Genomic DNA, 54,218 nt, shown 5'->3' with positions numbered 1-54,218 from the left:
ATGCCAACGGCTGCTTCCGCTGCACAGCTGCCTTCATAAATTTGCCCCACCCTTGTGCCGGGCTTTCTTTTTTTGGGCTTGCCTCACGAAACCCATGATGCAACCAACGCGAAAGCGCTGGAAAACAGCCCAAATCCAGCAGCAGAACAGGCTTCTCCCAGTCCTACATTGACCTCACAGCACCCAGCGAGATGAAGTGACCTTCACCTCCAGCGGATGCAGGAACTGTGAGGTGTCTGATGGACTTTATCCTTTCAAGAATTCGGCACTTGGTCTCGCGCTCCGGAGCAACGCGCGCAGCAGCCACCAGCCGGAAGTCACGCGCGGCAGTGGCGTCTGCCGCGGTGCTTTCGGTGAGTCTTCTCGCCCCCACGGCCGCGCATGCCGTAGACGGTTGCCTGGTGTTGCTGTGCTTCGCGGCACCCAGCTGGAAGTCGATCCCTCAATGTGTGCCGCCGATTCGGCAGGTACTTCAGGACCTGGCCCGGGGTAAGGCATTCCCCACTTGCGGGATGTCCGGCGCTGGCCATTCGGCCAGGCATGCGTGGGCCCGAGCACCGGGCAACTGCCCGCCCCAGTACACCCGTGTGCACGAGGCCGAAAGCGGTCCGATTTACACCTGTGACTACACCGGTGCGATCACGGTCACCATCGACGGAAAGCAGTTCACGCGCACTTGGTGGGACATGGGTGGCGACACGGTGACGGATTTCAGTCCGGTCGCGAAGTCCCAGCTCGGCACCTGGGACACCCAGTACGACGACGACCGGGCGGCCTGGCTTCGCTCTCGTCCTTGAGGCCAGCGCCATGGAAGCCTCCACCTTTGCGGCACTGGCACTGGCCTGTGCACCACAAGTCCATCTTTCCACGGCTCAAGCGCTCGTCTCCGTCGAAAGCGCCTTCAACCCCTGGGCCATCGGCGTGGTGGGTGGTGCATTGCGCCGCCAGCCCGACAACCGGGATGAAGCACTGGCCACTGCCAATCAGTTGCTCACCGCCGGGCGCAACTTCAGCGTCGGCCTGGGACAAATCAACGTGAGCAACTTTCAGCGCCTGGGTTTGAACACCAGCAGTGCCTTCGACCCCTGCCAGAACCTGTCGGCCATGCAGTCCGTGTTGACGGAATGCTTCGACCGAGCAGGCCTGACACAAAGTGGGGCGGCCCCCCTTCAGTCCGCCCTGCGCAAAGCCCTCTCTTGCTACTACAGCGGCAACTTCTCAACCGGCTTTCGCCATGGCTATGTGCAGAAGGTTGTCGCCGCTGCCAGCTCACTGCCCCACCCTCGTTCCAACCCCTCATCCAAGGAGCCGTCATGAATCGCCAGAAACTGTCTCAAGGCCAGGTCCGTGCCCTCAGCCTGTTGATGTTGCTGCCACCCCAGGTCTGGGCGCAAGGCTTCGACAAGGTGAACACGACGGTCACCAACGTCAACGCGATCCTGGTGACGATCTCTGTAGCCGTGGTGACGATCGCCATCATCTGGGCCGGCTTCAAGATGATCTTTCAGGGCGCCCGGCTGGCCGATGTGGCCAACATCCTGATCGGTGGAACCTTGGTCGGTGGTGCAGCCGCATTCGCCAGCTACATCGTCAGCTGACCTCAGCAGGCACCCCCCATGCAAGCCGAAACCATCTACAAGGGCGCGACCCGCCCAGCCATGAAGCTGGGCATTCCGCTGGTGCCACTGGTGGTGCTTTTCGGTAGCGGGATGCTGCTGATGATGTGGGGCGGCATCCTCGTGAGCTGGTGGATCGCAGTGGGCGTGCTGGTGTCCTTCGTGCCCACCCTGTTCTGGATGCGCTGGGTGACATCCCGAGACGACCAGCGGTTTCGGCAAATCTTCATCGCACTCAAGCTGCGATTGCACGACCGCAACCGGCGGTTCTGGTGCGCGCGCAGCTACTCACCCACCCTTTTTCGGGGAGCGTCCGATGACTGGCATCTTTGACCGCTCGGGGAAGGCCGCACGCCGCACAACGCGACGCCCTGTGGCAGGTGGCCCGCAGCCTCGCCACTGGTCGCAGGCTCTGGCGGAGAACCCATTGACCAGGTTCGTACCCTTCTCTTCGCTGCTGAGCGACCACGATGTCATCACCCGTGGTGGCGATTTCCTGCGGGTGTGGCGGCTCGACGGTGTGGCCTTCGAGTGCGCCGACGACTACCTGGTTACGGAACGACACGAAGCACTTTGCAGCCTGCTGCGCAACCTCTCGGGTGGCCAGTGGGCCATCTGGACCCACCGGCTGCACCGCAAGATTCAGGATGCTCTGAGCGACCCAGCGGAAGATGGGTTTGCCAAAGACCTGTCACAGGCCTATCAGGCGCACCTGAACCAGCGGGCGATGATGAGCAACGAGCTGTACCTGACCCTGGTCTACCGGCCCACCGCCTCCCGCATCAGCCGGGCGCTGCAGTCGCCGCAGCGGTCCAAGGCTGCCATAGCGGAGGCCCATGCCGAAGCGCTGCGGGTGATGGAAGAGCGCACCGCGTTCGTTCACAGGGTGCTGCGCGGGTTTGGCCCGCAGCTCCTGGGCGTGCGTGAAAAACGGGGCCGCCTCTATTCGGAAGTCGCCGAGTTTCTGGGTTACCTGGTCAACGGGTACTGGAAGCCCGTGCCATTTACTGCCGGACCACTGCACCGCACCCTGCCCTCGACCCGCCTTTCATTTGGCGGCGACAAGCTGGAGCTGAGAAATGGGGATCAGCGGCGCTGCGCAGCCCTGGTGGACATCAAGGAATACGCCGATGCTGTTGAACCCGGCATCCTCAACGCCTTGCTGTACGAAGACAGCGAGTTCATCGAGACCCAGAGTTTTTCGATCCTGCCGCGCCGCGAGGCCACCCGTGCCCTTGAGCTGCAACGCGATCAGCTGATCGCCAGCGACGATGTGGTTTCCAGCCAGATCGCGGACATGGACGAGGCATTGAACGAGCTGGGCGATGGCCAGTTCTGCATGGGCGAGTACCACTACAGCCTGGTGGTCTTCGGCAACCCGGGGGAAGACAGCCTGGCCGATGCCGGACGACGGGCGGCTCAGGCCATTGGCGCCGTGGGTGAGTCGTCCAGCCTGCAGATGTCGCCGGTGGACCTGGTGGCCGATGCCGCCTGGTTTGCCCAGATGCCCGGTAACTGGCAGTGGCGCCCGCGCGATGCCAAGTTGTCTTCCCGCGCCTTCGCTGCCCTGAGCAGTGGGCATAACTTCGCCCGTGGCAAGCGCGACGGCAACCCGTGGGGTGAAGCGCTGGCCCTGCTGAGGACGCCATCGGGCCAACCGTTCTATCTGAACTTCCACAGCAGCCCCGACGGCGAAGACTCGGCCGACAAGAAGCTGCCTGGCAACACCATCATCATCGGGTCCACCGGGGTCGGAAAAACCACCCTGGAGATGTTCCTGCTGACGCTGACGCGTAAGTGGGACCCGGCACCGCGACTGGTGTTGTTCGATCTGGACCGGGGTTGCGAGATTGCCATCCGGGCCATGAACGGCCGGTACTTCACGCTCGAAGCTGGCAAGCCAACCCACCTCAACCCGCTGCAGCGCGACCCCACGCCGGCCCGCATCCAGTTCTGGGAGCAGCTGGTGCGCACCTGCATCGCCACACCCGCCCTGCCCCTGCTGCCGGCCGATGAGCGCGCTATCGCCGACGCCGTGAAGACGGTGGCGATGATGCCGACCGCCCTGCGCCGGTTCTCGACCATTCGCCAGAACCTGCCCAAGTCTGGCGAGAACAGCCTGTACGAACGGCTGGGCCGCTGGTGCGAGGGCGGCGCTCTGGGTTGGGTGTTCGACCAGGCCAACGATCAGCTGATGGACCTGCAGTCCGCATCGGTCATCGCGTTTGACACCACCGAGTTTCTGGACCTGCCCGAGGTCCGCACGCCGGTCATGCTGTACCTGCTCCAGGTGATGGAGGAGCTGGTCAACGGCGAACGGCTGATCTATGTGATCTCGGAGTTCTGGAAAGCGCTGGACCACGACATCTTCAGCGACTTCGCCAAACAGAAGCAGAAGACGATCCGCAAGCAGAACGGGCTGGGCATCTTTGATACGCAGAGCCCATCCGACGTGCTGCGCCACCCCATCGGCCGCACGATGGTGGAACAGAGCGTGACCAAGATCTTTCTGGCGAACCCGGAAGCGGTGCGCGAGGAATACGTCGAAGGTTTTGGTCTCAGCGAAGCCGAGTTCGGCATCGTGCGCAGCCTGGGCGCGCAGGGTGGCCGGCGCTTCCTGGTCAAACAAGGGCACAGCAGCGCGATCTGCGAGTTGGACCTCAGCGGTTTACAGGACTTCGTGACCGTGCTGTCGGCCACCACCGACAACGTCGCCCTGCTGGACACCGTTCGTGAACAACACGGTAACGATCCGTTTCTCTGGCTTCCCGTGCTGCTGCGCGAGGTTCAGGATCGCAAATCCCGCAACTCCAGGAGAGCGACATGAACCGGTTTCACACCCTTCCCATTGTGTTGACGCTTGTCGTTTTCAGCACGAGCGCCAGCGCCCAATTCGTGAAAGGCAACGAGGCGGTTCGCACCTCAACCACCGGTGAACGGTTGGTCGAGTTGGCGCCACTGCCCAGCTCCGGTCCCATCAGAAAGACCAAGCCCTGCCTCGCTCAGGCGGGTTGCCACGCAGGCCCCTGGCACATGGTGGAGACGGGTGACGGATTGCTGGAATGCACCGAGGTCTATGCGCGCGAAGGCACCTGCCGCAAGTCCAGCTACGGCACGACCAAGCTCTCGCGGATCTGGGTAGTGAAGGCCGGCGGCCAGTGGCTGCAGTGCCAGTACCCTGATTTGGGCAGCAAGTGCGTCAAAGTCTTCGCGCCGCCCCCGACCAACCTGCCCTACCCGGCCGTGCAATAAGGGAGCGATGTCATGTTCGCCTGGGTCGGTTCCAACTTCGACGCGATTCTGAGCACCTACGTACTCGGTGTGGTGTCTTCGCTCATGTCCGCGATCACCCCGATTGCCTTGTCGGCCATGACGGTGTGGGTGGCGCTCTACGGTTGGGCCGTGCTGCGCAATGAGGTGTCCGAAACCGTGCCCACCTTCGTCTGGAAGGTGTTCAAGATCGGGCTGGTGCTGGCCTTTGCCTTGCAGTCAGGGTTCTACATCAGCAACGTGTCGGACACCGCCAACGCGCTGGCCATGGGCGTGGCCAGCACCTTTCTGCCTTCTGGCGTTGACCCCGCCACGATCAGCTCGCCCTACGCCCTTCTCGACAAATTCAACGACGACGCCAGCGCTCAGGTAGCCGACATCATGAAAGAAGCCAGCGTGCTTCGGCTGGACTTGCTGCTAGCGGGCGGCATCTTCTCCATCGGCACCGTCTTCTTCCTCTGCATCGCCCTCTTTGTCGTCACGCTCGCCAAGCTGTTCCTGACCTTCGTGATTGCCATCGGTCCGCTGTTCATCCTATGCCTGGCCTGGCGCCCCACCGCCCGGTTCTTCGACAGCTGGTTGTCCATGGTGCTGAACGCCGTGGTGCTCACCTGGTTCGCCTTCTTCGCGCTGGGCCTGAGCGCCTACATGGGCGCCGCCATGTTCAAGGCCATCCACGACGGTGGCGGCTTCCTCGGCAGCACCTTCAACGTGCTGGGCGAAGCCACCCGCTACTGCGTGCTCATGATCCTCATGGCTATCCTCTGCTTCCAGGCGCCCAGCCTCGCCTCGGCCCTGACGGGTGGCCACCAGGTGGCTCCAGCTCAATTTTGCCGACAGTGTCGACACAATCTCGGCGCTGGGGAACGCCTCGGCAAACTTCAGGCGCAGGATGGTGTGGAGGTTGCACTTCTCCATCAAATCGCGGCGGATGTCGGTGCCCACGTTGCTTTCAAAAAGCACGTTGTCGGGCAGCACCACGGCTGCGCGGCCCTTGGGCTGAAGGCTGCGGTAGATGTGCTGCAGGAAGGCGAACTGCTTGTTGCTGGTGAGGTAGGTGAGGTCGGTTCGGGTGGGGAGGCCGCCGCCTTTTTTGGTGCCAAAGGGCGGGTTGGAGAGGATCAGCGTGGCGGGCGGAAGCTTGCGGTAGTCCTCGCTCAGGGTGTCGCCGTAGTCCACGCCACCTTCGATGCCGTGGAGCAGCATGTTCATCAGTGCCAGGCGGTGGGTGTCTTGCACCAGCTCCATGCCGTAGAAGGTGTCGTGGCGGTAGCGGCGCTGGGCTTCTTCCTTGAGGCTGTCGAAGTCGTTGTGTTTGCGCAGGTGGTTGTTGGCGGCGATCAGGAAGCCGCATGTGCCGGCCGCTGGATCCTGGATCACGTCGCCCAGCTTGGGGTTGAGCACGGTGACGATGCTGTCGATCAGGTGGCGGGGCGTGAAGTACTGGCCGGCGCCGCTCTTCTTTTCGGTGGCGTTGCGTTCCAGCAGGTTTTCATACAGGTCGCCCAGGTCGTCGCGCTGCACGCTGTACCAGTCGAGCGCGTCAATTTCAGTGACCAGCTTGCTCAGCGTGGTGGGCTTGGTGATGAAGGTGTTGGCGTTGGCGTAGATGGCTTGCACAGCGCCCTGGCCGTGCAGGCCGTAGTCCAGCAGCATTTCCTTGTAGGTGTCGAGCCGGTCGGGCGCGGAGGCGCTGATCAGGTCGGCCCAGCGCACGCCGGGTTGCAACAACTTGGGCTCGCCCTTCTTGGGCGACTTGAACACCGTCAGGCGTTCTTCCTGCCCGGTCTCCTGCATCATTTTCAGGAACAGCAGGTAGGTGAGTTCGCTCAGGTACTGGTGGTAGGTGGCCGAGCCACAGCGCGATGACGTTGAAGGGCACGCCCGATTGCAGCAGGTGCATCGTCGCCTACGGGTGTCGTGTCCTGTGCTTCTGGGGCGATGGCACCCACACTGCGCAGCACGACCAAGAGATGAACCAAGGCGGCCCGCACGTCTTCGCGCCGACGCGCCGAGGTTGCGCACTGGCATCGAGGAAGATGTTCCTCCGTGAACTCGGCGACGAGTTCCTCGTTGATGTCAGCAAAGGGCCTCTTCGACTGCGCCATCCACAACGAGAAGTGAGCGATGGCGGCTTCGCAGCTACGCACGTAGCTATCGACGTTGCCACGGTCGAGCAGGTACTGGCGGTAGGCCGGCAGGTGTGCAGCCAACGGTGCGCAGCAAGCGGCGGTTGCGGCGCTGGCAGGTGTTGTCAAGGGGCGGGTCGGACTCATGTGGATCTCCAAGTGGTGGAGACGCCACTGCATCCGACGCGGGCAACTATGTACAGAAGATCCTTCGACCACGTGCGACGCCGCGGCTGCTACGCCTGTGGCATTGAGCGCCGCTCATTGCTGCGTGGGCTTTGCCTCACCATAGTCGAGCACTGCACATAGGTGGGGGATGCGGATGTCGTTGGTGATGTCGCCCGCCACCAGACCGTTGCAACAGACGAATCGGAACTGACCAGCGAGCATTTGATAGCTGCTGGCGCCGTCGTGGCTGTTGATCAGGATGATCTCGTTGGCCTCGGGCCGGGTGTTCACCTGTCCTGCGTGGCGCATGCGGATCATGTGCTTGGTGAACTCGGTCTTGCCTTCGATGCGGCTTTTGCTCTGGGCCACCATGAAGGGCTCGAAGCCCTCCTGGCGCAGACCGCGCAGGACGTCGATGGTGGGGATGTAGGTGTAGCGCTCGGAGCGGCTGCCGTGTTTGCCTTCGGCAAAGATCGACGGCGCGGCCCGGCGCATCTGGTCTTCGGCCAGCGGGGTCTCGCTGCGGATCACAAACGTGTTCTGGCCAAAGTGGGCGGCCAGACGGGGGGAATGGGCGGTAGAGATCATGGTGATGCTCCTGGATCGAAGAATCGGGAAAGATGGAATGAGGGAAGCCGGGCGGCCGAACCGCCCGGAGTGCTGCGTCAGGCGTGCGCCGGTTGGTGTTCGCTGCGGGCCTTGCGGCTGGGGGTGGGTGCGCTGGGGGCGGCTGCGGGTGGATCACCTGCACCTTCGCGCGCGCGGCGGGCCTCGCCTTCGGCTTTGCTGTCGAGGTAGTCGATTTCGTCCACGGTGAACGCCAGCCCGTAGACCTCGACGCCGTCGCTATCCTGGTAGTTGTTGTTGCGCACCCGGCCGACGATGTTCACGTGCGAGCCTTTGCCCAGGTACTCGGCCGCGTGTTCGGCCTGCTTGGCCCACAACGTCCACTGGATCGCGGTGGCTTCCTCGGACCGCTCTTCGCCGCTGCCTCGGCGGCTGTTGCTGATGGCGGTCAACACCGCCTTGGCGACCTTGCCCTCTCGCCCGTTGACGAATTCGAGTTTGACGGCGGATGCCAGGTGCGCATGACGCTGGATGACTTGAACGTTGGCCATGGTGAAACTCCTTGCAAGAGCGACCAGCCGGACCCCGATCCGGGCTCCTCAAAACCGATCCTCTCGCTCGGACTCCCTCGCTCCCGCCCACGGGCGGGCGGGGGGTGGGCAAGGCCCCTTCCCTCGGGAAGGGGTGGGGGATGGGGAAACCCTGCAGCACGAAACAGTGAGCCAGTCACCTGGCCCACCGCTGAAAGATCCCCCCACAAGTCCCCCTCACCTGTGGATGGGGGCGCCGTGGGGGGATGACGGTGGGCCCATTGGCGCACGCGCTGCCCGAGCCTCTTCGGGCGATCAGCAAAGCGCAGGCGACCGAATGAATTGAGCAGCGGCGTCTCTGCGGACGGCGTGACACCAAGCGCAGCGACTGGCGCGGCGTTCGAGCCGCTGCGATCACTTCAGGGGTTCGCTGTCTCCGCTATTCCCAGCGGCCTGGCTTCGGGCATGGCGGGTGACCGGGGGGACGATCTGGCGGGCGGGACGGGACCACAGCGCAGCGGCGGGAGCGAACCGAAAGTCAGTTCGTTCAGCGGGCTCGTTCCCGCGCAGCGGGAAGGAAACCAGACCGCGATCCCCGGGCACGGGACAGGGCCGCTGCCCCCTGTGCTGCCGGTGACCACCGGCCGTGATCCGCCCTCCTTTGTGCCCGCGCACCGCGCGCTGATCAAGAACAAAAAATTGGGGCCGAAGGCCCCAAGGGTTACACAAGCCCTTGCTCGGCCATCGAATTCACCGCGTCGCCCGCCACGATGAAGTGGTCGAGCACCCGCACATCGACCAGCGCCGCCGCCTGCTTGAGCGTCTGCGTCAGGTATTCGTCGGCACGCGATGGACGGGCCGCGCCGCTGGGATGGTTGTGCACCAGGACCAGGGCGCAGCTGTTCCGAAGGAGCGCATCGCGCACCACCTCGCGCGGGTAAACCGATGTCTGGCTCACCGTGCCCCGGAACATCTCGACGTAGTCCACCACGCGGTTCTGTGCATCCAGGTGCACAACGGCAAAAACCTCATGCGGCAGGTGTCCCAGCCGGGCGCGCAGGAAGTCCTTCACCACAGCGGGTGAGTCCATCAGGTCGCTGCCGCGCACCTGGGCGGCCAGCAACTGCTGCGCCGCCAGCAGCACCTCGTCGGCCTCGGCCGGACGGTACTGGCCCGCGACATCGCGCACCAGCAAAGCGGAAGCGGCAACCGAGAGTGCCTGGAAGGAATCGAGGGAAGAAAACAGATCGTGCTGCATGACCAACTCCAGTGATCGGGCGGGATTGCCCGAGACCGGAACCGGCACGCCGCAGCGCAGCGGTCACAGGTTCGAAGACGGCCGACCGGCCGCCAGCGCATGCAATGCGCGCAGACCTTGACAGCGAGAACGGTGTGCAAGGATGAAGGGAACAGCAAGCCAGCCCCACCACACCTGCAGGCGTGAGGAAGGCAAGCGCAGCGCGCAGGCCGGGGGCCCACCAACGGCCGGAGGCGTCAGCGATCGGCGCCCGACAGGGTCGAGACGCCAGGACACCTGTGGCCTGGTGGCTCGATGCGCAGCACCAGAGCGCGGTCCGGCTGTGCCGGAGACGCCAAAAAAATCCCGGCCGAGGCCGGAATGTGATGGAGCGATTTCAAACCTGTCGCTGAATCAAGCAACCAGGTGATCTTCCGGCTCTTGCTAGTTCAGCGCTTCACTGGTCTGCACAGACTCGGTCAGCATCTGCGGCAACCAACCCGAGCCAGCGGCCAGCCGCTCGGCTTCACTGGCGACCTGCGCCTTCTTGAGTTTCGCCAGCCGCTGCACCTCACCCGGCGCAAAGACCTGGACGGCCTCCAGTGCCTTCGCCTTCGATACGTGGTCGAAGTAGCCTGCCGCCGTGGGCGTCCACCAGCTGTGCATGTCCAGCCCCACCGCTTGCGCCAGCAGCGCAGCGGGGGTTTCGTTCTCGCGCTGAGCGACGGCCGACACCGTCAGGCCCACACACAAAGCCAGCAGCGACAGCAGTTCTTCATGCTCCATCGCCAGCAGTTCGTTAAAAAGGGCCGTCGGGTCTTCCGGCAAACGCACCGCCCAAGCCTCGCGCACGGCTCGCAGGCCCAGAGCAGCCGGTGCCTCCCCCACGTCCGGCGCATGCTGTTCCAGCCGGTCCTGCGGTGTGGCGCTGATATTGACCGGCGCCGTACCGTAGCCACCCAGGATCACCCGCTGCGCCAACTGGTGCACCAGAGCCACCAGGGCGATGCGGGGATGGCGAGCCACCTCGGCTTGCAGGGCTGCGGTGCGGTGCGCGCTCAGGCGCCGCACCAGCTTCTCGGACAGCACGCCCCGGCTGGTTGGTGCTTCTGCTGGCTCCCCCTCGCCTCCTGCATTTGCGTCCGGTATCGGCTGCGCCTGCGCCCGAAGCGCCCTGACCTGTTCCTCGCGCAGCAGCCCACGATGCACCGCCACGGCCCCCATGGGGTCCACCGACACCACCGCCCCGGCCATGGCGACGATGCCGGGGTCGTAGACCACCAGGGTCTGTTCAATGGCGTCCAATTGATCGCCCAACCGGTCCAGTTCCTCGTGTAGTGCCTGTGCACCGTCATCGCTCAGGTCGTCGTCCTCGTCATCGAGCTTGTCCTGAAGCCGCGCCTGCTCCGCTCCCAGCTTCTCGATGCGTTTGGCTTCGGCCTTGGTGGGTTCACGGCGCGAGCGCCGCGCCCGCTGGAAGGTGTGCAGTTCGGCCGACGACACGCGCGGCGTGACATCCACCCAGCCCCAGCCCTCGGCACGCACCGATTCGGCCGCATCGGCCAGCCGGTCGCGGGCCAGCGTCTCCAGCAAACCCGCGTCGGTGAGGAACACGCCTTTCTGCTCGTCCGCGAACAGGTCGCGCCGGATGCCACCCCCTGCCGCTTCATAGGCATTCACGCCCACGAAGCGCGCCAGCGCATCTCGGCAGGCGTCCACCTCGTCGCGGGTCAGGTGGTCCCGCAGGGACTCCGGGTTGCGCTTCCACTGCGGCACCTCGTAGAACGCGGATTCCTGCGCACCATGGTCGTCGGTGATCGCCAGGGCCATCAACTGCTCCAGCGAGACAGAGCCTTGCTGGTAGTCCGCCAGCAAGCGGGGCGAGACGTTCGCCAGCCGCAGCCGTCGCTTGACCACCAGCGGAGTGACGCCGAAGTCGGCTGCGATGTCCTCCAGCGACCGGCCTTCGGCCACCAGCAACTTCCAGGCGAACAGTTCATCCACCGGGGTCATGGCCTCCCGCTGTACGTTCTCGCTCAGGCTCACGGTGCGGGCCGAGGTGTCGGGCACCAGCAGACAAGGCACCGGGTGGTCCTTGGCCAGTTTGTGGCGCTTGACCAGCAGCTTCAAGGCCGCCAGCCGCCGACGCCCGGCCACCACCTCGAACCACTGTTCATCGGGCGAGGTGATGACGGTCAGGTTCTGCAGCAAACCCACGCGGGCGATGGACGCGGCAAGTTCGGGAATGGCCGTGCCGCCGCTCTGACGCACGTTTCGGCTGGAAGGCCGCAGCCGCGACAAGGTGATCAGGTGCAGCTCGTAGGGAGCCACTTCAGGCACGGTGACGGATTCACCGGTAATGGCGGCAGTGCTGAGGACTGCCGCAGCAGCCACGGCGCTCAAGGCCAGGGTTTCGGTTTGGGTAACGGTGTTCATGTGAAATCTCCTGTCCCATACGGGGACCTTGTTCAAACAATGGAAGACATCGAAAACGGGTTGGAAGTCAGTCGTTGCTGTGCATGGGCGCTCTCCTTGGGTGTTGGGCTCCGCAGGGGCCGCGAAGCCCTTCGCGGCCATGGGCAGCAGCTGGGGCCGGCGCGGGTGCGCCGTCAAGGGAGGAAGCGAAGGCGCTGGCGCGGCCCGCAGGCGCAGCCGAGGACACGGGCGCCGCAGCGGCCCTTGACGGGGGGAGCGCCCGCAAAGGCCAGGCAAGCCGGTGAAACCGGCGCGCAGGGGGTGCGAAGCTTGTCTAGCACCACCGGAGGGACCAAGGTGAGCCCATTTCCCGTTCGCCACGTGTCACAAAACTTTCATGGCAATCCGCTATTATTCAAAAAACGTTGAATCATTGAAGATATAGGAGTTCCTCACATGAAAGTCGGTATCAACGGCATGGGCCGCATGGGGCGGCTGGCCCTGCGCGCGGCCTTCGGCGCCATCGAACGGGAAGCCATCGACCCCCGCAGCGGCAACCGCCTGGAGGTGGTCCACCTCAACGAGATCAAAGGGGGCGCTGCCGCCACCGCCCACCTGCTGGCCTTTGACACCGTGCAGGGCAAGTGGCGCGCCGACATCGCGGCCGAGGGCAGCGACGCCATCCGCATCAACGACCGCCGCCTGTCGTTCAGCGAACACGCCACCGCCGCCGAGATCCCCTGGGGCGACCTGGGCGTGGACCTGGTGCTGGAATGCACCGGCAAGTTCCTCACGCCCGAGACCCTGCAGGGCCACCTGGACCGCGGCGCCAAGCGCGTGATCGTCGCAGCGCCCGTCAAGGTGGGCGACGTGCTGAACATCGTGGTCGGCGTCAACGAGCACCTGTACAACCCGGCGCGCGACCGCATCGTCACCGCCGCCAGCTGCACCACCAACTGCCTGGCACCCGTGGTGAAGGTGGTGCACGAAGCCATCGGCATCAAGCACGGCCAGATCACCACGCTGCACAACCCGACCAACACCAATCTGGTGGTGGACGCGCCGCACAAGGACCTGCGCCGCGCGCGCAGCGCCATGGTGAACCTGGCGCCCACGACCACCGGCAGCGCCACCGCCATCGCGCTGATCTACCCCGAACTCAAGGGCAAGCTCAACGGCCACGCGGTGCGCGTGCCGGCGCTCAACGCTTCGCTGACCGACTGCGTGTTTGAACTCAACCGCGCGACCACGGCCGAGGAAGTGAACGCCCTGTTCGAAGCCGCCGCCAACGGTCCGCTGGCCGGCATCCTGGGCTTCGAGAACCGTCCGCTGGTGAGCGCCGATTACGCGCGCGACACGCGCAGCTCCATCGTCGATGGTCTCTCGACCATGGTGACCGACGGCACGCTGCTCAAGGTCTACGCGTGGTACGACAACGAGATGGGCTACGCCACCCGCATGGTGGACCTCGCGTGCCACCTGGAATCTGTCGACATCTGATCGCGGCACGATGAACACTGCCACCCGCAACTACGCCATCGTCACCGCCGCCTACTGGGGCTTCACGCTCACCGACGGCGCGCTGCGCATGCTGGTGCTGCTGCACTTCTACCGGCTGGGCTATTCGCCGTTCACGCTGGCGTTCCTGTTCCTGCTCTACGAAGCGGCTGGCGTGCTGGCCAACCTGATCGGCGGCTGGTTGGCCACGCGCTACGGCATCCAGCGCATGCTGACCGTGGGTCTGGTCACGCAGATAACAGGATTCACCCTGCTCTCGCTGCTCAACCCGGCCTGGACGGCGGCGATGTCGGTGGCCTGGGTGGTGGTGGCGCAGGGCATCTGCGGCGTGGCCAAGGACCTGACCAAAACCGCCAGCAAGTCGGCCATCAAGGTCACGCAGGCACAGGCCAAGGCCGAGGACGGCGGCAACAACCAGCTCTTCAAGTGGGTGGCCTGGTTCACCGGCAGCAAGAACGCCATGAAAGGCTTCGGCTTCTTCCTGGGCGGCGTGCTGCTGCAGGCGCTGGGTTTCCAGCATTCGCTGTGGGCCATGGCCGGCCTGCTGGTGCTGGTGCTGGCGGGCGTGGTGCTGTCGGTGCCGCCGATGATGGGCAAGGCCAAGGCATCGAAGTCGGCCAAGGAACTGTTCGCCAAGAACGCCGGCATCAACGGCCTGGCCGCCGCGCGGGTGGCGCTGTTCGGCGCGCGCGATGTGTGGTTTGTGGTCGGCGTGCCGGTATTCCTGTATTCGCAGGGCTGGAACTTCACCATGGTCGGCGGCTTCCTCGCCGCCTGGACCATCGGCTACGGCCTGGTGCAGGCGCTGGCGCCCAACCTCGTCAAGCGCAGCCCGGACGGTCTGACCAGCGAGGTGCCCGCCGCGCGCGGGTGGTCGCTGGCACTGGCGCTGATCCCGGTCGGCATCGCGGTGGCCGTGTGGCTGGAGCTGCCGAACCTGCAGTGGTGGGTGGTCGGCGGGCTGGGCCTGTTCGGCTTTGCGTTCGCGGTCAATTCCTCGGTGCATTCCTACCTGATCCTGGCCTACGCCGGCAGCGAGAAAGCCGCCGAAGACGTAGGCTTCTACTACGCCGCCAACGCGCTGGGCCGCTTCTTCGGCACGCTGATGTCGGGCCTGCTTTACCAGTGGGGCGGCCTGCTGTACGCGCTGGCGGGTTCGGCCCTGATGCTGCTGGCCTGCTGGCTGCTCACGCTGGCGCTGCCGACCAAGCTGGCTTTGCCCAGTCCCCAAGCCACCTGAGGTGACCCCATGGAAGAAACCGATGTCGTCAAGGCGCTGGGGGCGCTGGCCCAGGAAACGCGCCTGCGGATTTTCCGCCTGCTGGTGGTGGCCGGGCCTGAGGGATTGAACCCTGGCCACATGGCGGAAGAACTGGGTATTGCATCCACTGCCCTGTCCTTCCATTTGAAAGAACTGAGCCACTCCGGGTTGATTGCCTCCGAGCGCGAAGGCCGCAATCTGTTCTACCGCGCATCCATTCCGCTGATGAACGACCTGCTGGCCTACCTGACGGCGCACTGCTGCCAGGGCCAGGCCTGCCTGGAAACACCCACCAAGCTCGACTGCGACAACTGCTGAGGAGGCAAACCATGAAACGTTTCCATGTTCATCTGCATGTAGCAGACCTGCCCCAGAGCATTGCCTTCTACAGCCAACTCTTTGCAGCAGAGCCGGCTCGCACCGAGGCGGACTACGCCAAGTGGATGCTCGAAGACCCGCCGGTGAACTTTGCCATTTCCACGCGGGGCGAGCAGCCCGGTATCGATCACCTGGGCATCCAGACCGACAACGCCGAAGAACTGCAGGCCCTGAAGGACCGAGCCACCGTCGCCGATATGAGCTTGCTGGATGAAGGTGCGACCACCTGCTGCTATGCACGTAGCGAAAAGCACTGGATCACCGACCCGCAGGGCATTGCGTGGGAACACTTCCACACCCTGGGAAACATCCCGGTGTTCCGGGAAAAGGCTGATGAAGCCTCGGCTGCGGCCTGCTGCGCACCGAGCGGCGCTACAGCCACGAACTGCTGCGCTCCAGCCACCGGGTCATCCACCCCAGCAACCGGCTGTTGCACCCCCAACTCTTCCGTCACTGCAGGCGCGTGCTGCGCGCCCTCCTCCACCGCTCCCTCCTCTGCAACCCGCTGCTGCTGAAAGGTTTTCCCATGTCCGTCTACAACGTGCTCTTCCTGTGCACCGGCAACTCGGCCCGGAGCATCATGGCCGAATCCATCCTCAACCACCTGGGTGGCGGTCGCTTCCGCGCCTTCAGCGCCGGCAGCCACCCGGCTGGCCAGGTCAATCCACACGCCATCGAACTGCTGCAACGGAACCATTACAAGACGGATAGCCTGCGCAGCAAGAACTGGAGCGAGTTTGCGCAGGCCGATGCGCCGCACATGAACTTCGTGCTCACGGTCTGCGACAAGGCGGCTGGCGAGGTGTGCCCGGTATGGCCCGGGCAGCCGATGTCGGCCCACTGGGGCGTGCCCGATCCTGCCGAGGTCAAAGGCGACGACGAAGCCGCCAAGAAGGCTTTTGCCGACACCTTCATGGTCCTCAGCCGCCGCATCGCCCTGATGGTCAACCTGCCGTTTGAAAAGCTCGACCGCCTGGCACTGCAAAAAGAACTGGTGGACATCGGCCGTCAGAAGGCCTGATCGGTTGATTTCGAATCTCTGGCCCGGTCGCCATGCGATCGGGCGTTTTTCATTTTTGAGGTGTGAACGATGGGTGTGTTTGAGCGTTACCTGACCGTGTGGGTCGGGCTGGGCATTCTGGCCGGTGTGGGCCTCGGGCTGGTCATGCCCGGCGTGTTCCAGGCCGTGGCCGCGATGGAAATCGCGCAAGTGAACCTGGTGGTCGCCGTGTTCATCTGGATCATGATCTACCCGATGATGATCCAGATCGACTGGCATGCGGTGAAGGACGTGGGCAAGAAGCCTCAGGGCCTGGTGCTCACCCTGGTGGTCAACTGGCTGATCAAGCCCTTTACCATGGCGGCGCTGGGCGTGCTGTTTTTCCAGTATGTGTTTGCGGGCTGGGTCGATCCGCAATCGGCCAGCGAGTACATCGCCGGCATGATCCTGCTGGGTGTGGCGCCCTGCACCGCCATGGTGTTCGTGTGGAGCCAACTGGTGAAGGGCGATGCCAACTACACCCTGGTCCAGGTATCGGTGAACGACCTCATCATGGTGGTGGCGTTTGCGCCGATTGCCGCGTTTCTGCTCGGTGTGACGAATGTGACCGTGCCGTGGGAGACGCTGCTGCTCTCCACCGTGCTGTATGTGGTGCTTCCGCTGTTGGCGGGCATGGCCACCCGGCAGTTGTTGGTGAAACAGTCGCCCACCGCACTGGGTCAATTTGTGGCGCGCCTCAAGCCCTGGTCGGTGGTGGGTCTGATCGCCACCGTGGTGCTGCTGTTCGGCTTCCAGGCGGGCACCATCGTCGAAAAACCCGGCGTGATCGCACTCATCGCCGTGCCCCTCATCCTGCAGTCCTATGGCATCTTCTTCATCGCCTGGTGGGGCGCGAAGTGGCTCAAGCTGCCGCACGACATCGCCGGGCCGGCCTGCCTGATCGGCACCTCCAATTTCTTCGAGCTGGCGGTGGCCGTGGCGATTTCGCTGTTCGGTCTGAACTCTGGCGCAGCGCTGGCCACCGTGGTGGGCGTGCTGGTGGAAGTGCCCGTGATGCTCTCGCTCGTGGCCATCGTCAACGCCTGGAAACCCCGCACCGCCTGAACCCGCATCAGACCATTCTTCATGCCCGACATCACGATCTATCACAACCCCGCCTGCGGCACCTCGCGCAACGTGCTGGCCATGATCCGCAACAGCGGCGTGGAACCTACGGTCATCGAATACCTCAAAAATCCGCCCAGCACACAGCAGATCCAGGCGTGGCTCGCCGCTATGGGCGCCACGGTGCGCCAGGTGCTGCGAGAAAAAGGCACCCCCTACGCCGAGCTGGACCTGGGCAACCCCAAGTGGACCGATGAACAGTTGTTGGCCTTCATCCAGCAGCACCCCATCCTGCTCAACCGTCCTTTCGTGATCACGCCGCTGGGGGTGCGCCTGTGTCGCCCCTCCGAGGTTGTGCTCGACATCCTGCCTTACCCGCAGCAAGGCCCCTTCATCAAGGAAGATGGCGAAGTTGTCATCGATACCAAAGGTCGCCGTGTCTAAGTCCGTCTCCAAACCCCTGGCCGATCTGCCGCAGGTGCAGGCCGAACATTTCCGCGTGCCCGATCCGGCGCGGCTGCTGCGTCCGAACTCGGCCCATGCGCCGCGCATCTTGCTGCTGTACGGCTCCCTGCGTCCGCGCTCCTTCAGCCGCCTGCTGGTGGAAGAAGCCGCCCGGCTGCTGCAAGCCATGGGCGCGGAAACGCGCATCTTCAACCCCAGTGGCCTGCCCCTGCCCGACGACGCGCCGGACAGCCACCCCAAGGTGCAGGAACTGCGTGAACTGACGCTTTGGTCCGAAGGCATGGTCTGGTGTTCGCCCGAACGCCACGGCGCCATGACCGGCATCATGAAGGCGCAGATCGACTGGATCCCCCTGGCGGCCGGCGCCGTGCGCCCCACCCAGGGCAAGACGCTGGCGGTGATGCAGGTGTGCGGCGGCTCGCAGTCGTTCAACGCGGTCAACCAGATGCGTGTGCTCGGCCGCTGGATGCGCATGGTCACCATCCCGAACCAGTCATCCGTGGCCAAGGCCTTTCAGGAGTTCGACGACCACGACCGCATGAAACCGTCCAGCTACCACGACCGGGTGGTCGATGTGATGGAGGAGCTGGTCAAGTTCACCTGGCTGACCCGAGACGTCTCGCCCTACCTGGTGGACCGCTACAGCGAGCGCAAGGAAAGCGCCGAAGAACTGATGCGTCGGGTCAACCTGCCCAAGGCGGTGTGACCTCCGAAGACGTGATCAAAGCAGCATGACGCCTTGTCTCGAATGAGCCCTGAAGCCGCTGCTGACGGGGGCGTGGTCTCGGCTCGCCGGGCTGTGCTCTCGTTTCTGGTCGCTCTGGTGCTGTCGCTGGCGTTGTACGCCTGGCTGCCCTACGAGGCTTCGGTCACCAAGGGCCTGTGCCTGCTGGTCTTCATCGGCGTGCTCTGGTTGACCGAGGCGATTCCCCTGCCGGTGACGGCGTTGCTGGTGCCCATCGGCGCTCTGGCGCTGGGGTTCCCGGGCCTCACCACGGTCCAGGTCCTGGCGCCCTTTGCCGACCCCATCGTGTTCCTTTTTCTGGGTGGCTTTGCCCTGGCGAGTGCACTGCGTGCCCAGCAGCTGGACCGCAAGATGGCCGGCTTCCTGCTGACCCTCTCGGGCGGGCATCTGGGCCGCGCCGTGTGGCTGCTGTTCGGCGTGACGGCCTTGCTGTCCATGGGCATCAGCAACACGGCCACGGCGGCCATGGTGCTGCCGCTGACCCTGGGCATCCTGGGGCCGCTCGACCCGCAGCGGGAGCGGCGGACCTTCGCCTTTGTGCTGCTGGGCGTGGCCTATTCCGCCAGCATTGGCGGGATAGGCACCCTGGTCGGCTCGCCGCCCAACGCGATTGCGGCGCGCGCGGCGGGCATCGACTTTGCCCAATGGCTCTGGATCGGTCTGCCCCTGGTGCTGCTGCTCATGCCCTTGATGGTGTTCACCCTGCGGCTGGTGCTGCGCCCGCACCTGGACCGACGTATCGACATCACCGCCACCGACGTGCCCTGGACCGGGCCACGGGTTCTGACGCTGGGTGTATTTGCCTTGACCGCGCTGGGCTGGACATTCGGCGCCGAGCCCCTCAAAAAAATGGGCATCCAGAGCCCGGACACGGTGTTTGCGCTGGCCGCTGCTGTGGCCGTGGTGGCGTTGCGTCTCGCGAGCTGGCGGTACGTCGCCGAGCACACCGACTGGGGTGTGCTGATCCTGTTCGGCGGCGGTCTGGCGCTGGGTGAAGTGCTCGCCATGTCGGGCGCCTCGCTTGTGCTGGGTCAACAGGTGGCCAGCGTGCTGCAGGGCGCGGCACCGTGGGCCATGCTGCTGGCGGTTGCCGCCTTCATGGTGCTGCTCACCGAGTTCGCCAGCAACACCGCCGCTGCAGCGCTGCTCGTGCCGGTGTTTGCTGCCGTCGCCAGCCAGATGGGCTTGCCGGTGGAGACCCTGGTGATCGTGGTGGCGCTGGCCGCCTCCTGCGGGTTTGCCCTGCCCGTGGCGACGCCGCCTAACGCCCTGGTGTTCGGTTCGGGCCGGGTGCGCCAGCGCGACATGCTGCGAGCCGGCCTGTCGCTGGACCTGGTCTGCGTGGTGGTGTTGACGCTCTGGGGATTGGCGGCGTTGTCGTAGCAGTTGCGATTCAGCGAATCAGTACGCGTGCCGTCCATTGCGACCGCATGACACGAGGTTGATGCCTGCTCGCCAGACCGAGACCTGCGTAATCTTCCAAAGCCAGGTGGACCACGAGACGGTCCAAGCTATCTGAGCAGGACTACCGGTCAGTGGCTGTGTCAGTGCCGCCCATGTCAGGCTGAATCAGCGCCACCAGATCAGCCAGCGGTTTTTCAATGGCTTTTTGCGCCTTCAGTTCAACTGATCGGTACAGCTTGAGTACCTTGTGCCCCATCGGGGTCAGTGAGGCGCCACCGCCTGCAGCACCGCCGCGTTGTTTGACAACAAGAGGCTCCAGAAAGTCGCGATTCATGGCGTCCACCAGCGACCAGACCCGCTGGTAACTCATGCCCAGGCAACGACCGGCTTCGGCAATCGAGCCCGTCTCCGCAATGCTCTGCAACACGTCGGCCTTGCCAGGTCCGATGGCGACCGCGTGTTTGATCTGGATTCGAAAGCGTGTGCGCTCTTCGAGAGCAGAGGCATTCAGTGATGGCTTCATGTTCGGGATGATAGAGGTGACTACCCGTTATACTTTTTTGAAGATATCGAACATCACCCTGACCATCCCATCACATTGCCCCACCGCTGCTTTGGGTTCCACCATGAATGTCCTTCGACTGCTCGCTTGCACAATCTCGCTGGCTCTGGGTCTCTGTGTGAAGCCCGTCTTGGCCCAAACAACGACTTCGCAACCCCCCACGGTGGCAGCTGCCGCCGACCTGAAGTTCGCACTCGAAGAAGTGGCGACCCGGTTCGAGAAGGACACAGGTCATCGCATGCGCCTGATCTTTGGCTCCTCCGGCAGTTTCTATTCGCAGATCCTTCAGGGTGCGCCGTTTCACCTGTTCATGTCGGCCGACGAGGGTTTCGTGTTCAAGCTGGCCGAAGCGGGCAAGACGGTGGACCGGGGGCGTCTGTATGCCCACGGACGCATTGGCATCATCGTGCCCAAGGGCTCTGCGCTCAAGGCCGATGGTGAACTCAGGGACCTGGCCGCAGCGCTGAAGGATGGGCGACTGAAGAAGTTCGCCATTGCAGCGCCCGATCACGCGCCCTATGGCATGCGCGCCAAAGAAGCCTTGCAGCACACCGGTCTGTGGGACGCGCTGGAATCCAGACTCGTGTTCGGTGAGAACGTGTCCCAGACGGCCCAGTTCGCCACCTCTGGCGCGACCGAGGGCGGCATCATTGCCTACTCGCTGGCCCTGGCTCCCCAGGTCGCCCACCTGGGTGAATTTGCCCTGATCCCGCAAGCCTGGCACCAGCCCCTGGCACAGCGCATGGTGCTGACCCGGGGTGCGCCCGATGTGGCGCGCGCCTTCTACGAATACATCGCACAACCCGAAGCCCAGGCCATCATGACGCGCTACGGATTTGCCATGCCCAGGCGGTGAGCGAGATGGATTGGCCGTCCCTGTTGTTGTCGCTTGAACTGGCGGGGGTCACGCTGCTGGTGCTGTTGCCCTTCGGGCTCTGGCTTGCACGCTGGCTGGCCAACACGGACTTCAAGGCCAAGGCCTTGATCGAGGCGGCGGTGGTGCTGCCGCTGGTGCTGCCGCCCACCGTGCTGGGCTACTACCTGCTTGTGTCGCTGGGTGCCGGCTCACCCTTGGGTCGCTGGCTGCTGGACACCTTCGATGTCCGCCTGACTTTCAATTTCACCGGTCTGCTGGTGGCGTCGGTGATCTTCAACATTCCTTTCATCGTGCAGCCCGTTCAGCGGGCGTTCGAGGCGATCCCGGCCCATCTGGGTGAGGCCGCCGCGGTGTGTGGTCTGAATGCATGGCAAACCTTTATCAAGGTGGAGCTGCCTTTGGCATGGCCGGGCATTCTCTCGGCCATGGTGCTGACCTTCGTTCATACGCTGGGCGAGTTCGGTGTCGTGCTGATGATGGGGGGCAGTATTCCCGGTGAAACCAAGACGATCGCCATCAGCATCTACGACCGGGTGCAGGCGTTTGACCTTGCCAGCGCTGACCGCATGGCCTTGCTGTTGTTGATGCTGTCTCTGGTGGCCGTTGCGGCGTCCTTTTTTGCCACGGCACGGATGGTGAAGCCCCGATGAACGGTGCACAGTCCACGCCCCCAGGCAGCTTGCAGGTTCACATCGAACAGAGCTTGCCAATGCCCCTGCAGGGTGGGTTCACCTGCAAGCCAGGCGAGCTGCTGGCTCTGGTGGGTCCTTCGGGAGCCGGAAAGACCTCCATGCTGCGCTGTCTGGCCGGCCTGCTCAAGCCCGGCAGAGGACACGTCTCGGTGGGTGACGAGGTGTGGCTGGACACAGATACAGGCGTATTCCATCAACCTCAGCAACGCCATGTGGGCCTGGTGTTTCAGAACTACGCGTTGATGCCGCACATGAATGCACTGGACAACGTCGCCCTGTCGATGCAGCACCTGCCCTCGGCCCAGCGTCGGCAGCGGGCAGCCCACTGGCTCGACCATGTTCGCCTGTCATCCGAACAGCAGGCCCGCAAGCCTGGCAGCCTCTCCGGAGGGCAACAGCAGCGCGTGGCAGTCGCCAGAGCCTTGGCGCGAGAGCCGCGTCTGCTGCTGCTGGACGAGCCATTCTCAGCTGTCGATCAGATGAACCGCCAGGGACTCTACGATCTGCTGGCCGACCTGCGGGAGGAACTGCACATCCCCATCGTGCTGGTCACCCATGATCTGGTCGAGGCCCGGCATCTGGCCGACAGCCTGGTGGTGATGGACGCTGGCTTGGTGATGCAGCAAGGCACCCCGGCCCATATCTACCGATCACCCCGGAACGCGCGCGTGGCCGACCTCGTCGGTATCCAGAACCGCTTCACGGGGCGGTGGCTGGGACCACAGGCAGCCATCGATCCACCGCAACGCAGCGGCTGGCTGGAGTGGTTGTCGCCGGAAGGCCATCCGACTGGCGTTCGGCTACGGGTACGGGACAAGGGCCGGATCGCGGCAGGTCAAGCTGTGACCTGGGTCATACAGGGCGACGGACTGCATGTAGGACATGAGATCACCACAGGAACCCAAGATGCCCGACAGGACTTCGTGGAACTCCTGACCACTGTGATCGAGGTTCGCAACCTGGGCGAAACCACGCTGGCCACGACCACTGTGGACGCCCTGGGTGGGGCGGTATTGCGGTTGATCCGTTCCGGCCCCCAGCGTCAGCAGTTGGCGGTCGGCCAGTCACTGCCCGTTCGCCTTGACTGCGACTGGGTGCATGTGATGCCGACCAAGACCTGAACTTTTCCCCCCGCGATGAGTGGCCCGGTAGAATGCAAATCAGGAGATGGCATTCCTCCTTGAACCGCCTGAAAAGGCTGATGATGCCTACTGACATTCCCGGCGTGGGGTGCCGTAGGCGTTCATCCTCTGTACCGCCACACGTCCGGGTTTGTGCCTTCGCTACACAGACAACAGGATGTGCATGAAATCTTCTGGACGCCACGAACTTCTCAATCTGCTGCCCTACCTGGGCAAATGGCTGGTGCTTTCCAGCGGGGTTGCGGCGTTGGCCGGGTCCGCTTCGGCTCTCTTCCTTTTCGGGCTGGAGTGGGCGACCAACACACGAAACGCACATCGTTGGCTGATCGGGTTGCTGCCATTGGCCGGATTCGCGGTCGGCTGGATGTACCTGCGATTCGGTCAACATGTCGAAGCAGGCAACAACCTGCTGATCGATGAAATCCATGACCCCAAGAAAGTCATTCCGCTGCGCATGGCGCCGCTGGTGCTGGGTGGCACGGTCATCTCTCACCTGTTCGGCGCTTCCGTGGGCCGCGAGGGAACTGCCGTGCAGATGGGGGGCGCACTGGCCGACCAGTTCACCCATGTGTTCAAGCTCAAACACGAAGACCGCCGCATCATCCTGATGGCCGGCATCAGCGCGGGCTTTGCCTCGGTGTTCGGAACGCCATTGGCCGGGGCCATATTTGGCCTGGAGGTGCTGGCGATCGGTCGCTTGCGCTACGACGCACTTTTCCCTTGTCTGGTGGCGGCCATCGTGGCCGACCAGGTCGGTCTGCTCTGGGGTGTACATCACACCCACTACGCCGTCCCGGCGATTCCCGCCATCGCCGCCTGGCCGTTGACCGTGATGCTGATCGCAGGCGCCATCTTCGGGCTCACGGGCAAGGTCTTTGCCGATACCACCCACGCCCTGAGTGCCTGGGTCAAGAAGCACATTTCATATGCGCCGCTGAGACCTTTCCTTGGGGGGGTAGTGGTCGCTGCAGCCGCATGGTTCCTCGGTGCCGACCGTTACATCGGCTTGGGCATTCCGACCATTGTCCAAGCGTTCGAGCAGCCTCTGGCCCCCTACGACTTCGTGGGCAAGATGGCGTTCACGATTGCCTCACTGGGTACGGGCTTCAAAGGTGGCGAGGTCACGCCCCTGTTCTACATCGGCGCGACCCTGGGCAATGCGCTGGCGCCGTTGCTGAACATGCCCGTGGCCTTGCTCGCCGGCATCGGCTTCGTAGCCGTTTTTGCCGGCGCTGCAAACACACCAATTGCTTCGACCCTGATGGCCATGGAACTGTTTGGTGCCGAGATTGGGGTCTATGCGGCCGTTGCCTGCGTGGTGAGTTACCTGTTCTCTGGCCACACTGGCATCTACCGCTCGCAGCGCGTCGGTCACGCAAAACACCACCATGCCCCCGAGGGCATCAAGCTGGGTGAGCTGCCCGCCTACCGGAAGGCGCAGTTGCAACGGACCGACACCGAATCCAAAGAACCTTGAGGCCACTCCATGCAGAACATGACCGCCTTGCGCCTGTACTTTCCGCAATCCGCCCGCGCCAGACCCACCCGTTTCTGGCATCGCCTGTCCGCTCCGGTCTTGAGCCATCACCTGCTGAGTGCCGCCCGCCGCGCCGGCATCCACCAGGTGCTGGTGCACAGCGTGCACGCGGGCTACCTGCCCGGCAAGAAGCTCAGCCACCAGCACATCGAAGCGACGCCAGCCCATCATCCGCTGTGCATGGAACTGATCGATGCAGAGGATAGGCTGCGGCATTTCCTGCGCGAACACGCCGATGAATTGCGCCACGTTCAGGCGGTGCTGTTCCGCTGCGAATTGGCGCTTTGAACGGATGGGGTGCAAGCCATGATCCGCTCCATTCTGGCCGTGTCGATTGGCGCCTCGCTCGGCGCCGTGCTGCGGTGGGGTCTGGGGTCGGCCTTCAATGCGCTGTTCCCGCTCATTCCGCCCGGGACCTGGCTGGCCAACCTGTTGGGCGGCTACCTCATGGGCGTGGCGCTGGCGTTCTTTGGGCAACATGTGGCCCTCCCCGTCGAATGGCGACTTCTCGTCATCACCGGCTTTCTGGGCGGCCTGACCACCTTCTCGACCTTTTCGGAGGAGGTCACCGCGCTGATTCAATAAGGGCGCATGCTCTGGGCGGGTGCCGCCATATCGGCCCACGTCGTGGGCTCACTGCTGATGACGCTGCTGGGTCTGGCCACCGTCACGATCTTCAAACCGCTGTGAAAGGAGAACGTCATGCAAGGCTACCAGTTGACTTTTTTCACCCAACAGGACCGTCGGCACGGCTGGAAACCCCTGGCCGAATGGCTGGTCGAGCAGGCGCGCGTTTTGGGTATCAATGGCGTCACCCTGATCGCCGCGACGGAGGGGGTGGGGCACGATGGCCGCCTGCACTCGGCCCATTTTTTCGATCTGGCTGACCAGCCCATTGAAGTCACGATGGCGGTCAGTGAAACGGACGCCGAGCGCTTCTTTCAGCGCTTGCGCGATGAAAAGGTCAGCGTGTTCTATGTCAAGACGCCGATCGAATACGGCATGACCGCCGCAGAATAGGAGTCCCCAAATGACCGCATCCACCGGATGGTTCTACTGGGCCGTGCTGTCCGCCGTGTTCGCGGCGCTGACCGCCATCTTCGCCAAAATCGGGATACAGGGCGTGGACTCCGACCTTGCCACGCTGATCCGCACTGTGATCATCATCGTCGTGCTCTCGATGTTCGTGGTGTGGACGGGTAAATGGACCAACCCGCTGGCGCTGCCGCCAAAGACCTGGCTGTTTCTGGGCCTGTCCGGGCTGGCCACGGGGGCGTCCTGGGTCTGCTACTTCAGGGCGCTGAAGATTGGGGAAGCCTCCAAGGTTGCGCCGGTGGACAAGTTCAGCCTGGTGCTGGTGGTGTTGTTCGCCGTGGTGTTTCTGGGCGAGCGACCCGCCCTGAGGGAATGGGCCGGCATTGCGATGATTGCGGGGGGCGTTCTCGTGCTGACACTCAAGCGCTGATTTGTCAGCGTGGCTGGAACGCAATGATGGTCATGCCCGCCAGTGCCACGACCACGCCAGCCACGTCCCAAACCGTGGGTCGCACATGTTCGACAGCCCATAGCCACACCAACGCCACGGCAACATAGACCCCGCCGTATGCAGCATAGACGCGCCCTGCTGCGGTGTCGTGAAAGGTCAACAGCCACACAAACAACATCAGGCTCATGGCGGCGGGAACCAGCAGCCAGGCCGAGCGGTCCTGCTTGAGCCACAGGTAGGGCAAGTAACAGCCGAGGATTTCAGCCAGTGCGGTGGCGACAAAAAGCAGGAAGGTTTTCATGTCACCATTGTGCTGGCGGGCGACAGCAAAAAATAGAGTCGAAATCGGCTTTGAAACGGATTTCCTCAGCCGGAAAGCGCGACCGTTTGAATTCGGATGCGTCAACTCCCGCCGGGGCGGGTTCTGTGCAAGACCCTCCCTAAGAAACCGGATTGGCCGACACCAGCACCAGCCCGACCCCGTGCACCAAGGCCTTGACCCTGTCGAGAAAAGGCGTGATGTCGGCTTGCTCTTCTGATGTCACTTCAAAGCTCATGAAAGACGGCGCTTTTTGGCGGGCGCCTTTCACTGTCGGCACTTCAAGCCTGAGGTTCACGACATCAAACGGCTGGCCCTCGATCAGTTCTTCCAGTCGAACCAGGAACTGCTTGTCGCCGAACTCGCCGGCGACCTCCACCTTGGCGCGCGTCACCACATGGGCGAGCGCCTCTTGCGCCTGCTGTCGGGCCTTGAGCGCGTCTTCGCGCTCGTGCTTTTTCAGCGCTTCCTTTTTCACCGTCCGGAAAATCTGCTTCTCGCGTTCGAGTTTCCACACCCCGTCCAGGGTGGGAAACGAGATCGCCGATGTGGGGCACACGTTCCCACAGGTCGAGCAACCGACCGCACATTCCATGGGCGCAACGGCCACGGCGGCGTTGTCGTGCATCTCGTAGACACCTCGACCGCAGGTTACGTAACAGAGCTGGCAGCCGATGCAAGCCTCGGCATCAACCGTCGGCTTCCATGGGATTTCGTCTCTCGGGATGCCATGCCAGGTGCTTTTCTTCTCGGCTGCGGTGGGGGTGTTCATCGGGGGTGTCTCCAAGACGTGGGATGGGGAAGTGTCTGCAGCGTTCGGATGTAGTTCAAACGGGTCCAGACCGACGGATCGGGCACGCGGTCCAGGCTCAGGACAGCGCGGGCGCCTTCGCTCGTGGTGTAGCCCTTGGTGTCCAGCCAGGCGTTGAAAGCGGCCAGCAGCGGCGCCACATGACCGGGGCCATGCTCCAGCAGGACCGAAGCCACCTGAACCACGTGGGCACCACACAGGACGGCACGGGCCATGTCTTCACCGGTATGCACGCCACCGGAGCAGGTCAGATCCAGCTTGGATGCACCTGAAAGCACGGCCAGCGCGTGCAGGCGCAGCGGCAGCTCAGCCGCTGTGGACGAAGCAAGGCTGCGGTGCACGGACAGGTCGTCGAGATCGATGCTCGGTTCGTAGAAGCGGTTGAACAGGGTCACGCCCCTGGCGCCCACCTGCTCCAGACGTTGAACGAAGGCGGGTAAGGACGCATAAAACGGCGTCAGCTTGACGACCACCGGAATGGACACGGCAGCCACGACTGCGGCCACCACCGCCAGCTGTCTTGCCTCCACCTCGGCGCCGGTTTCGGCGGTCTGGGTGACGACGTCGTAGAGATTGAGTTCCAGCGCATCGGCACCTGCATCGGCCAGTTGCCGGGCGTAGAGGGTCCAGCCGCCGGGCGTGGTTCCGTTCAGTGACGCGATCAGGGGCACATTCACCCCCCGTTTCAATGCCCGCATCTGCGCCAGGTGGTGTTCAGCACCTTGGCCAAAGACCGCCGTGTCCGGCAAGAAATGGCTGGCCTCGGCGTTCATGTCGGCGTGGTTGTCGAGGAACCGATGGGCCTTCATCTGCTCTTCGCTCAGTTGCTCCTCAAACAGCGAGGGCATGACGATGGCGCCAGCCCCGGCTGCCACCGCCTGTGCCGCGGCTTGGGGATCGAGGGCCAGGGGCGAAGCGGCCAAGACCAGCGGGCTTTTGAGCCGCAGGCCCATCCAGGAGGTGGTGAGGTCAGCCATGGTGTTCGGGCGGCAAATGGATGTGGGACAACTGTTCGTACAAGGCTTGGCGCTGCCGCACCGCGTCGCGGGCGGCCTGCAACAGCTGGCGGTAGCGATCTGGGTCACGCAACTCAACCATGCGGAAGCGCCCTTCTGCCGCCATGGCATCGGCCACGTCGAGCGTCGGTGCACCCGAGTCCAGCACCAGCGGGGTTTCGCCTTGATCGACGCGCTGCGGGTCGAAGCGGTACAGCGGCCACAGACCGCTGTCCACCGTTCGCCGTTGCTGATGCGGTGACTGCACCAGGTCGTAGCCATGGGCGATGCAGGGACTGTGTGCGATCAACAGCGATGGACCCGGATGGCGCTCGGCTTCCAGCATGGCCCGCACAGCCTGCTCGGGGTGTGACTGCATGCCGATCTGCGCCACATACACATGGCCATAGCCCATGGCGAGCAGGCCCAGGTCTTTCTTGCGTACCGCCTTGCCCGCGATGGCGAACTTGGCCGATGCGCCCAGCGGCGTGGCCTTGGACTGCTGCCCGCCGGTGTTGGAATAGACCTCGGTGTCCAGCACCAGGACATTGACCTTGTGGTGCGAAGCCAGCACGTGGTCCAGGCCGCCGTAGCCGATGTCGTAGGCCCAGCCATCACCGCCGACGATCCAGACGCTGCGCGGCAACAGGGCCGGTGCCGCGTCACGCAGTGCGTTGGCTTCAGGCGAGGCATCCTGCGCCAGCAGGCGCTCCAGTTCGCTGACCCGCTGACGCTGGGCCTGGGCCCAGGCCTCACCGGTGCCCTCACGTTCCGGCGCCTGGAGCAGGCCGGCCAAGAGTTCCGCGGGGAGCCGAGGGGCAAGCGATTCCAGCAACGCGCGGGCGCGATCTGTGGCCGCATCCAGCGCCAGGCGCATGCCCAGGCCGAACTCGGCGTTGTCCTCGAACAGCGAGTTCGACCAGGCCGGTCCCCGACCTTGTGCGTTGACGGTCCATGGCGTGGTCGGCAGGTTGCCACCGTAGATCGACGAGCAACCGGTGGCGTTGGCCACCAACAGCCGCTCACCGAAGAGCTGGGTCAACAAGCGCAGGTACGGCGTCTCGCCACAACCCGCGCAGGCCCCTGAGAACTCGAACAAGGGCTGGCGAAAGGCGACGTTGCGCGGCTCCAGCGGCAGATGCCGCAGCTCGGCCAGCGGGATCTGTTCGAAGTAGTCGAATGCCTCGCGTTGCACGGCACGGTGTTCAAGCAGCGGCTGGGACACCAGGGCCTTGCGGCGGGTGTCGTGCCGGTCCTTGGCCGGGCAGACCTCGACGCAGAGCCCGCAACCCGTGCAGTCTTCGGGTGCCACCTGCACCGTGTAGGCCAATCCCTCCAGCGAAGGCTCGAACGCCTCCATGAGCGATGGAAAACCTGGCGGCGCGTCGGCCAGGGCTGCGGGGTCGTACACCTTGGCGCGGATCGCCGCGTGCGGGCAGATCGTCACGCACCGGTTGCACTGCACACACAGGTCGGGTTGCCAGATGGGAATGTCCAGCGCGATCGCACGCTTTTCCCAGCGGCTTGTGCCACTGGGCCAGGTGCCATCGGGCGGAAACGCGCTCACGGGCAGTTCGTCGCCCCGGCCCTCCAGCAGCAGGCGGGTCACTCGCTGAACGAAGTCAGCAGCCTGGTCTGGGACGGCTGGCGGACGGACGCGTGTGGCCGTGGCATGCTCTGGCACGGCGATCTCGGTCAGGGCCTCCAGCGTGCCTTCCAGCGCCAACAGGTTGCGCCGCACCACCTCGGGACCTCGCCGCCCCCAGTGCTCTTCCAGCGAACGGCGCAGGTGCACCATCGCCTCGTCCATGGGCAGCACCTTCGACAAAGCGAAGAAGCACAGTTGCATCACCGTGTTGATCCGCCGGCCCAACCCGGCGCGTTCGGCCTGGGCGTAGCCATCGATGGCGTACAGGCGACAGCGGCGCTGGATCAGCTGCTGCTGGACCTCGCTCGGGAGCGTGTCCCACACACGCGCAGCGGGCACCTCGGTGTTGAGCAGCACGGTCGCACCCGGCGAGGCGATGTTCAGCACATCGCGCCGCTCCAGAAACTCCGGTGCGTGGATGGCCACAAACTGCGCCTGGGTGATGCGGTAGGTCGATCGGATCGGCCGGGGGCCGAAGCGCAGATGGGACACCGTGGTCGATCCGGCCTTGCGCGAATCCAGCTCGAAATAGCCCTGGGCAAACAAGCCCGCCTGTTCACCGATGAGCTTGATGCTGGCCTTGTTGGCCGACACCGTGCCGTCCGAGCCGAGGCCGAAAAACACCGCGCGCGTCACGTCGGGAGCCTCCAGCTCGCGGTCGAACGCCGAGTCCCATGCCAACGATGAACCGGACACGTCGTCCCGGATGCCCACGGTGAAACGGGCCGGAGAACGTGGCAGCGCCAGGGCGTCGAACACCGCCTTGACCATGGCGGGCGTGAACTCCTTGCCCGCCAGGCCGTAGCGGCCCCCGCTGATCCGGGGCAATGCGGTGCGGCGCCCGTCGGCCACCGCCTGCACCAACCCCATGGTCACTTCCTGCAGCAAGGGCTCGCCCGACGACCCGGGCTCCTTGGTCCGGTCCAGCACGGCAATGGCCTGCACGGTGGTTGGCAAGGCCTGCAGCAAATGCTCCACCGAGAACGGACGGAACAGCCGCACCTTGACCGCGCCGACGCGTTCGCCCTGAGCAACCAGATGCTCGACCACTTCGTGTGCGCACTCGGCACCCGACCCCATCAACACGATGACCCGCTCCGCCGCTGGATCCCCCACGTAGTCGAACAAGTGGTACTGGCGACCCGTCAGCGCCGCGAACTGCGAGAACGTCGCCTCCAGTGCATCCGGGAAAGCCGCATAGAACGGCTCGACGGCTTCGCGCCCCTGGAAGAACGTGTCTGGGTTCTGCGACGTTCCCCGGATGACGGGACGCTCCGGGTCCAGCGCCCGCTGCCGGTGCGCCGCGATGCCATCTGCCAGCATCAGGGCGCGCAGGGTCTCATCGTCGAGCACGGACACGGTACCGATCTCGTGCGAGGTCCGGAAACCGTCGAAAAAATGCAGCACCGGGATCCGGGCCTTCAGGGTGACCGCATGTCCCACCGCCGCCATGTCCTGCGCCTCCTGCGCGGAACCCGAGGCCAGCAGCACGAACCCGGTGCCGCGCGCGGCCATCACGTCGGAGTGGTCGCCAAAGATGGACAGCGCATGGGTGGCAACGCTGCGCGCCGCCACATGCATGCAGAACGACGTCAGCTCCCCGGCGATCTTGTACAGGTCGGGCAGCATCAGCAGCAGCCCTTGCGACGCGGTGAAAGTCGTGACCAGTGCGCCCGCCTGCAGCGCGCCGTGCACCGCACCGGCCGCCCCGCCTTCGGACTGCATCTCGACCACCTTCGGCACGGACCCCGACAGGTTCAGCCGGTGATCGGCCGACCAGGCGTCAGCCAGTTCACCCATCGCCGAGGCGGGGGTGATGGGGTAGATCGCGATCACCTCGCTGGCGCGGTAGGCCACACTGGCCACAGCCTCGTTGGCGTCCAGCGTACGTGTCATTCCCGGAGCCGAAACGACCAAGCCCTGCTCGGTCATGGCACGTTCCGGATCAAAGGAACATCAAAGACGTCTGCGGCAGTTCGCCACCTTCGGACATCCATGCCCACAGACCGACGACCAGACCGGTTCACGGTCTCTGCAACCATCCAAAGCCTGAATCTCATCGCATTGCTCCTGAGGTGGGCTCGCGTTTCGCCTGCCAAGCCGGTAAAAAACCGTTGTGCAGCCTGGAATCAGAGATCTGCCAGACGCCACACGAAAGACGGAAACATGTTGCCCGATGAGTCCATGCTAAACCCGCATGCTTCCATGGCGTTGAGGCAGGTCAGTAAGTGATGGTGCTTTGATGATTCCGGTGCCCTCCACCATCATCTAAGGTGCGGCGTGATTTGCAGGCGATGTCCACGCGGCCGACTCCCTCACCCTTACACCCTCAATCTTCGTATCGCTGATGCACGTAGGTTCCCGGCGCGGCACAAAGGCCATCGCGCGGTGTCAGCTGACGCGCCAGTACGTCGCGGCCGCTGCCTTTGGCCTTGAGCCAGCTGTCCCAGGCGGTCCACCAGGAGCCCTCGTGTGACCCGGCCGCGACTTCCCATTCTTCCGGCGACAGCCACGGATCACCCGGGCGGCGCACCGCCTCCCGCCAGCGTCGGCCTGCGTGGCAGGGTTCGCTGACGATGCCGGCGTTGTGACCGCCGCTGGTCAGCACGAAGGTGATTTCGGCGTCCGTCAGCTGGTGCAGCTTGTAGACCGAGTGCCAGGGCGCCACGTGGTCCTTTTCGGTGCCCACCACGAACATCGGCTGGTGGACATCGTCCAGCGACACCGGTCGGCCTTCCACGCAGTAGCGCGACTCGGCCAGTTCGTTGTGCAGGTACAGGCGCCGCAGATACTGGCTGTGCATCGCCGCGGGCATGTGCGTGGTGTCGGCGTTCCAGGCCATCAGGTCGTTCGGCCGCAGCGGCTCACCCATCCAGAGTTCGCGCAGCGTGGCCGACCAGATCAACTCGCGCGAGTGCAGGAACTGGAAGCTCCCGGCCATCTGCCGGCCGGTGAGGTAGCCGCGCTCGGCCATCATGTCCTCCAGCAACGCGACCTGGCTCTCGTCGATCAGCACTCCCATTTCGCCGGGCTCGCTGAAGTCGGTCTCTGCGGCCAGGAAGCTCAAGGAAGCGATCGGCGGCAGCGCTTCTGCGCCGCCCACCTGCCCGGGCCGCGCGAGCGCTGCCGCAGCGATGGCCAGCAGCGTGCCACCCAGGCAATACCCCACGGCATGCACCGCCTCGCCGGGCAAGCGCTGCCCGATGGTCGCTAACGCGGCGAACACGCCGAGCTGCAGATAGTCGTCCATGTCCAGCAGCGCGTCGCTCTCGTCCGGGTTGCGCCAGGAGAGCATGAACACGGTGTGCCCCTGGCTCACCAGCCAGCGCACCATCGAGTCGTGCGGTGAAAGATCCAGGATGTAGTACTTCATGATCCAGCTCGGCACGATGAACACTGGCTCTGCGTGCACGGCGGGCGTCGTCGGGCTGTACTGGATCAGCTCCACCAGGTGGTTGCGGTGCACGACGCGGCCGGGGCTCACCGCCACGTCTTCGCCTGGCTTGAAGCGCTGGCCGTGGTCGAACATCTGCGCCAGACCCTGTCGGCGGCGCCAGTCGTCCAAGGCGTGCGCCCAGCCCGCCACCAGGTTGTCCCCGCGACGCCCCAGCGTGCGTGCCAGCACCTCGGGGTTGGCCAAGCCTGCATTGGCCGGTGACAGCATGTCCAGCCACTGGCGCGCAAACATGGCGACGACGTCGCGGTGGTGTGATGTCATGCCGCGCAGCTGGGTGGCGTCGCGCCACCAGCGCTCGGCGTCGAGGTAGTTGCGCACGATCCAAGCGTACGGCCAGGTCTGCCAGGCATCTGCCTGGAAGCGCTGGTCGTCGGGCCGCTCGCTGGCGTCGCGCGGCAAGTGGCTCTGTGTGGCAGCGGCCAGGGCAGCATGGGTGGCCATGCCCAGCGCCTCGCTGGCCAGGCGCGACGCCTGCGCGGGCTGGGTGGCCAGGTGCAGCGCCCAGTCGGTGGCGGCCAGCGCCAGCGTGATGGGCGACAGACCGCCCCAGAGTTTCGCGGCCTGTGCGTGCAGCAGGCCGTCCAGCTCCTCTGCACGCTCACGCGCCTCGTCGGTGGGCTGGACGATCGGACAGGTGGGAACGGTAGTGGTTACTGTGGGATGGGACATGAGGGTGGAGCTGGCAGGTTGTCAGTGCGCATGACCAGCCGCGTGACTGTGGTCGTGATCGTGGTCGTGCGCAGGGGCCGGCACCGGGCCACCGCGGGAAACCTCTGCGGCCCACGATCCGCAGGGTTCGGTGAACGGCACCTGCATCCCCTGCAACGTCACATGGGTGATCTCGAAACGGTCATGCAAGCCATCGGTGGCCGCCTTCAGGAATGCGTCGTCCGGGTGGCTGTCGGGCATCACCAGATGGGCAGTCATGGCCACCTGCGAGGTGTCCATGGCCCAGATGTGCAGGTCATGCACCCGGCTGACACCCGGCAGACCCGCCAGGTAGTCGTGCACCGCCTGAGGGTCCACACTGTCCGGCACGCCATCGAACAACAGGTGCAAGGACTGCCGGAAGAGGTTCCAGGTGCCCACGAGAATCACGGCAGCAATCAGCAGGCTGACCACCGGGTCGAGCCAGACCCAGCCCATCCACAAGGTGAGCGCACCCGCCACCACGACGCCGGCCGACACCAGCGCGTCGGCCGCCATGTGCAGAAAAGCGCCCCGGATATTCAGATCGTTCTCTCGTCCGCGCATGAACAGCAAAGCCGTCACGGTGTTGACCACGATGCCCACACCCGCCACCACCATGATCGTCACACCTTGATTGCCGACCAGCGGGTCGGGCGACATCAGGCGCCCCACGGCCTCCCAGACCAGAGCGCCCATGGCCACCAGCAGCAGGAGTGCGTTGGCAAAAGCCGCCAGGATGCTGCCGCGCTTCCAGCCATAGGTGTGACGGGCATTGGGCTGCAACTTGCCCGCCAGCGCGCCAGCCCATGCCAGCACCAGCCCGGCCACGTCGCTCAGGTTGTGCCCGGCATCGGCCAGCAAGGCCAGTGAGTTGATTTTCCATCCGTAGAAGGCCTCGATGCAGACAAAGGCCAAGTTCAGACCGATGCCGATGGCAAAGGCCTTGTTGAAGTTGGCGGGGGCGTGGCTGTGGTCGTGTCCGGCACTCATTTAGCTTTGGCTTTCCTGCCCGCGAAGGGCTTCACTCAGTTGATCGACCAGTTCGGCCCAGTCTGAATCCTGTAGCAGGGCTTCTCGCAAGAAGCTGGCCTGCGACGGCGACCAGAACGGCGCATCGGGCAGGCTGACGCCATTGGGCAGCGGCGTGTGGTCGGTCAGAAATTGACGGATGGCTGCTGAGCCGTTCGGCAAGCCCAGCTGGGCAACCAATTCGCTGAAGCGGTGAATGGCGGATTCCATGGCGATCTCCGGGACCTCTCAGATCATTTCCAGGGCCAGGGCAATGCCCTGCCCGCCACCGATGCACAGCGTGACGATGCCGCGCTGGAGGCCGTCGCGCTGCATGGAATGCATCAGCCGCGTCGCCAGTACCGCGCCACTGGCGCCGATCGGGTGCCCGTGGGCGATGGCGCCGCCTTCCACGTTCACGACGTCCTCGGCAAAACCCAACTCGCGCAGACAGGCCAGCGTGATGGCAGCAAAGGCCTCGTTGATCTCCACCCGATCCACATCGCTCACTGACCAGCCCGCTCGCGCCAGCGCCTGTCGAACGGCAGGCACAGGCCCCAGCCCGAACAGACCTGGTTCCACCGCCCCCACACCATAGGACGCCAGACGTGCCATGGGTTTGAGGCCGTGTTGCTCGGCCCAGCGGCGCTCGGCCACCACCATGGCCGCAGCGCCCGAGTTCAGGCCCGGAGCGCTGCCGGCGGTGATGGTGCCGTCCTTGCGGAAGGCGGGTTTGAGTCTGGCCAGGGATGCGGCCGTGGTCTCGGGCCGGTTGTGTTCATCTTTGGCAAACAGCGTGGGACCTTTGCCGCCAGGCACCTCCACGGTGGCGATCTCGGCATCGAACTTGCCGGCGGCTTGCGCGGCGGCGAACCGCTGCTGCGAGCGCAGTGCCCAGAGGTCCTGGTCATCGCGCGAGATGTGGTTGCGCAATACCAGGTCTTCGGTGTGCCATCCGGAATGCTGGCCGCTGAAGGCGTCGTTCAGCCCGTCGCAGAGCATGCTGTCGAACATCGTGACATCGCCCATGCGCGCTCCCCAGCGCCCTTGCGGTAGCAGATACGGTGCGCGGTCCATGTTCTCCATGCCGCCGGCAATGGCGCAATCGATCATGCCCGCAGCGATCTCCAGCGCCGCGCTCACGACGCCCTGCGCGCCCGAACCGCACACCCGGTTGACGGTCAGCGCCGGCACTTCCACCGGCAAGCCCCCCGCCATGCCGGCCTGCCGGGCCGGGTTCATTTTCACCCCTGCCTGGATCACGTTGCCCATCACCAGGGTCTGCACCTGATCGGCCTGCAACTCGGAGCGCTTGAGCGTTTCGCGAATCACACAGCCGCCCAGGTCGGGTGCGGGCACATCCTTGAGGCTGCCGCCGTAGGTGCCGATGGCGGTGCGCACCGGGTGACACAGCACCGTTTCAATCTTGCTCATGCCGTTTCTCCTTCAAAGTTGATGAACACATCTTGCAGGTAGTCCCGCCCGGCACGGGCAACGCAAGGCAGATACGAAGCGCCTTCCGGCAGCGCATCCGACGCCTCACTCAGCACCTGTCCCCAGGCCTCCAGCATGCCGTTGGCATCCTGACGTTCTCGCTCACAAACCCAAGCCTTGATATCCCATCCATAACCCATGCACATCGCGACCTCCAGTTAACAGCAAACAGACAGTCAGTCCGCCCGACGCATCACGCCAGCCAAGTCGGTCCCCAGCGTCACCGTGTTGAACACCGTGCCGTACTTCTTGACGTTGTCGTGCAGCAGATCGATGCGGCGGTCCGTTTCGTCGGTATCCACGATGATCTGATAGCGGATGCTCTCCATTTTGGGCGGCACGTCCTGGCGCACACCGTCCACGATCACCTGCACGCCGCGCAGCTCAAACTTGAGGATGGGCACCACGCGCTCGATGCCCTTGATCATGCAGGCGGACAGCGCGGCCAGCAGCAACTCTGCAGGGTTGAAGGCCAGCGGGTTGCCAGCCATGTCGGTGTCCAGCAGTATCTCGGCACTCTTGCATCGCGAGATGCTGCCGTGCGCATCCACGCGGCGCGAGCTCACGTGAAAGCTCAATTTGGTCGAGGTTTCGGTCATGTCATGCCAGCTTAAAAGAGCTATGTCGAGGGTGAATCAGATAGCGACAGTGCTTCAAAGCGCCGCCCTTTTACAGGACACCCCTTTTGCATCCACAGAAGGATGCCGCCGCGCACAGGTTTGACACGCGACATCCCCTTGTCCTGCAGAAACTGGGCCGCTTGGGCACTCTTATTGCCATTGCTGCAAACAACCCGAATATCGCGATCGGATGGCAGCTCGGGCCAGCGCAGGGTCAACTCGCCGAAAGGCAGGTGGATCCACTCAGGCACATCAAAGGCCAGCGCGTGGGCTTCGGTTATTTCACGAACGTCGAGCAACACAGCGCCTGACATAGCGTCCGCACAGGCGTTGGTGGTGCAGATCAGCCCAAGTTCTTTGTTCATACACAGAAGACGGCGACAGCCCCGAAAAGATGCAGGCCAAATCATTGCATCGTGTTGCGATGTGTTCTGTTGGCCGACGCACAGACCGGGCAATGCTTTCACCGACAAGCTGTACAGCTGAGCTCGCTGGCGGCAGTAAGCCCTGCATCTTTTGAACGGCCCCTGCGTCTTCTTTAGCGACCGTCACTCAATCCCACACGAGAAAAGCATGAACGCAAACGACATTCTTGACATGATGCGCAAGGGCATGGGGCAGGTGCCCGCCGCCATCGAAAAATCGGTACCGGTTGATCCGGCGCTGATTCAGGAGCATGTGCGCTCCAAGGCCTTTGCCATGCCAACCGACAACCCGGCGCTGGATGAAGACACCCGGACCCTGATCTACCTGGCGGCTGCGCTCGCGGGCACCAGCCCGGCCTGCGTGAAAGCCATGGCCAACAAGATCGCCCAGCAGGGTATTGCCGCCAACAAGGTGATCGAAACCGTGCACATCGTGCGCCTTGCCATGGCGACCAAAATCATCGGTGACGCGGAGCCGGTTTTCGATGCCTTGGCGCGCCCGGCCTAGTGATGCCGTGACTCACCGCTCGTTCTGACGCCAGCGCCAGAACGGGCGTTGTGGCTTCAGCTGGAGAGCAGCGGCAAGCCCAGACCGAGGGCCATCCACCAGGCGCCGGCCAAGGCCATCACCACAGCGAAACTGCGCCGCCCTGGGAGCCAGCGGGACCATCGAGAAAAACGCGCCACCATGGAGGTAGCGACCGACGGCATGGCGCCCGCCAGCAGGATCAGCACGCTGTGGCCCAGTCCATAGGCCAGCAACAACGCGCCGCCCCACACCATAGAAGCGCCCAGCAAAGCGCCAGATCCGGCCATGGCGAGCGCCGCAGCCAATACGGGTGTGGCGCAGGGGCTCATGACGGTGCCGATCAGCCCGCCCAGCACCAACGCACCCCAGTAGCCCGAGCCCGCCAGCTTTTCTTGCATGCCCATGGGCAGGTTGAACCCACAGCTCGACGCCGAGGTGCGCGAGAGCCACACGCCAGCGCCCAGCACCAGACCGCCCACGACCACCAGCCAGGGGCCGGGCAAAGCACCCATCAGGAACCCCAGGCGGGCCGCCAGCAAGCCCATGACCAGCAAGGCCAGGTTCATGCCCACGACAAAGGCGACTGAAAGCGCCCAGGCCCGTCGCGGGCTTTGCGCCTGACCGCCGACAAAACCCACCGCCACCGGCACCGCCGCCAGCACACAGGGAGAGGCCGAGGTCAAAAGGCCGCCCAGAAATGCGGCGATCAGGCCATCTTCGCCCGTCATGGCGTTTGCGGCACACCCAGGCGCGCCAGGATGTCCTCGGCGCTGATCTTGCCCATGTTCCGCCCGGTCTCACGGCCTTGGGCATCGAAGAACACCTGGGTGGGCATGAGGCGGATCTGGTAGCGGTTGATGTAGTCGCGCTCTTTGAGGATGTCCACGTCGGCCACAGTGATGCGGTCGCCGTGGGACTGCGCCAGCGCCGCGAGCACCGGCTTCATCTCGCGACAGGTGACACAGGCGTTGGCGCCGAATTCGATTACCGCCGGTTTGCCCGCCGCCAGCGCGAGCGCCACCGGGTCGGTGGCTGCGCTCACCATCGGCGCTGCCGCTTCCTGTGCTCGCTGCTGGTACAGCATGATCCCGGCAAGCATGGCCAGCAACAGCCCGGCCGAGCCCCACCATCGGACCTGCTTCAGAGCCATGTTCAGCAGCAGCCCGCTTTGGACGTAGTGTCGGTCCCTGTGCCGCAGCAACCCGCTGCCGAAGCGCTCGGAGCCGCAGCCTCGCCGCCACAACAGGCGATGGCTGCCGGCTCGGGGGCCGCGCTGCCACCACAACAAGACGAGGCCTCGGCCGCTGCTGGCGCCTCGTAGCGGTCGCCGACCACCGGGAACCCCTTGCGCATCCACTTCAGCAGACCATCTTCCATGTTGCTCACCCGGGTGTAGCCGTGGTACTGGAGAAAGTAAGTAGCTTTGAGGCTGCGTGCACCAACCTCACACACCAGGACCAGCTCACGGTCCTTGGGCAGTTCGCCCCAGCGCTGTTCCAGCTCGGAGAGCGGGATGTTCACGATGGCCGGCACGTCAAAGGCCGTACGAGCCACCTCGGCGCGCTCGCGCACGTCCACCAGCAAAGCGCCCTCGCCCACTAGGCGGCGTGTGGTGGTGGGGCAAACCTGTTTTGCTTCTTCCAGCATGGTGTTCTCCTTGAAGTTTCAGGCGGCCAGCCACTGTTCGATCTTCTCGCGGCTGGGCACGCCACCGGCGTGCACGACCTTGCCATTGATCACCACGCCGGGCGTGCTCATGACGCCGTAGCCCATGATGTCGCGCAGCTCTTCGACCTTCTCCAAATTCACTTCAACGCCCTTGGCCTTCGCGACCTGGTCGATCAGCGCGATGGTGTTCTTGCAGTTGGCACAACCCGTGCCCAGTACCTTGATGTCCATGATTTACTCCTGTTCCATTTCGAGATAGGTGCGGTTGGCCAGCTGGGGCAGCCAGACATCCACGTGTTTGAGGTGCTTGAACGGCACCGCGTCGAAGCTCTTGACGGCCGCGCCGATGTCGGTGCCCGCCTCCACCTCCTTGCCCATGTGGGCGCGCAGCGCCTTGAGCAGTGCGCCGGTGTCTTTCTGCGCCTGGGCGAGCGTGGTCACGTTGCCGTGGCCGGGCACCACCACCTTCGGGTTCAGCGCTTCAAGCGCTTCGAAGGTCTTGACCCAGTTCCTGGTTTTGCTCACCGCGTGCAAGCCCAGGATGCGGTCCACGTAAACCACGTCGCCGCTGAAAACGACGCCGCTCTGCGGCAGCCAGACCATGGTGTCGCCCGGTGTGTGGCCACCGCCCCGGTGCACCAGTTGAACGGCCACACCGCCCAGGTCTAGCATCGTGTCGGCATCCTTCAGCCAGCGGGTGGGCAGCACGGGTTCGGTGCCGTCCATCTTTTCTTTCAGCACCGGCGCGTTGGCTTTCAGGTGCTCGGGGCCGCGGGCCTTCATGTCGGCCTCGGCATTGGCGTGGGCCATGATCTCTGCGCCCTGGGCCTTGAAGTAGCCGTTGCCCAGCCAGCGGTGGTCCTGCCCGCCGGTGTTCATGACCCACTTGATGGGCAACGGTGTCACCTTCTTCACGGCTTCCGCAATCTGTTTCGCCCCCTGGAAGCTCGCACCGCTGTCGATCAGCAGCGCGCCTGCGGGTGTGACCACCAGGCCCAGGTTGGCGTTGATCGCCTCGTTCTCGTAGGTGCGGCCTTCGGTGTCACCCACGTAGGCATAGACATTAGGTGCCACGGGTTTGAAGACCACCTCCACAGCCTGGGCAGAGAATGTGAGCGCAGTCGCAAGGCCAGCCAGCAGCCAGCGCTTTGGCGTCAACTTCATCATGTGCAGGCCCTGGTTCAGCAGCACTTGCCGGCTTTGCTGTCTGTGCCGCAGGCGCCCACGGCATCCTTGAGGCCCAACATCTTCATGATGTTGGCCGCAGGGCAAAACCCTGTGAAGCCCATCTGGAACAGGTTGGCACCGACGAAGGCGGTGAGCCAGAGCCAGCTCATCTGGCCGAGGTTGATCTGGCCGGTGAAGTGGGCCAGCGCCAGGCTGGCCATGATCATGAAGCCCGCAAAAATGCTGACGGCGCGGTTGACGGTCATGGAAGTCTCCAGAGGTTGTTGATGGAACGGAATAACCTGGCAAATTCGGGCTCAGGGCTGCTGCTTAAACACTTCTTCCGACATGCGGATGGCGTTGGAACTTCGAAAACGGGCGTCCTCGTAGTTCACCAGGTAGGAAAAGCCCGACTGGTCGATGGCCGACGCGGCTTCCACCGGGTCGAAGGCACCGGCTTTCAGCGACTTCTTGGCGCCGTCGCGCAGCATTTCCAGGTAGCCCAGGCTGTCGGGAATCACCTGGTCCGGCGGCCCCGGTCGCCCGTGGCCGGGCACCACGGTCAGCGGCTTCAGGTCGTCGCGCAGCAGCTTCAGCGCCGCGATCCACTTCAGACCCAGGCCAGGCTGGATGCCCAGCAGGCGCTCGTGGAACACGATGTCGCCAGCAAAGGCGATGCGCTCTTGCGGCAGCCAGACGATGAGGTCGGCCGGTGTGTGGGCACCACCCACGTCGATCAGTTCGATCTGCACACCCTTGACCGGCAGCCGGTAGCGGCGGGCAAAGGTCTCGTCGGGGTAGGCCGCCACGGTGCCGACAAAGCGCTCCCCCACGTTGCGCCGCGCCATGTCCATCTGCTGGAAGCTGCGCGCCTGCTGGTCCTGCTTGCCCGCGTCGGACGCGATCACCCGCGCACCCACCACTTTCTGGAAGTGTTCGTTGCCCAGCCAGCGGTGGTCCTGCCCACCGGAGTTGACCACCCAGCGGATGGGCTTGTCCGTCACCGTGCGCACGGCCTGCACGATGACCTCAGCCCCGGCCTTGGAGCCGCCCGAATCGATGACCACCACGCCGTCGTCGGCCACAATGAAACCGCCGGTCATGTTGTTGCCCAGGTTGCTGGGCGAGCGTTGCGTCAGCTCTCCCACCAGCGCGTAGGCGCGTTCGCCCACCTTCACGGTCTTGAACACCGACTCAGCGGTTTGCGCACTGGCCCACAGGGGCGCGAGCGCCGCCAGGGCGCCCAGCAGGATTGGCCGCCAAACGGTTTTGGATAGGGTGTTTGTCATGTGTCCCGTTTGTTGTTGTATCGCCCGTCGGGCACAGGGTGCGGTCACAGCACCGCGTTGAACACAAAGCCCACGATCAGGATGCCGGTGGCGACCAAGCCCACGAAGGTGGCGATGAGCCGGACCTTCAGCACCTTGCGCAGGATGACCATTTCGGGCAGCGAGAGCGCGATCACGCTCATCATGAAGGCCAGCACCGTGCCCAGTGCAGCGCCCTTGGCCAGCAGCGCCTGCACGATGGGGATCACGCCGGCCGCGTTGGTGTACATGGGCACGCCGATCAGCACCGCCAGCGGCACCGACCACCAGGCGTCCTTGCCCATGAAGCTGGCCATGAAGTCCTGCGGCACCCAGCCGTGGATGCCGGCGCCGATGGCGATGCCGGCCAGGATGTAAGGCCAGACCTTGCCCACGATCTCGCGCACCGAGGCAAAACCCGCCTGGACCCGGTCGGCCAGCGTCGTGCCAGCCGCCTCATAGCCGGCTGACATCTTCGGCATGTCTCGTACCCAGTCCTCCAGATACGCTTCCATCTTCAGCCGGCCGATGATCCAACCCGCCACGATGGCCACCGACAGGCCCAGGCCCAGATAGAGCGCCGCGATCTTCCAGCCGAACATGCCGAACAGCAGCGCCAGCGCCACCTCGTTGACCATGGGCGCGGAGATCAGGAACGAAAAAGTGACGCCCAGCGGCACGCCCGCCTGCACGAAACCGATGAACAGCGGCACCGCCGAGCAGGAGCAGAACGGGGTGACGATACCGAGCGAAGCGGCCATCACGTTGGCCGCGCCTTCGGTGCGCCCGGCCAGCAGCGCGCGTGTTCGCTCGGGCGTGAAGTAGCTGTTGACCATGCCCATGACGAACACCACGCCAGTGAGCAGCATCAGCACCTTGGGGGTGTCGTAGATGAAGAACTGCAGCGCACCGCCCAGATGGCTTTGACGATCCACCGGCAGCGAGGCCACCAGGGCTTCAGAGGCTGGCATCAGCGACTGGTACAGGCCCCACCAAACGGCGGACGCGAGGGCGAGGAAGACCACGGGCTGCTGCTGCGGCCAACGATATAACTTGGATGTGAGGGTGCTCATGCCCCAGAAGACGGGGCAGCCTCTCAAAAGATGCAGGCGGGCGTGAAAAAAAACCTGCGTCTTGTCAGATCAGCCTGGATCGCCGGTCTGGGACTTGCTGCAGGGTTTCGCGCTACCCTCAGCCAGCGGCGCACGAGGCACAAAATCGTCCACGCGCCCGACGTCGTCAAACGACACCTGGCAGGCCGTGGTCATGCGTTCGCGCATGCGTTTGCGGGCACGCTGCACACGGGATTTCGCCGCGGGCAGGCTCAGGTTCTTGAGCCGGGCAAAGTCCCCCTGCTCCATGCCTTGCAGGTCGCATAGCTCGATGGCCTCGCGGTCCTGCGGGTCCAGTTCAGACAGGACCCGAGGCAGGCAGGCTTCGGCCAGCGTGTCCACCGGGTCGGTCTGCTCGACAGGTGCTGGAAGCTCGTCCAACCCCTCGGGTAAAGGCAAGCTTTCGCGCGATACGCGCAGGCGATCGGTGAGGGTGTTGCGGGTGATTTCAAACAGCCAGGCTCGCGGCTGCTCAATGGCATCGAAACGGTCCCCTTGTTTGAGGGTCTTGAGAAACACGTCCTGCAGCAAGTCGTCCACATCACTCTTCACTGGCGCGCGCGACAGCAGCCAGCGGCGCAACTCGACTTCGTGGCGGGACCAGACAGACAACAGGGTGTTCATTGTGAAATCAGCAGGGCTGAGCCAAAGCGGTTGGGCTCGAACGGTGGGCAGAACACGGACTTCAGGCCGTGATCGAGAGCTTTTTCATTTTCTCCCACAAGGTCTTGCGGCTGATGCCCAGCACCTCGGCGGTCTTCCCGACGCTTCCTTCGCAGTGCGACAGCGCTTTGCGGATGTGCGTGCGCTCCACACCTTCGAGAATGATCTGCAGTGGCTCAATGGGCTCTGTGTTGGCGCCGTTCTGCGGTGCGTTCGCGCTCTCCAGCGCCAGGGGCGTGTCGAGCAAGCCCCCGTCGCTCATCACCAGGGCTTGCTCCAGATAAGAGCGCAGCTCACGGACATTGCCGCGCCATTCGCGTCCCATGATGTCACGCAAAAAGGTTTCGGACATTGCCAGCGGTCGCCCCTGCTCCAGCACCAGCGACGCCAGCAGCCGCTCGGTCAGCCAGCGGATGTCTTCGGGGCGCTCCCGTAGGGGCGGTAAGGCGATCTTGATGACCGCCAGACGGTAGAAGAGGTCTTCGCGGAACTTGCCCGCGCTCATGTCGGCGTACAGATCGCGGTTCGTCGCCGCAAGAATGCGAAAGTCGCTTTGTGTGGTGCGCTCGGCGCCGAGCCGGAAGAAGCACTTCTCCTGCAAGGCCCGCAGCAGCTTGGCTTGCATGCTGGCTGGCAACTCCCCCACCTCATCGAGGAACAGGGTCCCGCCGTTGGCGCGCTCCAGATAGCCTTTGTGTGCCCGCATGGCGCCCGAGAACGCCCCCTTCTCGTAGCCAAAAAACTCGGCCTCCATCATGGTTTCGGGGATGGCCGCGCAGTTGACCGCCACAAACTCACCCCTCCCAGAGCGCGGGTCCAGCTTGTGGATCAGCTGGGCGGCGACCTCTTTGCCTACCCCGGATTCGCCCGTGAGCAAGGTGGACACACGCTGGCTCGCCACTTTGTGCACCATGGCCTCGACGCGTCGCATGGCGGGCGAAATGCCCAACACCGCAGTGTCTTCTGCGACCGGCGCCACCGACACCGCCGCGTGCACCATGGCCACCAGGTTTTCGATGTCAAAGGGCTTGGTCAGGTACTCCCGGGCGCCCGCTCGCACTGCTGTGACCGCGTCGTTGACGCTGCCATACCCGGTCAGGAAAAACCAGGGCAAGGCCCGAAGGCTGGCGGGCAGATCCACAAACCATTCGGTGGCCAACCCATCTGGCAGGCGCACGTCGCTCACGATGGCCGACGGATGTCGCTCCACAAGCTCTCGGGCCTCGGCCAGCCGACGACACCAATGCACGCGCAGTCCCTCCAGCTCGAATCGCTGGACCAGCGACTCGCCCATGATCGCGTCGTCTTCGATAACCAGAACCGTGTTCATGTGATTTTCTCCGGGGCCTCTCTGTTGGGCACTTGAAAAACCAGCCGGGTCTGGCCGGTCTCGGCAGCGTCAAGGCGAAACTGGCCGCGAAGGTGGCTGGCCAGTTCCTGGCAGACCCAGAGCCCGAAGCCCCTGGGATCGCGCCCGCTTTCCGCCGCCAAGGTGCTGCGAAAGCGCTCTTCGCTCAAGGGGGCGCCACTGTTGGTGACGCTGAAAACCATCTCCACCTCGTCGGCCTTGAGTTCTGCCTGGATCGACCCATGTTCCCCGGCCGCCTTGAGAGCGTTGAGCAGCAGGTTGAGCATCACCTGCCGCAGGGGGGCTGATGGCACGCGCAACGCGGTATCGACGTCAACACTTGTGGCAATGTCCACCTGCAACTTGGCCGCGGTGCCTTGCACCAGGGTCAGGATGTCGTCAAGGTCACCGGGCTCCAGCGGGCGGTCGTCCATGCGGGCCTGCGGCAACAGGGCCGCGACCGTGGTGCGAATCTGCTGCAGCCCGCGATCAATGAGGTCGATGGTGCGGGCGCGGATCTCGCTGGAGCCACCATGCAGGCGCAAAGTCTGCGTCGCCGTCAGCAGGCCCGCCAGCGGATTGTTGATCTCATGGGCCACTGCCGCTGTCATGCGGCCCACGGCAGCCAGGCGCTCGGCCGACAGCGCCCGCTCTTCGGCCCATTTGTTTCGCTCCAGCTCCCGCATGAGCTGGGCAATGGCCTCGCCAATGCGAGCCAGTTCCGGGTCGGAGGTCTTGGGCACCTGGGTACGCAACAGGCCGGGGTCTTCCCGGCCGATGCGTTCGATCAAAGTGACCAGTCGCTCGACGGGTTTCGTCATGCGCTGCCCGACCCACCAGCCCATGGGCACCAGCAAGGCCACAGCAAGAGCAATACCGATCAGAGCGGTCTGGGCCAGCGATGCCCAGTCTGGGACGAACACCGCCGCGTCCACTTCCATCAGCACGAAGCCCAGGGTTTGACCGTCTTCGCTGCGGATCGGGTCCAACAACAGCACCGATCCGTCGCTCTGCTCCACCCGCTGCTTCGTGTCGATTTCCGAGGGCATCGGCAGGGCCTGGCCGTGCCTGGTCTCGCCGAGCAGCGGGCGGCCTGTCTCCAGCTGGGCGGGGGCCGACGCGGCAAAGACCCTGCCTTCGGTATCCAAAATGGCCAGTCGTGCATGCCCTTCAGCGGCGCCGGGAATCAGTTCTGCGGTGTCCCGCAGCAGCGAAAAAACCCGCCAGGTGTCGTCCGCCACCAGCATGGGGCGGACCTGCGCGATGAGCAGCACCACGGCCCGGTCGAGCAGAGAGAGTGTCACTTGCCGGGCGTTCTGGGCCGACACCCGTGCGGTGACCGAGGTCACGAGCAGAGCCGCGATCAGCACGGCCAACGACAGACCCAAGGGGATCTGCACCCGGTAAGGCAAACGCCTGAGCATCAGCCCACCACGCCGCTGCCCGGGACCAGCAAGGCCTGGCGCCGGATCGATTCAAAAAGGGTGTGGGTGCCCGCCGTGAAACCCGACAGGTTCAGTGAGGCCAGCAGGTCCTGGCCCGCCTTGTCGTCGGCCATGCCCAGCAGCGCCTGCCGGAGCCGTTCGGTGGTCGCTGAGGGAGATCGGCGGCGGGTCACCAGCGGCGGAAAACCGAAAGCGTCCGATTTCCAGACCACCTCGGTCTTCGCGACGGCGGGCATTTTTTGTGACCGCATGGTTTCCCACACATAGCCATCGATCGACCCCGCATGGGCCAGCCCGGCAGCCACCGCTTCGGCCACGTTGCGGTGGCTGTGCGCGAAGAAGGCGCGCTTGAGATCGCGCGACATCACGCCCGCTTTCGCGAGCTGGGCTTGCGCAACCAACCACCCGGAATTGGACAAGGGGTCGGAGTACGCGAGCACCCGCTGCCTGAGGTCGCTCCAGCCGTTGATCAAGGGCGCAGATGAAGTCGCCTTGGACCGGATGAGGTAGGCCTGGTACACCGGCTGCCCCGTGTACAAGGGCACGGCCAGCAAGCTCAGGTCTGCCTCAAAGCGGATGTATGGGTAGCCGCAGATCCAGGCCGCGTCCACCTGATCGGAGAACAGCAGGTCGAGCACAGACTGGTACGACTCCCGCGCCACGAACTCCACGTCCGCACCGATGCGTGCGCTCAGATACCGGCTCCAGCGGGAAAGAAAGGCCACCTGGTCCGCCAGGATCACCGGGGTCAAACCGATGCGCAGCCGGTCCGCTCCCCAGCCAGGGAAGGACACAGCCGCGGCAACGGCGCCGCAGGCTCCAGCGGCCAGATAGCGTCTTCGGTTCACGGGCAATCCTGCGTTACGTTTTCGTAACTTTGATTTTCATCATGGTTACGAAAAGTTCACAGCGAACAAACCCTAGGAGCGCAAGTCCTTGTTTTTAAACAGATCAACTCCTGGCACAGCCATTGCTGTGTGACATCGCCTTTGTTCAAACCAGGAGACAAAATGGAAGACATCAAGATCGGCCGCCGCTTTTTTCTGAAATCGGGCGGCGCCGCGGCTGCTGCAGCGGGCGCCACCATCATTCCCATCCGCAACGCCAACGCCGCCACCCCGGCGGCGGCCAGCGGCACCACGCTGCCCTACCCCAAGAAAGCCGTTGGAGCGGCCAAAGGCATGCCGCTGAACCAAGCGGTGAGTTTTGCCTACCCCGATGACAGCTCGGCCTGCCTGGCCATACGCATGGGCTCGCCCGTGCCCGGTGGCGTCGGCCCCAACGGCGACATCGTGGCCTACAGCTCGTTCTGCACCCACATGGGCTGCCCGGTCGGCTACGAACCCGGAACCAAGACCTTCAAGTGCGGTTGCCACTTCTCCATCTTCGATCCCGAGAACGGCGGTCAGATGGTCACCGGTCAGGCCACCGAAGACCTGCCTCGCATCCTGCTGGAGTACGACGCCAAAACCGACAGCGTGCACGCCGTCGGTGTCGACGGCCTGATCTACGGCCGCCAGTCCAACATCCTGTAAGGAGCGCAGCATGACCACCCAGATCAACGACCGCATCGCGCTGCCCCCGAAGGACGCGCAAAAGACCAACATGACCTGCCACTTCTGCATCGTCGGATGTGGCTACCACGCCTACAAGTGGGACCACAACACCGAAGGTGGCCGCGCGCCTGACCAGAATGCGCTGGGCTTGGACTTCCGCACCCAGCTGCCGCCGTTTGCCACCACCCTGACCCGGGCGATGACCAACACCATCACCGACAAGGGCGGCAAGAAGTGGAACATCATGATCGTTCCCGACAAGGAATGTGTCGTGAACAGCGGCCTCTCCAGCACGCGCGGCGGCAAGATGGCCAGCTACATGTACACGCACGACGGCATCGGCCGGGAACGCCTGAAGCACCCGCGCATCAAGCGCGGCGACCAGTGGCTCGACACCAGCTGGGAGCAGGCCCTGGCGATCTACGCCGGCCTGACCAAGAAGATTCTGGACAACGATGGCCCTGACGGCCTGTTCTACGACTGCTTCGACCACGGCGGCGCTGGCGGCGGATTCGAGAACACCTGGGGCACCGGCAAGCTGATGTTCAGCGCGCTGAAAACCCAGATGGTGCGCATCCACAACCGCCCGGCCTACAACTCCGAGTGCCACGCCACACGCGACATGGGCGTGGGCGAGCTGAACAACAGCTACGAAGACGCCCAACTGGCCGACTGCATCCTGTGCACCGGTGCCAACCCCTACGAAACGCAGACCAACTACTTCCTGAACCACTGGGTGGCCAACCTGTCCGGCTCCACGGTGGACAAAAAGAAGAAGTGGTTCCCGGGCGAAACGGCGGCCGCAGCCAAGATCATCATCGTGGACCCGCGCCGCTCGGCCACGGTGGCGATCTGTGAGCAGGTGGCCGGCAAGGAGAATGTGCTGCACTTGGACATCCAGCCCGGCACCGACACGGCGCTGTTCAACACGCTGTTCACCTACGTCGTGCAGCAAGGCTGGACGGCCAAGGACTTCATCGCCAAACACACCAGCGGCTACGACGACGCGGTCAAGACCAACCGCATGAGCCTGGAAGACGGCGCCAAGGCCACCGGCCTGACCGTGGCCCAGATCAAACAGGCTGCGGAATGGGCCTACAAACCCAAGGCCAGCGGCCACCGCCCGCGCACCTTCCACCCCTACGAGAAGGGCATCATCTGGGGCAACGACAACTACGTCATCCAGAGTGCGCTGGTGAGCCTGGTGCTGGCAACAGAAAACGTCGGGCGCCGTGGCACCGGCGTGTGCCGCCTCGGTGGCCACCAGGAGGGCTACACCCGCCCGCCCTACCCGGGCAACAGCAAGATCTACCTGGACCAGGAAGTCATCGCCGGCAAGGGCCTGATGTACACCCTGTGGGGCACCAACCCCTACCAGACCACGCTGAACGCCGAACAGCACCGCCTGGTGCTGAGCAAGCGCGCCAAGATCGTGGACGAGGCGATCTCGCGGGCGCGCGGCGCCAGTGTCGAACAACTGGTGGACGTGATCTACAACGCCTGCAGGTACCAGGGTGGCATGTTCGTGGCGGCCATGAACCTCTACCCCACCCAACTGGCCGACGACGCGCACCTGCTGTTCCCGGCGACCCACCCGGGTGAAATGAACCTGACCTCCATGAACGGCGAGCGCCGCATGCGCCTGTCCGAGAAGTTCATGGACCCGCCCGGCTCGGCCAAACCCGACTGCCTGATCGCCGCCGACATCGCCAACACCTTGAAGGCGATGTACCAGAAGGAAGGCAAGGCCGACATGGCCAAGCGCTTCGACGGCTTCAACTGGAAGACCGAAGAAGACGCCTTCAACGATGGCTTCCGTCGCGCCGGTCGCCCCGGCGTGGAACCCATCGACAGCCAGGGCGGTGACACCGGCTACCTAGCCACCTACGAGCTCCTGCGCAAGGCTGGCAACAACGGCGTGCAGCTGCCCATCAAGGAAGTCAAGGATGGCAAGCTAATCGGCACGGAGATGGAATATGCCGATGGCAAGTTCAGCACCAAAGACGGCAAAGCCCATTTCAAACCGGCGCCATGGAACGGCCTACCCAAGATGGTCGCGGACCAAAAGGCCAAGTACAAGTTCTGGATCAACCAGGGCCGCGCCAACGAAGTCTGGCAGACCGCCTACCACGACCAGTACAACAGCTTCGTGCGCGACCGCTACCCGATGGCCTACATCGAGATGAACCCGGACGATGCCAAGGCGCTGGGCGTGGTTGCGGGCGATGTGGTCGAGATCTACAACGACTTCGGTAGCACCTACGCCATGGCCTACCCGCTCAAGGCGATCAAGGCGGGCCAGACCTTCATGCTCTTTGGTTACATCAAGGGCGTGGCTGGAGATGTGGTGACTTCCTGGGTGGACCGCAACGTGGTGCCCTACTACAAGGGCACCTGGGGCGGCATCAAGCGCGTGGGCAGCGTGGACGACTACAAGAAGTCGATCTCGTTCAAGGACCGCCGGTTCGCTTGAGCGACTGAGGAAAGGGTGGCTCCGGCCACCCTTTTTTGCTTGCATACAAGACAGGAGACCACCTTGCGTGCTTCCCCACTCATGCCCATCACCTGGCCGGACGTAAACCTGCCGTCCACGCCACTGGAGCGCGATTCAACCATCGACCACCTGGCCGAAGCCTGGATCACGTCCCGCCAGAACATTTCGCCCAAGCGCCTGGAGGCGCCCGGCCCGAACGATGCCCAGCTGGACCAGATCTTTCGCAGCGCGGCTTCCGCGCCCGACCACGGACTGGTCCGACCCTGGCGGTTTGTCATCGTGCCGGCGGGCAAACGAGCCCTGCTGGCCGAAGTCTTTGCGCTGGCGCTGGTGGACCGCGACCCCGGAGCCACGCTGGAACAGATCGAGACCGCCCGCGAGAAAGCGCACCGCGCTCCGTTGCTGATGCTCGTGGTGGCCCGACTGGGCAACTGCGAACCGCCCATTCCCGCGCTGGAGCGCATGGTGTCGGTGGGCGCGGCCGTGCAGAACATGCTGTTGATGGCCCATGGCCAGGGTTTCGGCAGCAGCCTCACCAGCGGGCAGGCGATGCAGTCCGCCCGCATGCGCCAGCTGTTTGGTCTCCATGCCGGTGAAGAAGCGGTCTGCTTTCTCAATATTGGCACCGTCTCCAAACGCAAGGCCCAGCGCCTGCACCCCGAGGTGAATAGCTTTGTGAGCACGCTGTGACCTCCACACTGTTGCAGACCCAGGGGCCTTCGGTTTCGTCAACGGAGCTACGCCATGGGTGAGCCACTGCTGGCGCGAGTGATCCCCTTGATGGACCATCGCCAGTTCCTCGAACGGCAGTTGGCGCATGCGTTCCCGGAACCGCTGCCGACCACCGACATCCGTGACCGCCTTCAAAGGCCCTTGCGCGATCTGCGCATCAGCGTGACCGACCGCTGCAACTTCCGCTGCGCCTACTGCATGCCCAAAGAGGTGTTTGGCAGCGACTACCCATACCTCCCGCATTCGTCGCTGCTCAGCTTCGAAGAGATCACCCGCGTGGCGCGCCAGTTCGTCGCTCTGGGCGTCAGGAAGATCCGTCTGACTGGCGGTGAACCGCTGCTGCGCAAAAACCTGGAAGCACTGTTGGTCCAACTGGCAGAACTGCGCACAACTGACGGCGAGGCGATCGACCTGACGATGACCACCAACGGTTCTCTGCTGGCCCGCAAGGCCAGGGCGCTCAAGGCGGCAGGCCTGAATCGCATCACCGTCAGTCTCGACGCGCTGGACGACCGGGTGTTCAAGCGCATGAACGATGTGGATTTTCCGGTCGCCAAGGTGCTGGAAGGCATCGAGGCAGCACAAGTCGCCGGCATGACCAACATCAAGGTCAACATGGTGGTCAAGCGCGGCGTCAATGACCACGAAGTGCTTGCCATGGCGCGCTTTTTCCAGGGCACTGGCGTGGCGCTGCGTTTCATCGAATTCATGGATGTGGGTTCCACCAACGGCTGGAACTTGGACGCTGTGCTGCCCAGCGAAGAAGTCGTTCGCACCATCGCCGAGCGCATGCCGCTGGTGCGCCTGCCGGCGAGCGTGGCGGGCGAAACCGCACAGCGCTGGGGTTATGCAGGGCCCAACGGTCAACACCTTCCCTCTCTGGGCGAGATCGGCGTCATCAGCAGCGTGACCCAGGCGTTCTGTGGAGACTGCAACCGTGCCAGGCTGTCTACTGAAGGACGCCTGTTCACCTGCCTCTTCGCAAGACAGGGCTTCGATCTGCGCCACGTCCTTAGGGGAGCGACCACGGCAGACGACGAACAACTCGCCAGGGCCATCGCCTCTGTCTGGCGTGAACGCTCAGATCGCTATTCGCAGCAGCGAGCACGATGGGCAGGGGCGCCCCACATGGCCGCCATGCCAAAGCCAGAAATGAGCTACATCGGTGGTTGAAGGCAAAACTTCTTGCCCATGTTCAACAAAAAAAGCCCGCCGAAGCGGGCTTCAACCCACGCAAACCAACTCTATGCGCCGATCAAACCGCCATCGTTTTTGGTGATGACGATGGTGGCCGAGCGCGGGCGCTTGCCGGCGCCGTAGCCGGCGTTGGAGGGCCACTGGCTCTCGTATTTGTCCGGGTTGTTCACATCGGCCATCGCGGTGTTCTCGCCGGGGTGCTGGATGTTGATGAACACCGCGCGGCCATCGGGCGTCTCGCACCAGCCGGTGATCTCGCAACCCTTGGGGCCGACCAGGAAACGCGCCAGCGTCGTAGGGGTGGGTGTCTTGCCGACATAGGTGGTGACTTCCCTGTCGCCCTGTTTCACCGTGCGCGCACCGCCGTCGCCGAGCCTGCCGGGGATGGCGGCCAGCATCATGCAGTTGGTCTGGTCGGTGTAGGCGCCATCGTCGGTCTGGATCCAGCAGATGCCGGTGGCCGGGCTGAACACCAGGCCGTCGGGCGAGGACATGTCGTTCTCGTCCGTCAGGTTCGACAGGTTGACTTTGGACTTGTCGGCACCGGCTTCCGCGCCGAACACGTAGATGTCCCATTTGAAGGCGGTGCTGGTGGGCGATGCGTCGGCCATGCGAACAATGTGGCCGTTGACGTTGCCCTTCTGCTCCTTGCTGCCCTTCATGTCGGTGTAGACACGGGGGTTGGCAGCGTCGATCTTGTCGGCCGTGCGGCTGCTGTTGTTGGTCAGCGTGCTGTAGAACTCGCCGGTGCGCGGGTGCACGCCACCCCACTCGGGGCGGTCCATCTTGGTGGCGCCAGCGACATCGGCCGCCAGACGGGTGAAGACAGCGATGTCGGCATCGCTCTTGAACTCGAAGTAGGAGCTGTTGGCGATCTTCGGGTTGTCCATCGACAGTTCCAGCCACTCGCCAGATCCGTCGTCCTTGAAGCGGGCGGCGAACAAGGTGCCTTTGTCCAGGTACTTGTCGCCAGCGGCCAGGCGGTTGGCCGGCTGCGCATCCTTCGGATCCCACTTGGCCGCGGACACGAACTTGTAGATGTATTCGTTGCGCGCGTCATCGCCCATGTAGCAGACGATGGGCTGGCCCGCCACCGGCTTGGCAAACGCCACGCTCTCGTGGGCGAAACGGCCCAGGCCGGTGCGCTTGCGCATCGGGGCGGCGGTGTCGTAGGCGTCCACCTCGACCACATAGCCGAAGGTGTTCATCTCGTTGCGGTAGTCGTCCTTGGCACTGGCGCCGAGCACGCTGTTGTTCCAGCGCACGTACTGGTCCTGAGGACCCGCGCTTTCCCAGCCGTGGCGGCTGGCCGCGCCCGCCTTGCGGCCATAGCGCACCAGACCCTGGACCTGCTTGTCCTTCTTGCGGGCATCGTCGTCCTTGGCATCGCGGGAGAAATAGCCGTACCAGTTCTCTTCACCGCTGACGAA

The 54,218-nt window shown here is 64.3% G+C and carries 56 protein-coding genes, 4 pseudogenes and 1 riboswitch (1 of these 61 running past the window's edge); of the genes and pseudogenes, 29 read left to right on the top strand and 31 right to left on the bottom strand.

All coding sequences use genetic code 11. The features are described 5' to 3' along the window. The first annotated feature begins 587 nt into the window (after positions 1-587). The 7 genes and pseudogenes from AC1PPL_RS15130 to AC1PPL_RS15100 form a co-directional block, all read left to right on the top strand. Positions 588-797 (top strand): hypothetical protein, encoded by a 210-nt coding sequence (locus AC1PPL_RS15130; protein WP_234265041.1) that lies wholly within the window; start codon positions 588-590, stop codon positions 795-797. Positions 798-807: 10 nt separating this feature from the next. Next, positions 808-1,317: a lytic transglycosylase domain-containing protein gene (locus AC1PPL_RS15125; RefSeq protein WP_479973643.1), complete on the top strand. Its 510-nt coding sequence runs from the start codon at positions 808-810 to the stop codon at positions 1,315-1,317. Next, positions 1,314-1,598 carry a TrbC/VirB2 family protein gene (locus AC1PPL_RS15120; RefSeq protein ID WP_234265043.1) on the top strand — a complete coding sequence of 95 codons (285 nt, stop codon included), beginning with the start codon at positions 1,314-1,316 and terminating at the stop codon, positions 1,596-1,598. Before AC1PPL_RS15125 ends, AC1PPL_RS15120 begins: the two co-directional genes overlap by 4 nt. A gap of 18 nt (positions 1,599-1,616) precedes the next feature. Beyond that, positions 1,617-1,949 (top strand): VirB3 family type IV secretion system protein, encoded by a 333-nt coding sequence (locus AC1PPL_RS15115; protein ID WP_234265044.1) that lies wholly within the window; start codon positions 1,617-1,619, stop codon positions 1,947-1,949. Beyond that, positions 1,933-4,443 carry a VirB4 family type IV secretion/conjugal transfer ATPase gene (locus AC1PPL_RS15110; protein ID WP_479973642.1) on the top strand — a complete coding sequence of 837 codons (2,511 nt, stop codon included), beginning with the start codon at positions 1,933-1,935 and terminating at the stop codon, positions 4,441-4,443. Before AC1PPL_RS15115 ends, AC1PPL_RS15110 begins: the two co-directional genes overlap by 17 nt. Continuing rightward, a complete protein-coding gene (locus tag AC1PPL_RS15105) occupies positions 4,440-4,868 on the top strand; it encodes a hypothetical protein (RefSeq protein ID WP_479973641.1) in 429 nt (142 codons plus the stop codon). The genes AC1PPL_RS15110 and AC1PPL_RS15105 overlap by 4 nt, the downstream gene beginning before the upstream one ends. 12 nt (positions 4,869-4,880) lie before the next feature. Then, positions 4,881-5,603 (top strand): annotated as a pseudogene (locus AC1PPL_RS15100) (TrbL/VirB6 family protein); the annotation flags it as partial. A 177-nt stretch (positions 5,604-5,780) separates the two neighbouring features. Here AC1PPL_RS15100 and AC1PPL_RS15095 read toward each other — a convergent pair. From AC1PPL_RS15095 to AC1PPL_RS15070, 6 genes and pseudogenes are all read right to left on the bottom strand, one after another. Beyond that, positions 5,781-6,542: pseudogene (locus tag AC1PPL_RS15095) on the bottom strand (HsdM family class I SAM-dependent methyltransferase); the annotation flags it as partial. A gap of 173 nt (positions 6,543-6,715) precedes the next feature. Further along, positions 6,716-7,162, bottom strand: coding sequence for a hypothetical protein (locus AC1PPL_RS15090; protein ID WP_479973640.1), 447 nt, complete (start codon positions 7,160-7,162; stop codon positions 6,716-6,718). A 162-nt stretch (positions 7,163-7,324) separates the two neighbouring features. Further along, a pseudogene (locus AC1PPL_RS15085) lies at positions 7,325-7,771 on the bottom strand (DUF932 domain-containing protein); the annotation flags it as partial. 77 nt (positions 7,772-7,848) lie between these two features. Then, complete coding sequence (locus AC1PPL_RS15080; RefSeq protein ID WP_479973639.1) at positions 7,849-8,301, bottom strand: single-stranded DNA-binding protein; 453 nt, start codon at positions 8,299-8,301, stop codon at positions 7,849-7,851. A 700-nt stretch (positions 8,302-9,001) separates the two neighbouring features. Further along, a complete protein-coding gene (locus AC1PPL_RS15075; protein ID WP_479973638.1) occupies positions 9,002-9,538 on the bottom strand; it encodes a JAB domain-containing protein in 537 nt (178 codons plus the stop codon). 423 nt (positions 9,539-9,961) lie between these two features. Then, positions 9,962-11,953 carry a ParB/RepB/Spo0J family partition protein gene (locus tag AC1PPL_RS15070; protein ID WP_479973637.1) on the bottom strand — a complete coding sequence of 664 codons (1,992 nt, stop codon included), beginning with the start codon at positions 11,951-11,953 and terminating at the stop codon, positions 9,962-9,964. A 435-nt stretch (positions 11,954-12,388) separates the two neighbouring features. Here AC1PPL_RS15070 and AC1PPL_RS15065 point away from each other — a divergent pair, with 435 nt between their 5' ends. The 9 genes from AC1PPL_RS15065 to AC1PPL_RS15025 all read left to right on the top strand — a co-directional run bounded on the left by AC1PPL_RS15065 (position 12,389) and on the right by AC1PPL_RS15025 (position 19,786). Then, the gene (locus AC1PPL_RS15065) at positions 12,389-13,432 is read left to right on the top strand and encodes an ArsJ-associated glyceraldehyde-3-phosphate dehydrogenase (RefSeq protein WP_479973636.1); all 1,044 of its coding nucleotides are present in this window, start codon (positions 12,389-12,391) and stop codon (positions 13,430-13,432) included. A 10-nt stretch (positions 13,433-13,442) separates the two neighbouring features. Continuing rightward, entirely contained in the window at positions 13,443-14,690 is a 1,248-nt protein-coding gene (gene arsJ, locus AC1PPL_RS15060; RefSeq protein WP_479973635.1) for an organoarsenical effux MFS transporter ArsJ, read from the top strand. Between the two features lie 9 nt (positions 14,691-14,699). Next, entirely contained in the window at positions 14,700-15,029 is a 330-nt protein-coding gene (locus AC1PPL_RS15055; protein ID WP_479973634.1) for an ArsR/SmtB family transcription factor, read from the top strand. Between the two features lie 11 nt (positions 15,030-15,040). Continuing rightward, positions 15,041-15,604: an ArsI/CadI family heavy metal resistance metalloenzyme gene (locus AC1PPL_RS15050; protein ID WP_479973633.1), complete on the top strand. Its 564-nt coding sequence runs from the start codon at positions 15,041-15,043 to the stop codon at positions 15,602-15,604. Between the two features lie 11 nt (positions 15,605-15,615). Next, positions 15,616-16,110, top strand: a complete 495-nt coding sequence (locus AC1PPL_RS15045; RefSeq protein WP_079364899.1) for an arsenate reductase ArsC — start codon at positions 15,616-15,618, stop codon at positions 16,108-16,110. Between the two features lie 69 nt (positions 16,111-16,179). Further along, entirely contained in the window at positions 16,180-17,193 is a 1,014-nt protein-coding gene (gene arsB / locus AC1PPL_RS15040; RefSeq protein ID WP_479973632.1) for an ACR3 family arsenite efflux transporter, read from the top strand. A 21-nt stretch (positions 17,194-17,214) separates the two neighbouring features. After that, entirely contained in the window at positions 17,215-17,637 is a 423-nt protein-coding gene (gene arsC / locus AC1PPL_RS15035; RefSeq protein WP_479973631.1) for an arsenate reductase (glutaredoxin), read from the top strand. Then, the gene (gene arsH, locus AC1PPL_RS15030) at positions 17,597-18,364 is read left to right on the top strand and encodes an arsenical resistance protein ArsH (protein ID WP_479973630.1); all 768 of its coding nucleotides are present in this window, start codon (positions 17,597-17,599) and stop codon (positions 18,362-18,364) included. The genes arsC and arsH overlap by 41 nt, the downstream gene beginning before the upstream one ends. Before the next feature lie 42 nt (positions 18,365-18,406). Beyond that, positions 18,407-19,786 (top strand): SLC13 family permease, encoded by a 1,380-nt coding sequence (locus AC1PPL_RS15025; protein WP_479973629.1) that lies wholly within the window; start codon positions 18,407-18,409, stop codon positions 19,784-19,786. Between the two features lie 142 nt (positions 19,787-19,928). Here the strand turns inward: AC1PPL_RS15025 and AC1PPL_RS15020 are convergent, their stop codons facing one another. Beyond that, entirely contained in the window at positions 19,929-20,330 is a 402-nt protein-coding gene (locus tag AC1PPL_RS15020) for a winged helix-turn-helix domain-containing protein (RefSeq protein ID WP_479973628.1), read from the bottom strand. A gap of 202 nt (positions 20,331-20,532) precedes the next feature. Here AC1PPL_RS15020 and modA point away from each other — a divergent pair, with 202 nt between their 5' ends. The 8 genes and pseudogenes from modA to AC1PPL_RS14980 all read left to right on the top strand — a co-directional run bounded on the left by modA (position 20,533) and on the right by AC1PPL_RS14980 (position 26,082). Continuing rightward, the gene (gene modA, locus AC1PPL_RS15015) at positions 20,533-21,225 is read left to right on the top strand and encodes a molybdate ABC transporter substrate-binding protein (RefSeq protein WP_479973627.1); all 693 of its coding nucleotides are present in this window, start codon (positions 20,533-20,535) and stop codon (positions 21,223-21,225) included. A gap of 5 nt (positions 21,226-21,230) precedes the next feature. After that, the gene (modB, locus tag AC1PPL_RS15010; RefSeq protein ID WP_479973626.1) at positions 21,231-21,896 is read left to right on the top strand and encodes a molybdate ABC transporter permease subunit; all 666 of its coding nucleotides are present in this window, start codon (positions 21,231-21,233) and stop codon (positions 21,894-21,896) included. Then, on the top strand, positions 21,893-23,059 hold the full coding sequence (locus AC1PPL_RS15005) for an ABC transporter ATP-binding protein (protein WP_479973625.1): 1,167 nt from the start codon (positions 21,893-21,895) through the stop codon (positions 23,057-23,059). The genes modB and AC1PPL_RS15005 overlap by 4 nt, the downstream gene beginning before the upstream one ends. A 33-nt stretch (positions 23,060-23,092) precedes the next feature. Next, positions 23,093-23,156, top strand: a riboswitch (Fluoride riboswitch). Between the two features lie 87 nt (positions 23,157-23,243). Further along, entirely contained in the window at positions 23,244-24,557 is a 1,314-nt protein-coding gene (locus tag AC1PPL_RS15000) for a voltage-gated chloride channel family protein (protein WP_479973624.1), read from the top strand. Positions 24,558-24,566: 9 nt separating this feature from the next. Continuing rightward, a complete protein-coding gene (locus tag AC1PPL_RS14995) occupies positions 24,567-24,905 on the top strand; it encodes a DUF190 domain-containing protein (RefSeq protein WP_479973623.1) in 339 nt (112 codons plus the stop codon). 18 nt (positions 24,906-24,923) lie between these two features. Then, positions 24,924-25,307 (top strand): annotated as a pseudogene (crcB, locus tag AC1PPL_RS14990) (fluoride efflux transporter CrcB). A gap of 12 nt (positions 25,308-25,319) precedes the next feature. Then, positions 25,320-25,637, top strand: coding sequence for a DUF190 domain-containing protein (locus AC1PPL_RS14985; RefSeq protein ID WP_479973622.1), 318 nt, complete (start codon positions 25,320-25,322; stop codon positions 25,635-25,637). A 10-nt stretch (positions 25,638-25,647) separates the two neighbouring features. After that, positions 25,648-26,082, top strand: a complete 435-nt coding sequence (locus AC1PPL_RS14980; protein WP_479973621.1) for an EamA family transporter — start codon at positions 25,648-25,650, stop codon at positions 26,080-26,082. A gap of 4 nt (positions 26,083-26,086) precedes the next feature. Here the strand turns inward: AC1PPL_RS14980 and AC1PPL_RS14975 are convergent, their stop codons facing one another. From AC1PPL_RS14975 to AC1PPL_RS14925, 11 genes are all read right to left on the bottom strand, one after another. Next, positions 26,087-26,404 (bottom strand): YnfA family protein, encoded by a 318-nt coding sequence (locus AC1PPL_RS14975; protein WP_479973620.1) that lies wholly within the window; start codon positions 26,402-26,404, stop codon positions 26,087-26,089. A gap of 139 nt (positions 26,405-26,543) precedes the next feature. Beyond that, a complete protein-coding gene (locus AC1PPL_RS14970) occupies positions 26,544-27,194 on the bottom strand; it encodes a hypothetical protein (protein ID WP_479973619.1) in 651 nt (216 codons plus the stop codon). After that, positions 27,191-28,210: a dihydroorotate dehydrogenase-like protein gene (locus AC1PPL_RS14965; RefSeq protein WP_479973618.1), complete on the bottom strand. Its 1,020-nt coding sequence runs from the start codon at positions 28,208-28,210 to the stop codon at positions 27,191-27,193. The genes AC1PPL_RS14970 and AC1PPL_RS14965 overlap by 4 nt, the downstream gene beginning before the upstream one ends. Next, positions 28,203-31,808, bottom strand: a complete 3,606-nt coding sequence (nifJ, locus tag AC1PPL_RS14960; protein WP_479973617.1) for a pyruvate:ferredoxin (flavodoxin) oxidoreductase — start codon at positions 31,806-31,808, stop codon at positions 28,203-28,205. The genes AC1PPL_RS14965 and nifJ overlap by 8 nt, the downstream gene beginning before the upstream one ends. A 397-nt stretch (positions 31,809-32,205) precedes the next feature. Then, the gene (locus AC1PPL_RS14955; RefSeq protein ID WP_479973616.1) at positions 32,206-34,002 is read right to left on the bottom strand and encodes a PHA/PHB synthase family protein; all 1,797 of its coding nucleotides are present in this window, start codon (positions 34,000-34,002) and stop codon (positions 32,206-32,208) included. Positions 34,003-34,023: 21 nt separating this feature from the next. After that, positions 34,024-35,013: a cation diffusion facilitator family transporter gene (locus tag AC1PPL_RS14950; protein ID WP_479973615.1), complete on the bottom strand. Its 990-nt coding sequence runs from the start codon at positions 35,011-35,013 to the stop codon at positions 34,024-34,026. Next, positions 35,014-35,262, bottom strand: coding sequence for a DUF2789 domain-containing protein (locus AC1PPL_RS14945; protein WP_479973614.1), 249 nt, complete (start codon positions 35,260-35,262; stop codon positions 35,014-35,016). Positions 35,263-35,280: 18 nt separating this feature from the next. After that, the gene (locus AC1PPL_RS14940) at positions 35,281-36,465 is read right to left on the bottom strand and encodes a thiolase family protein (protein WP_479973613.1); all 1,185 of its coding nucleotides are present in this window, start codon (positions 36,463-36,465) and stop codon (positions 35,281-35,283) included. Then, the gene (locus AC1PPL_RS14935) at positions 36,462-36,671 is read right to left on the bottom strand and encodes a hypothetical protein (RefSeq protein ID WP_479973612.1); all 210 of its coding nucleotides are present in this window, start codon (positions 36,669-36,671) and stop codon (positions 36,462-36,464) included. The genes AC1PPL_RS14940 and AC1PPL_RS14935 overlap by 4 nt, the downstream gene beginning before the upstream one ends. Positions 36,672-36,701: 30 nt before the next feature. Further along, positions 36,702-37,124, bottom strand: coding sequence for an OsmC family protein (locus AC1PPL_RS14930; protein WP_479973611.1), 423 nt, complete (start codon positions 37,122-37,124; stop codon positions 36,702-36,704). 20 nt (positions 37,125-37,144) lie between these two features. Then, positions 37,145-37,510 (bottom strand): rhodanese-like domain-containing protein, encoded by a 366-nt coding sequence (locus AC1PPL_RS14925; protein WP_479973610.1) that lies wholly within the window; start codon positions 37,508-37,510, stop codon positions 37,145-37,147. Positions 37,511-37,742: 232 nt separating this feature from the next. Between AC1PPL_RS14925 and AC1PPL_RS14920 the strand changes: the two genes are divergently transcribed. Then, positions 37,743-38,078 carry a carboxymuconolactone decarboxylase family protein gene (locus AC1PPL_RS14920; protein ID WP_479973609.1) on the top strand — a complete coding sequence of 112 codons (336 nt, stop codon included), beginning with the start codon at positions 37,743-37,745 and terminating at the stop codon, positions 38,076-38,078. Between the two features lie 56 nt (positions 38,079-38,134). Here AC1PPL_RS14920 and AC1PPL_RS14915 read toward each other — a convergent pair whose 3' ends face one another. The 12 genes from AC1PPL_RS14915 to AC1PPL_RS14860 form a co-directional block, all read right to left on the bottom strand. Further along, positions 38,135-38,827: a cytochrome c biogenesis CcdA family protein gene (locus AC1PPL_RS14915; RefSeq protein ID WP_479973608.1), complete on the bottom strand. Its 693-nt coding sequence runs from the start codon at positions 38,825-38,827 to the stop codon at positions 38,135-38,137. After that, a complete protein-coding gene (locus tag AC1PPL_RS14910) occupies positions 38,824-39,249 on the bottom strand; it encodes a thioredoxin family protein (protein WP_479973607.1) in 426 nt (141 codons plus the stop codon). The genes AC1PPL_RS14915 and AC1PPL_RS14910 overlap by 4 nt, the downstream gene beginning before the upstream one ends. A 2-nt stretch (positions 39,250-39,251) precedes the next feature. Beyond that, positions 39,252-39,746, bottom strand: coding sequence for a rhodanese-like domain-containing protein (locus AC1PPL_RS14905; protein WP_479973606.1), 495 nt, complete (start codon positions 39,744-39,746; stop codon positions 39,252-39,254). An 18-nt stretch (positions 39,747-39,764) separates the two neighbouring features. After that, complete coding sequence (locus AC1PPL_RS14900; RefSeq protein WP_479973605.1) at positions 39,765-39,998, bottom strand: thioredoxin family protein; 234 nt, start codon at positions 39,996-39,998, stop codon at positions 39,765-39,767. Between the two features lie 3 nt (positions 39,999-40,001). Continuing rightward, a complete protein-coding gene (locus AC1PPL_RS14895) occupies positions 40,002-40,931 on the bottom strand; it encodes an MBL fold metallo-hydrolase (RefSeq protein WP_479973604.1) in 930 nt (309 codons plus the stop codon). A gap of 17 nt (positions 40,932-40,948) precedes the next feature. Further along, positions 40,949-41,200 (bottom strand): YgaP family membrane protein, encoded by a 252-nt coding sequence (locus AC1PPL_RS14890; RefSeq protein ID WP_479973603.1) that lies wholly within the window; start codon positions 41,198-41,200, stop codon positions 40,949-40,951. 51 nt (positions 41,201-41,251) lie between these two features. Further along, positions 41,252-42,223 carry an MBL fold metallo-hydrolase gene (locus AC1PPL_RS14885; RefSeq protein ID WP_479973602.1) on the bottom strand — a complete coding sequence of 324 codons (972 nt, stop codon included), beginning with the start codon at positions 42,221-42,223 and terminating at the stop codon, positions 41,252-41,254. Positions 42,224-42,267: 44 nt separating this feature from the next. Next, positions 42,268-43,314, bottom strand: a complete 1,047-nt coding sequence (locus AC1PPL_RS14880; protein ID WP_479973601.1) for a permease — start codon at positions 43,312-43,314, stop codon at positions 42,268-42,270. A 69-nt stretch (positions 43,315-43,383) separates the two neighbouring features. Further along, positions 43,384-43,977: a sigma-70 family RNA polymerase sigma factor gene (locus AC1PPL_RS14875; RefSeq protein ID WP_479973600.1), complete on the bottom strand. Its 594-nt coding sequence runs from the start codon at positions 43,975-43,977 to the stop codon at positions 43,384-43,386. Between the two features lie 61 nt (positions 43,978-44,038). Next, entirely contained in the window at positions 44,039-45,346 is a 1,308-nt protein-coding gene (locus AC1PPL_RS14870; RefSeq protein WP_479973599.1) for a sigma-54-dependent transcriptional regulator, read from the bottom strand. Further along, positions 45,343-46,734, bottom strand: a complete 1,392-nt coding sequence (locus tag AC1PPL_RS14865; protein WP_479973646.1) for an ATP-binding protein — start codon at positions 46,732-46,734, stop codon at positions 45,343-45,345. The genes AC1PPL_RS14870 and AC1PPL_RS14865 overlap by 4 nt, the downstream gene beginning before the upstream one ends. Before the next feature lie 53 nt (positions 46,735-46,787). After that, on the bottom strand, positions 46,788-47,657 hold the full coding sequence (locus AC1PPL_RS14860; protein ID WP_479973598.1) for a PhnD/SsuA/transferrin family substrate-binding protein: 870 nt from the start codon (positions 47,655-47,657) through the stop codon (positions 46,788-46,790). A gap of 162 nt (positions 47,658-47,819) precedes the next feature. Here AC1PPL_RS14860 and AC1PPL_RS14855 point away from each other — a divergent pair, with 162 nt between their 5' ends. The 4 genes from AC1PPL_RS14855 (at position 47,820) to moaA (ending at position 52,764) form a co-directional block, all read left to right on the top strand. Beyond that, positions 47,820-48,344 (top strand): arsenate reductase (azurin) small subunit, encoded by a 525-nt coding sequence (locus AC1PPL_RS14855; RefSeq protein ID WP_479973597.1) that lies wholly within the window; start codon positions 47,820-47,822, stop codon positions 48,342-48,344. A 10-nt stretch (positions 48,345-48,354) separates the two neighbouring features. After that, on the top strand, positions 48,355-50,838 hold the full coding sequence (locus AC1PPL_RS14850) for an arsenate reductase (azurin) large subunit (RefSeq protein WP_479973596.1): 2,484 nt from the start codon (positions 48,355-48,357) through the stop codon (positions 50,836-50,838). Between the two features lie 63 nt (positions 50,839-50,901). Beyond that, positions 50,902-51,549: a nitroreductase family protein gene (locus AC1PPL_RS14845; protein ID WP_479973595.1), complete on the top strand. Its 648-nt coding sequence runs from the start codon at positions 50,902-50,904 to the stop codon at positions 51,547-51,549. A 66-nt stretch (positions 51,550-51,615) separates the two neighbouring features. Next, complete coding sequence (gene moaA, locus AC1PPL_RS14840) at positions 51,616-52,764, top strand: GTP 3',8-cyclase MoaA (protein ID WP_479973645.1); 1,149 nt, start codon at positions 51,616-51,618, stop codon at positions 52,762-52,764. 71 nt (positions 52,765-52,835) lie between these two features. On the opposite strand, the gene AC1PPL_RS14835 is transcribed toward moaA, so the two are convergent. Then, positions 52,836-54,218 carry the 3' portion of a PhoX family protein gene (locus tag AC1PPL_RS14835; RefSeq protein ID WP_479973594.1) on the bottom strand. Its footprint extends 822 nt past the window's final position, so only the last 1,383 of its 2,205 coding nucleotides appear in the window; its start codon lies off the right edge, out of view; the stop codon is at positions 52,836-52,838.

It is taken from the genome of Diaphorobacter sp. B2A2W2, from assembly GCF_056730635.1.
The sequence above is the reverse complement of the archived record's forward strand: the minus strand, read 5'-3'. Positions and strand labels throughout refer to the sequence as shown.

Excerpts from the sequence above, each read along its gene's own strand:
- AC1PPL_RS15125 (WP_479973643.1), top strand. The coding sequence starts at position 808 with ATGGAAGCCTCCACCTTTGCGGCACTGGCACTGGCCTGTGCACCACAA.
- AC1PPL_RS15120 (WP_234265043.1), top strand. The coding sequence starts at position 1,314 with ATGAATCGCCAGAAACTGTCTCAAGGCCAGGTCCGTGCCCTCAGCCTG.
- AC1PPL_RS15115 (WP_234265044.1), top strand. The coding sequence starts at position 1,617 with ATGCAAGCCGAAACCATCTACAAGGGCGCGACCCGCCCAGCCATGAAG.
- AC1PPL_RS15110 (WP_479973642.1), top strand. The coding sequence starts at position 1,933 with ATGACTGGCATCTTTGACCGCTCGGGGAAGGCCGCACGCCGCACAACG.
- AC1PPL_RS15105 (WP_479973641.1), top strand. The coding sequence starts at position 4,440 with ATGAACCGGTTTCACACCCTTCCCATTGTGTTGACGCTTGTCGTTTTC.
- AC1PPL_RS15090 (WP_479973640.1), bottom strand. The coding sequence starts at position 7,162 with ATGAGTCCGACCCGCCCCTTGACAACACCTGCCAGCGCCGCAACCGCC.
- AC1PPL_RS15080 (WP_479973639.1), bottom strand. The coding sequence starts at position 8,301 with ATGGCCAACGTTCAAGTCATCCAGCGTCATGCGCACCTGGCATCCGCC.
- AC1PPL_RS15075 (WP_479973638.1), bottom strand. The coding sequence starts at position 9,538 with ATGCAGCACGATCTGTTTTCTTCCCTCGATTCCTTCCAGGCACTCTCG.
- AC1PPL_RS15070 (WP_479973637.1), bottom strand. The coding sequence starts at position 11,953 with ATGAACACCGTTACCCAAACCGAAACCCTGGCCTTGAGCGCCGTGGCT.
- AC1PPL_RS15065 (WP_479973636.1), top strand. The coding sequence starts at position 12,389 with ATGAAAGTCGGTATCAACGGCATGGGCCGCATGGGGCGGCTGGCCCTG.
- arsJ (WP_479973635.1), top strand. The coding sequence starts at position 13,443 with ATGAACACTGCCACCCGCAACTACGCCATCGTCACCGCCGCCTACTGG.
- AC1PPL_RS15055 (WP_479973634.1), top strand. The coding sequence starts at position 14,700 with ATGGAAGAAACCGATGTCGTCAAGGCGCTGGGGGCGCTGGCCCAGGAA.
- AC1PPL_RS15050 (WP_479973633.1), top strand. The coding sequence starts at position 15,041 with ATGAAACGTTTCCATGTTCATCTGCATGTAGCAGACCTGCCCCAGAGC.
- AC1PPL_RS15045 (WP_079364899.1), top strand. The coding sequence starts at position 15,616 with ATGTCCGTCTACAACGTGCTCTTCCTGTGCACCGGCAACTCGGCCCGG.
- arsB (WP_479973632.1), top strand. The coding sequence starts at position 16,180 with ATGGGTGTGTTTGAGCGTTACCTGACCGTGTGGGTCGGGCTGGGCATT.
- arsC (WP_479973631.1), top strand. The coding sequence starts at position 17,215 with ATGCCCGACATCACGATCTATCACAACCCCGCCTGCGGCACCTCGCGC.
- arsH (WP_479973630.1), top strand. The coding sequence starts at position 17,597 with ATGGCGAAGTTGTCATCGATACCAAAGGTCGCCGTGTCTAAGTCCGTC.
- AC1PPL_RS15025 (WP_479973629.1), top strand. The coding sequence starts at position 18,407 with ATGAGCCCTGAAGCCGCTGCTGACGGGGGCGTGGTCTCGGCTCGCCGG.
- AC1PPL_RS15020 (WP_479973628.1), bottom strand. The coding sequence starts at position 20,330 with ATGAAGCCATCACTGAATGCCTCTGCTCTCGAAGAGCGCACACGCTTT.
- modB (WP_479973626.1), top strand. The coding sequence starts at position 21,231 with ATGGATTGGCCGTCCCTGTTGTTGTCGCTTGAACTGGCGGGGGTCACG.
- AC1PPL_RS15005 (WP_479973625.1), top strand. The coding sequence starts at position 21,893 with ATGAACGGTGCACAGTCCACGCCCCCAGGCAGCTTGCAGGTTCACATC.
- AC1PPL_RS15000 (WP_479973624.1), top strand. The coding sequence starts at position 23,244 with ATGAAATCTTCTGGACGCCACGAACTTCTCAATCTGCTGCCCTACCTG.
- AC1PPL_RS14995 (WP_479973623.1), top strand. The coding sequence starts at position 24,567 with ATGCAGAACATGACCGCCTTGCGCCTGTACTTTCCGCAATCCGCCCGC.
- AC1PPL_RS14985 (WP_479973622.1), top strand. The coding sequence starts at position 25,320 with ATGCAAGGCTACCAGTTGACTTTTTTCACCCAACAGGACCGTCGGCAC.
- AC1PPL_RS14980 (WP_479973621.1), top strand. The coding sequence starts at position 25,648 with ATGACCGCATCCACCGGATGGTTCTACTGGGCCGTGCTGTCCGCCGTG.
- AC1PPL_RS14975 (WP_479973620.1), bottom strand. The coding sequence starts at position 26,404 with ATGAAAACCTTCCTGCTTTTTGTCGCCACCGCACTGGCTGAAATCCTC.
- AC1PPL_RS14970 (WP_479973619.1), bottom strand. The coding sequence starts at position 27,194 with ATGAACACCCCCACCGCAGCCGAGAAGAAAAGCACCTGGCATGGCATC.
- AC1PPL_RS14965 (WP_479973618.1), bottom strand. The coding sequence starts at position 28,210 with ATGGCTGACCTCACCACCTCCTGGATGGGCCTGCGGCTCAAAAGCCCG.
- nifJ (WP_479973617.1), bottom strand. The coding sequence starts at position 31,808 with ATGACCGAGCAGGGCTTGGTCGTTTCGGCTCCGGGAATGACACGTACG.
- AC1PPL_RS14955 (WP_479973616.1), bottom strand. The coding sequence starts at position 34,002 with ATGTCCCATCCCACAGTAACCACTACCGTTCCCACCTGTCCGATCGTC.
- AC1PPL_RS14950 (WP_479973615.1), bottom strand. The coding sequence starts at position 35,013 with ATGAGTGCCGGACACGACCACAGCCACGCCCCCGCCAACTTCAACAAG.
- AC1PPL_RS14945 (WP_479973614.1), bottom strand. The coding sequence starts at position 35,262 with ATGGAATCCGCCATTCACCGCTTCAGCGAATTGGTTGCCCAGCTGGGC.
- AC1PPL_RS14940 (WP_479973613.1), bottom strand. The coding sequence starts at position 36,465 with ATGAGCAAGATTGAAACGGTGCTGTGTCACCCGGTGCGCACCGCCATC.
- AC1PPL_RS14935 (WP_479973612.1), bottom strand. The coding sequence starts at position 36,671 with ATGTGCATGGGTTATGGATGGGATATCAAGGCTTGGGTTTGTGAGCGA.
- AC1PPL_RS14930 (WP_479973611.1), bottom strand. The coding sequence starts at position 37,124 with ATGACCGAAACCTCGACCAAATTGAGCTTTCACGTGAGCTCGCGCCGC.
- AC1PPL_RS14925 (WP_479973610.1), bottom strand. The coding sequence starts at position 37,510 with ATGAACAAAGAACTTGGGCTGATCTGCACCACCAACGCCTGTGCGGAC.
- AC1PPL_RS14920 (WP_479973609.1), top strand. The coding sequence starts at position 37,743 with ATGATGCGCAAGGGCATGGGGCAGGTGCCCGCCGCCATCGAAAAATCG.
- AC1PPL_RS14915 (WP_479973608.1), bottom strand. The coding sequence starts at position 38,827 with ATGACGGGCGAAGATGGCCTGATCGCCGCATTTCTGGGCGGCCTTTTG.
- AC1PPL_RS14910 (WP_479973607.1), bottom strand. The coding sequence starts at position 39,249 with ATGGCTCTGAAGCAGGTCCGATGGTGGGGCTCGGCCGGGCTGTTGCTG.
- AC1PPL_RS14905 (WP_479973606.1), bottom strand. The coding sequence starts at position 39,746 with ATGCTGGAAGAAGCAAAACAGGTTTGCCCCACCACCACACGCCGCCTA.
- AC1PPL_RS14900 (WP_479973605.1), bottom strand. The coding sequence starts at position 39,998 with ATGGACATCAAGGTACTGGGCACGGGTTGTGCCAACTGCAAGAACACC.
- AC1PPL_RS14895 (WP_479973604.1), bottom strand. The coding sequence starts at position 40,931 with ATGAAGTTGACGCCAAAGCGCTGGCTGCTGGCTGGCCTTGCGACTGCG.
- AC1PPL_RS14890 (WP_479973603.1), bottom strand. The coding sequence starts at position 41,200 with ATGACCGTCAACCGCGCCGTCAGCATTTTTGCGGGCTTCATGATCATG.
- AC1PPL_RS14885 (WP_479973602.1), bottom strand. The coding sequence starts at position 42,223 with ATGACAAACACCCTATCCAAAACCGTTTGGCGGCCAATCCTGCTGGGC.
- AC1PPL_RS14880 (WP_479973601.1), bottom strand. The coding sequence starts at position 43,314 with ATGAGCACCCTCACATCCAAGTTATATCGTTGGCCGCAGCAGCAGCCC.
- AC1PPL_RS14875 (WP_479973600.1), bottom strand. The coding sequence starts at position 43,977 with ATGAACACCCTGTTGTCTGTCTGGTCCCGCCACGAAGTCGAGTTGCGC.
- AC1PPL_RS14870 (WP_479973599.1), bottom strand. The coding sequence starts at position 45,346 with ATGAACACGGTTCTGGTTATCGAAGACGACGCGATCATGGGCGAGTCG.
- AC1PPL_RS14855 (WP_479973597.1), top strand. The coding sequence starts at position 47,820 with ATGGAAGACATCAAGATCGGCCGCCGCTTTTTTCTGAAATCGGGCGGC.
- AC1PPL_RS14850 (WP_479973596.1), top strand. The coding sequence starts at position 48,355 with ATGACCACCCAGATCAACGACCGCATCGCGCTGCCCCCGAAGGACGCG.